General features: G+C 52.7%; 67 protein-coding genes and 4 tRNA genes (2 of these 71 only partly in view). 26 read left to right on the forward strand and 45 right to left on the reverse strand.

Translation table 11 applies throughout. From position 1 onward, the window contains the following. The 9 genes from infB to SE86_RS06725 form a co-directional block, all read right to left on the reverse strand. A protein-coding gene (gene infB, locus SE86_RS06680) for a translation initiation factor IF-2 (protein WP_117354806.1) crosses the window boundary here: on the reverse strand, positions 1-619 show its beginning. It extends 1,217 nt beyond the left edge of the window; only the first 619 of its 1,836 coding nucleotides appear in the window; the start codon lies at positions 617-619; the stop codon falls past the left edge of the window. A gap of 151 nt (positions 620-770) precedes the next feature. Further along, entirely contained in the window at positions 771-1,487 is a 717-nt protein-coding gene (locus tag SE86_RS06685) for a nucleotidyltransferase family protein (protein WP_212989709.1), read from the reverse strand. A gap of 27 nt (positions 1,488-1,514) precedes the next feature. Next, positions 1,515-1,586 (reverse strand) — tRNA-Phe (locus tag SE86_RS06690). A gap of 283 nt (positions 1,587-1,869) precedes the next feature. Next, complete coding sequence (locus tag SE86_RS06695; protein WP_117354808.1) at positions 1,870-2,277, reverse strand: hypothetical protein; 408 nt, start codon at positions 2,275-2,277, stop codon at positions 1,870-1,872. Next, positions 2,274-3,539: a translation initiation factor IF-2 subunit gamma gene (locus SE86_RS06700; RefSeq protein ID WP_212989711.1), complete on the reverse strand. Its 1,266-nt coding sequence runs from the start codon at positions 3,537-3,539 to the stop codon at positions 2,274-2,276. The genes SE86_RS06695 and SE86_RS06700 overlap by 4 nt, the downstream gene beginning before the upstream one ends. Positions 3,540-3,674: 135 nt before the next feature. After that, the gene (locus SE86_RS06705; RefSeq protein WP_211096550.1) at positions 3,675-4,367 is read right to left on the reverse strand and encodes a 30S ribosomal protein S6e; all 693 of its coding nucleotides are present in this window, start codon (positions 4,365-4,367) and stop codon (positions 3,675-3,677) included. 143 nt (positions 4,368-4,510) lie between these two features. After that, entirely contained in the window at positions 4,511-5,794 is a 1,284-nt protein-coding gene (locus tag SE86_RS06710) for an alkaline phosphatase family protein (protein WP_211096551.1), read from the reverse strand. A gap of 332 nt (positions 5,795-6,126) precedes the next feature. Next, positions 6,127-7,410, reverse strand: a complete 1,284-nt coding sequence (locus tag SE86_RS06720; protein ID WP_117354810.1) for a hypothetical protein — start codon at positions 7,408-7,410, stop codon at positions 6,127-6,129. A gap of 93 nt (positions 7,411-7,503) precedes the next feature. Beyond that, the gene (locus tag SE86_RS06725; RefSeq protein ID WP_117354811.1) at positions 7,504-7,962 is read right to left on the reverse strand and encodes a 30S ribosomal protein S15; all 459 of its coding nucleotides are present in this window, start codon (positions 7,960-7,962) and stop codon (positions 7,504-7,506) included. A 113-nt stretch (positions 7,963-8,075) separates the two neighbouring features. On the opposite strand from SE86_RS06725, the gene SE86_RS06730 reads away from it, so the two are divergent. Beyond that, positions 8,076-8,729: a 30S ribosomal protein S3ae gene (locus SE86_RS06730; RefSeq protein ID WP_117354812.1), complete on the forward strand. Its 654-nt coding sequence runs from the start codon at positions 8,076-8,078 to the stop codon at positions 8,727-8,729. 63 nt (positions 8,730-8,792) lie between these two features. On the opposite strand, the gene SE86_RS06735 is transcribed toward SE86_RS06730, so the two are convergent. The 6 genes from SE86_RS06735 to SE86_RS06760 form a co-directional block, all read right to left on the reverse strand. After that, positions 8,793-9,083, reverse strand: coding sequence for a transcription elongation factor (locus tag SE86_RS06735; protein WP_117354813.1), 291 nt, complete (start codon positions 9,081-9,083; stop codon positions 8,793-8,795). A 312-nt stretch (positions 9,084-9,395) separates the two neighbouring features. Beyond that, positions 9,396-10,487: an AmmeMemoRadiSam system radical SAM enzyme gene (amrS, locus tag SE86_RS06740; RefSeq protein ID WP_117354814.1), complete on the reverse strand. Its 1,092-nt coding sequence runs from the start codon at positions 10,485-10,487 to the stop codon at positions 9,396-9,398. Next, complete coding sequence (locus tag SE86_RS06745; protein WP_117354815.1) at positions 10,487-11,362, reverse strand: hypothetical protein; 876 nt, start codon at positions 11,360-11,362, stop codon at positions 10,487-10,489. The genes amrS and SE86_RS06745 overlap by 1 nt, the downstream gene beginning before the upstream one ends. 61 nt (positions 11,363-11,423) lie before the next feature. Then, positions 11,424-12,077, reverse strand: a complete 654-nt coding sequence (locus SE86_RS06750; protein WP_211096552.1) for a hypothetical protein — start codon at positions 12,075-12,077, stop codon at positions 11,424-11,426. 28 nt (positions 12,078-12,105) lie between these two features. Beyond that, a tRNA-Ile gene (locus tag SE86_RS06755) sits at positions 12,106-12,200 on the reverse strand. 47 nt (positions 12,201-12,247) lie between these two features. Next, positions 12,248-12,868: a hypothetical protein gene (locus SE86_RS06760; protein ID WP_117355186.1), complete on the reverse strand. Its 621-nt coding sequence runs from the start codon at positions 12,866-12,868 to the stop codon at positions 12,248-12,250. Between the two features lie 109 nt (positions 12,869-12,977). Here SE86_RS06760 and SE86_RS06765 point away from each other — a divergent pair, with 109 nt between their 5' ends. The 5 genes from SE86_RS06765 to ftsY all read left to right on the forward strand — a co-directional run bounded on the left by SE86_RS06765 (position 12,978) and on the right by ftsY (position 15,565). After that, positions 12,978-13,151, forward strand: a complete 174-nt coding sequence (locus tag SE86_RS06765; protein ID WP_117354817.1) for a 50S ribosomal protein L40e — start codon at positions 12,978-12,980, stop codon at positions 13,149-13,151. Positions 13,152-13,287: 136 nt separating this feature from the next. Further along, positions 13,288-13,575 (forward strand): 30S ribosomal protein S26e, encoded by a 288-nt coding sequence (locus tag SE86_RS06770; protein ID WP_117354818.1) that lies wholly within the window; start codon positions 13,288-13,290, stop codon positions 13,573-13,575. Between the two features lie 340 nt (positions 13,576-13,915). Beyond that, on the forward strand, positions 13,916-14,182 hold the full coding sequence (rpl18a, locus tag SE86_RS06775; protein WP_117354819.1) for a 50S ribosomal protein L18Ae: 267 nt from the start codon (positions 13,916-13,918) through the stop codon (positions 14,180-14,182). 1 nt (position 14,183) lies between these two features. Continuing rightward, positions 14,184-14,642: a prefoldin subunit alpha gene (gene pfdA / locus SE86_RS06780; RefSeq protein WP_211096554.1), complete on the forward strand. Its 459-nt coding sequence runs from the start codon at positions 14,184-14,186 to the stop codon at positions 14,640-14,642. Between the two features lie 5 nt (positions 14,643-14,647). Next, on the forward strand, positions 14,648-15,565 hold the full coding sequence (ftsY, locus tag SE86_RS06785) for a signal recognition particle-docking protein FtsY (RefSeq protein WP_117354820.1): 918 nt from the start codon (positions 14,648-14,650) through the stop codon (positions 15,563-15,565). Between the two features lie 89 nt (positions 15,566-15,654). Here ftsY and SE86_RS06790 read toward each other — a convergent pair whose 3' ends face one another. The 5 genes from SE86_RS06790 to SE86_RS08025 all read right to left on the reverse strand — a co-directional run bounded on the left by SE86_RS06790 (position 15,655) and on the right by SE86_RS08025 (position 19,666). Next, on the reverse strand, positions 15,655-16,524 hold the full coding sequence (locus SE86_RS06790; protein WP_211096555.1) for a CBS domain-containing protein: 870 nt from the start codon (positions 16,522-16,524) through the stop codon (positions 15,655-15,657). Then, a complete protein-coding gene (locus SE86_RS06795; protein WP_211096556.1) occupies positions 16,524-17,507 on the reverse strand; it encodes a CBS domain-containing protein in 984 nt (327 codons plus the stop codon). Before SE86_RS06795 ends, SE86_RS06790 begins: the two co-directional genes overlap by 1 nt. 5 nt (positions 17,508-17,512) lie before the next feature. Then, on the reverse strand, positions 17,513-18,364 hold the full coding sequence (locus tag SE86_RS06800; RefSeq protein ID WP_158543150.1) for a CBS domain-containing protein: 852 nt from the start codon (positions 18,362-18,364) through the stop codon (positions 17,513-17,515). 203 nt (positions 18,365-18,567) lie between these two features. Further along, positions 18,568-19,416 (reverse strand): hypothetical protein, encoded by an 849-nt coding sequence (locus SE86_RS06805; protein ID WP_179948718.1) that lies wholly within the window; start codon positions 19,414-19,416, stop codon positions 18,568-18,570. Between the two features lie 79 nt (positions 19,417-19,495). Then, the gene (locus tag SE86_RS08025; protein ID WP_158543151.1) at positions 19,496-19,666 is read right to left on the reverse strand and encodes a hypothetical protein; all 171 of its coding nucleotides are present in this window, start codon (positions 19,664-19,666) and stop codon (positions 19,496-19,498) included. Between the two features lie 214 nt (positions 19,667-19,880). Between SE86_RS08025 and spt4 the strand changes: the two genes are divergently transcribed. Then, entirely contained in the window at positions 19,881-20,111 is a 231-nt protein-coding gene (gene spt4, locus SE86_RS06810; RefSeq protein ID WP_211096557.1) for a transcription elongation factor subunit Spt4, read from the forward strand. A gap of 28 nt (positions 20,112-20,139) precedes the next feature. Beyond that, positions 20,140-20,691: a GTP-dependent dephospho-CoA kinase family protein gene (locus tag SE86_RS06815; protein WP_117354822.1), complete on the forward strand. Its 552-nt coding sequence runs from the start codon at positions 20,140-20,142 to the stop codon at positions 20,689-20,691. Positions 20,692-20,750: 59 nt separating this feature from the next. On the opposite strand, the gene SE86_RS06820 is transcribed toward SE86_RS06815, so the two are convergent. Further along, positions 20,751-20,948: a hypothetical protein gene (locus SE86_RS06820; RefSeq protein ID WP_117354823.1), complete on the reverse strand. Its 198-nt coding sequence runs from the start codon at positions 20,946-20,948 to the stop codon at positions 20,751-20,753. 173 nt (positions 20,949-21,121) lie between these two features. Beyond that, positions 21,122-21,229 (reverse strand) — tRNA-Pro (locus SE86_RS06825). Positions 21,230-21,390: 161 nt separating this feature from the next. On the opposite strand from SE86_RS06825, the gene priX reads away from it, so the two are divergent. From priX to SE86_RS06840, 3 genes are all read left to right on the forward strand, one after another. After that, positions 21,391-21,840: a DNA primase noncatalytic subunit PriX gene (gene priX / locus SE86_RS06830; RefSeq protein WP_211096558.1), complete on the forward strand. Its 450-nt coding sequence runs from the start codon at positions 21,391-21,393 to the stop codon at positions 21,838-21,840. Between the two features lie 81 nt (positions 21,841-21,921). After that, positions 21,922-22,032, forward strand: a tRNA-Gln gene (locus SE86_RS06835). A gap of 69 nt (positions 22,033-22,101) precedes the next feature. After that, positions 22,102-22,782 (forward strand): translation initiation factor IF-6, encoded by a 681-nt coding sequence (locus SE86_RS06840; RefSeq protein WP_117354825.1) that lies wholly within the window; start codon positions 22,102-22,104, stop codon positions 22,780-22,782. Between the two features lie 154 nt (positions 22,783-22,936). Here SE86_RS06840 and SE86_RS06845 read toward each other — a convergent pair whose 3' ends face one another. Genes SE86_RS06845 through SE86_RS06855 form a run of 3 tightly spaced genes read right to left on the reverse strand, consistent with a single transcriptional unit; the run spans position 22,937 to position 23,799 of the window. Continuing rightward, complete coding sequence (locus SE86_RS06845; RefSeq protein WP_117355191.1) at positions 22,937-23,251, reverse strand: 50S ribosomal protein L31e; 315 nt, start codon at positions 23,249-23,251, stop codon at positions 22,937-22,939. Between the two features lie 10 nt (positions 23,252-23,261). Then, on the reverse strand, positions 23,262-23,417 hold the full coding sequence (locus tag SE86_RS06850) for a 50S ribosomal protein L39e (protein ID WP_117355192.1): 156 nt from the start codon (positions 23,415-23,417) through the stop codon (positions 23,262-23,264). 10 nt (positions 23,418-23,427) lie between these two features. Beyond that, the gene (locus SE86_RS06855) at positions 23,428-23,799 is read right to left on the reverse strand and encodes a DNA-binding protein (protein ID WP_117354826.1); all 372 of its coding nucleotides are present in this window, start codon (positions 23,797-23,799) and stop codon (positions 23,428-23,430) included. 232 nt (positions 23,800-24,031) lie between these two features. Here SE86_RS06855 and thpR point away from each other — a divergent pair, with 232 nt between their 5' ends. Genes thpR through SE86_RS06870 form a run of 3 tightly spaced genes read left to right on the forward strand, consistent with a single transcriptional unit; the run spans position 24,032 to position 26,714 of the window. Next, a complete protein-coding gene (gene thpR / locus SE86_RS06860) occupies positions 24,032-24,589 on the forward strand; it encodes an RNA 2',3'-cyclic phosphodiesterase (RefSeq protein ID WP_117354827.1) in 558 nt (185 codons plus the stop codon). 11 nt (positions 24,590-24,600) lie between these two features. Beyond that, complete coding sequence (gene cca, locus SE86_RS06865; RefSeq protein ID WP_211096559.1) at positions 24,601-25,950, forward strand: CCA tRNA nucleotidyltransferase; 1,350 nt, start codon at positions 24,601-24,603, stop codon at positions 25,948-25,950. Further along, positions 25,899-26,714 carry a hypothetical protein gene (locus SE86_RS06870; protein WP_117354829.1) on the forward strand — a complete coding sequence of 272 codons (816 nt, stop codon included), beginning with the start codon at positions 25,899-25,901 and terminating at the stop codon, positions 26,712-26,714. The genes cca and SE86_RS06870 overlap by 52 nt, the downstream gene beginning before the upstream one ends. A gap of 94 nt (positions 26,715-26,808) precedes the next feature. Here the strand turns inward: SE86_RS06870 and SE86_RS06875 are convergent, their stop codons facing one another. Continuing rightward, positions 26,809-27,147 carry a hypothetical protein gene (locus SE86_RS06875; protein WP_117354830.1) on the reverse strand — a complete coding sequence of 113 codons (339 nt, stop codon included), beginning with the start codon at positions 27,145-27,147 and terminating at the stop codon, positions 26,809-26,811. 357 nt (positions 27,148-27,504) lie between these two features. Between SE86_RS06875 and thyX the strand changes: the two genes are divergently transcribed. Then, entirely contained in the window at positions 27,505-28,491 is a 987-nt protein-coding gene (thyX, locus tag SE86_RS06880; RefSeq protein ID WP_117354831.1) for an FAD-dependent thymidylate synthase, read from the forward strand. Here thyX and SE86_RS06885 read toward each other — a convergent pair. From SE86_RS06885 to SE86_RS06895, 3 genes are read right to left on the reverse strand one after another with little or no spacing between them, the layout of a single operon-like run. Then, positions 28,426-29,073 carry an RNase P subunit p30 family protein gene (locus SE86_RS06885; protein WP_117354832.1) on the reverse strand — a complete coding sequence of 216 codons (648 nt, stop codon included), beginning with the start codon at positions 29,071-29,073 and terminating at the stop codon, positions 28,426-28,428. The genes thyX and SE86_RS06885 overlap by 66 nt on opposite strands. Further along, entirely contained in the window at positions 29,070-29,498 is a 429-nt protein-coding gene (locus SE86_RS06890) for an RNA-binding domain-containing protein (RefSeq protein WP_117354833.1), read from the reverse strand. The genes SE86_RS06885 and SE86_RS06890 overlap by 4 nt, the downstream gene beginning before the upstream one ends. 42 nt (positions 29,499-29,540) lie before the next feature. Then, a complete protein-coding gene (locus SE86_RS06895; protein WP_117354834.1) occupies positions 29,541-30,206 on the reverse strand; it encodes a 50S ribosomal protein L15e in 666 nt (221 codons plus the stop codon). Between the two features lie 256 nt (positions 30,207-30,462). On the opposite strand from SE86_RS06895, the gene SE86_RS06900 reads away from it, so the two are divergent. Both SE86_RS06900 and SE86_RS08030 read left to right on the forward strand, forming a co-directional pair. Further along, positions 30,463-30,756 (forward strand): hypothetical protein, encoded by a 294-nt coding sequence (locus tag SE86_RS06900; RefSeq protein WP_117354835.1) that lies wholly within the window; start codon positions 30,463-30,465, stop codon positions 30,754-30,756. A gap of 76 nt (positions 30,757-30,832) precedes the next feature. Then, positions 30,833-30,994 (forward strand): hypothetical protein, encoded by a 162-nt coding sequence (locus tag SE86_RS08030; protein WP_158543152.1) that lies wholly within the window; start codon positions 30,833-30,835, stop codon positions 30,992-30,994. Positions 30,995-31,007: 13 nt separating this feature from the next. Here SE86_RS08030 and SE86_RS06905 read toward each other — a convergent pair whose 3' ends face one another. The 11 genes from SE86_RS06905 to SE86_RS06955 all read right to left on the reverse strand — a co-directional run bounded on the left by SE86_RS06905 (position 31,008) and on the right by SE86_RS06955 (position 39,920). Beyond that, positions 31,008-31,592 (reverse strand): hypothetical protein, encoded by a 585-nt coding sequence (locus SE86_RS06905; RefSeq protein ID WP_148666803.1) that lies wholly within the window; start codon positions 31,590-31,592, stop codon positions 31,008-31,010. 5 nt (positions 31,593-31,597) lie between these two features. Next, entirely contained in the window at positions 31,598-31,867 is a 270-nt protein-coding gene (locus SE86_RS06910) for a 50S ribosomal protein L37ae (protein WP_117355193.1), read from the reverse strand. Between the two features lie 9 nt (positions 31,868-31,876). Next, positions 31,877-32,722, reverse strand: a complete 846-nt coding sequence (rrp42, locus tag SE86_RS06915) for an exosome complex protein Rrp42 (protein WP_117354837.1) — start codon at positions 32,720-32,722, stop codon at positions 31,877-31,879. Further along, entirely contained in the window at positions 32,719-33,447 is a 729-nt protein-coding gene (gene rrp41 / locus SE86_RS06920; protein ID WP_023428448.1) for an exosome complex exonuclease Rrp41, read from the reverse strand. Before rrp41 ends, rrp42 begins: the two co-directional genes overlap by 4 nt. Before the next feature lie 4 nt (positions 33,448-33,451). Beyond that, a complete protein-coding gene (rrp4, locus tag SE86_RS06925) occupies positions 33,452-34,156 on the reverse strand; it encodes an exosome complex RNA-binding protein Rrp4 (protein ID WP_117354838.1) in 705 nt (234 codons plus the stop codon). Further along, entirely contained in the window at positions 34,153-34,857 is a 705-nt protein-coding gene (locus tag SE86_RS06930) for a ribosome assembly factor SBDS (RefSeq protein ID WP_117354839.1), read from the reverse strand. Before SE86_RS06930 ends, rrp4 begins: the two co-directional genes overlap by 4 nt. An 88-nt stretch (positions 34,858-34,945) precedes the next feature. Further along, a complete protein-coding gene (gene psmA / locus SE86_RS06935; RefSeq protein ID WP_117355194.1) occupies positions 34,946-35,719 on the reverse strand; it encodes an archaeal proteasome endopeptidase complex subunit alpha in 774 nt (257 codons plus the stop codon). A gap of 100 nt (positions 35,720-35,819) precedes the next feature. Continuing rightward, entirely contained in the window at positions 35,820-36,011 is a 192-nt protein-coding gene (locus tag SE86_RS06940) for a 50S ribosomal protein L24e (protein WP_117354840.1), read from the reverse strand. Positions 36,012-36,053: 42 nt separating this feature from the next. Next, positions 36,054-36,890: a cation transporter dimerization domain-containing protein gene (locus SE86_RS06945; protein ID WP_117354841.1), complete on the reverse strand. Its 837-nt coding sequence runs from the start codon at positions 36,888-36,890 to the stop codon at positions 36,054-36,056. A gap of 130 nt (positions 36,891-37,020) precedes the next feature. Continuing rightward, complete coding sequence (locus tag SE86_RS06950) at positions 37,021-38,217, reverse strand: cytochrome ubiquinol oxidase subunit I (RefSeq protein ID WP_117354842.1); 1,197 nt, start codon at positions 38,215-38,217, stop codon at positions 37,021-37,023. Positions 38,218-38,231: 14 nt separating this feature from the next. Continuing rightward, positions 38,232-39,920, reverse strand: a complete 1,689-nt coding sequence (locus tag SE86_RS06955; protein ID WP_211096561.1) for a cytochrome ubiquinol oxidase subunit I — start codon at positions 39,918-39,920, stop codon at positions 38,232-38,234. A gap of 347 nt (positions 39,921-40,267) precedes the next feature. Between SE86_RS06955 and SE86_RS06960 the strand changes: the two genes are divergently transcribed. Then, complete coding sequence (locus SE86_RS06960; protein ID WP_117354843.1) at positions 40,268-40,597, forward strand: hypothetical protein; 330 nt, start codon at positions 40,268-40,270, stop codon at positions 40,595-40,597. Positions 40,598-40,628: 31 nt separating this feature from the next. Here the strand turns inward: SE86_RS06960 and SE86_RS06965 are convergent, their stop codons facing one another. Next, the gene (locus tag SE86_RS06965) at positions 40,629-41,132 is read right to left on the reverse strand and encodes a hypothetical protein (RefSeq protein WP_117354844.1); all 504 of its coding nucleotides are present in this window, start codon (positions 41,130-41,132) and stop codon (positions 40,629-40,631) included. Positions 41,133-41,813: 681 nt separating this feature from the next. Between SE86_RS06965 and leuS the strand changes: the two genes are divergently transcribed. The 6 genes from leuS (at position 41,814) to SE86_RS06995 (ending at position 48,802) form a co-directional block, all read left to right on the forward strand. Next, entirely contained in the window at positions 41,814-44,705 is a 2,892-nt protein-coding gene (gene leuS, locus SE86_RS06970; protein ID WP_117354845.1) for a leucine--tRNA ligase, read from the forward strand. Positions 44,706-44,756: 51 nt separating this feature from the next. Next, entirely contained in the window at positions 44,757-45,293 is a 537-nt protein-coding gene (locus tag SE86_RS06975; RefSeq protein WP_117354846.1) for an HD domain-containing protein, read from the forward strand. 76 nt (positions 45,294-45,369) lie between these two features. Continuing rightward, complete coding sequence (locus tag SE86_RS06980; RefSeq protein WP_117354847.1) at positions 45,370-46,494, forward strand: DUF763 domain-containing protein; 1,125 nt, start codon at positions 45,370-45,372, stop codon at positions 46,492-46,494. 10 nt (positions 46,495-46,504) lie between these two features. Next, complete coding sequence (locus SE86_RS06985; protein ID WP_257791327.1) at positions 46,505-47,089, forward strand: metallophosphoesterase family protein; 585 nt, start codon at positions 46,505-46,507, stop codon at positions 47,087-47,089. A 390-nt stretch (positions 47,090-47,479) separates the two neighbouring features. Further along, on the forward strand, positions 47,480-47,890 hold the full coding sequence (locus tag SE86_RS06990) for a secondary thiamine-phosphate synthase enzyme YjbQ (protein ID WP_117354849.1): 411 nt from the start codon (positions 47,480-47,482) through the stop codon (positions 47,888-47,890). Positions 47,891-48,163: 273 nt separating this feature from the next. Then, positions 48,164-48,802 carry a 2,5-diamino-6-(ribosylamino)-4(3H)-pyrimidinone 5'-phosphate reductase gene (locus tag SE86_RS06995; protein ID WP_117354850.1) on the forward strand — a complete coding sequence of 213 codons (639 nt, stop codon included), beginning with the start codon at positions 48,164-48,166 and terminating at the stop codon, positions 48,800-48,802. Between the two features lie 399 nt (positions 48,803-49,201). Here SE86_RS06995 and tes read toward each other — a convergent pair whose 3' ends face one another. From tes to SE86_RS07015, 4 genes are all read right to left on the reverse strand, one after another. Beyond that, positions 49,202-50,845 (reverse strand): tetraether lipid synthase Tes, encoded by a 1,644-nt coding sequence (gene tes / locus SE86_RS07000; RefSeq protein WP_342755381.1) that lies wholly within the window; start codon positions 50,843-50,845, stop codon positions 49,202-49,204. Positions 50,846-51,203: 358 nt separating this feature from the next. Next, complete coding sequence (locus SE86_RS07005) at positions 51,204-51,629, reverse strand: thioredoxin family protein (protein WP_117354852.1); 426 nt, start codon at positions 51,627-51,629, stop codon at positions 51,204-51,206. A 53-nt stretch (positions 51,630-51,682) separates the two neighbouring features. Next, on the reverse strand, positions 51,683-53,095 hold the full coding sequence (locus SE86_RS07010; RefSeq protein WP_158543153.1) for a phosphoglucomutase: 1,413 nt from the start codon (positions 53,093-53,095) through the stop codon (positions 51,683-51,685). Positions 53,096-53,308: 213 nt separating this feature from the next. Then, positions 53,309-53,560, reverse strand: a complete 252-nt coding sequence (locus SE86_RS07015) for a hypothetical protein (RefSeq protein ID WP_117354854.1) — start codon at positions 53,558-53,560, stop codon at positions 53,309-53,311. Between the two features lie 196 nt (positions 53,561-53,756). Between SE86_RS07015 and SE86_RS07020 the strand changes: the two genes are divergently transcribed. Together SE86_RS07020 and SE86_RS07025 are read left to right on the forward strand one after the other, a co-directional pair. Next, positions 53,757-54,956, forward strand: a complete 1,200-nt coding sequence (locus SE86_RS07020) for a nicotinate phosphoribosyltransferase (RefSeq protein ID WP_117354855.1) — start codon at positions 53,757-53,759, stop codon at positions 54,954-54,956. 15 nt (positions 54,957-54,971) lie between these two features. Beyond that, a protein-coding gene (locus tag SE86_RS07025) for a hypothetical protein (RefSeq protein WP_148666804.1) crosses the window boundary here: on the forward strand, positions 54,972-55,387 show its start. 1,057 nt of this gene lie beyond the right edge of the window; the window shows 416 of its 1,473 coding nt (coding positions 1-416); its start codon is at positions 54,972-54,974; its stop codon lies off the right edge, out of view.

Raw genomic sequence — 55,387 nt, forward strand, 5'->3', positions numbered from 1 at the left:
CTGAGACAGGCACTATAGCCACGGTCCTTGTGAAGTCCCTTATCCTTGTGAAGAGGTCGGCGCTGAACCCCTGCTCTGACAGGCTGAGCGCTATCTTGCCGTATATCACTTCCTCAAGGTTCCTCTTGACATCCTCGCTCTGTTTTTCGTAGGATAGGACAAAGGGCTCGTCAGGGTAGGAGACCCAGCCAGGGATCCGATCTATCTTGTTAGCTGCGACCAGGAAAGGCACCTTGCGCGACTTAAGCAGGTCGAGGCTCTCATAGGTCTGGTTCTGGAACCCCTTCGTAACGTCAACAACAAGTATTGCGAAGTCGGCGACACTGCCGCCCCTCCTTCTCAAGTTTGAGAAGAGCTCATGCCCTGGGGTGTCTATGAATAGCAGGCCTGGTATCGTCAGTTTTACGGGTATGATCTTCTTAAGGGGCTCTGCCAGCTTCTCTATAACGTCAGCTGGCACAACGCTGGCCCCTATGTGCTGCGTTATGCCGCCGGCCTCCTTGGCAGCAACAGCGGTGCTCCTTATCTTATCCAGCAGGGAAGTCTTTCCATGGTCCACGTGACCTAGGACTACCACTATGGGTTGGCGCAGTCTCGCCTGTTGCGGCTGGGCTGACATCTTTGTTTGACCCCCACTACTTGTTTGGGTTTTACCGTTAAGAGTTAATTAGGCTGCTTACTAGTAAGGCCTTCATCGAATGTACTTAATTGGAGGGCCATGGAAAGAACTTCTCGCGAGGCCTAGGCGCTTAGCTTAACCTTAAGCTTCCCTAGGCAGCGACTTTTGCTAGCGCCTTCAGCTCCTCTGAGGCCTCTTCCAGGTCCTTGAAGGTGTCTATGCTCCTCCAGTAGAACTTATCTAGAGTGTACTTCACGGCAAGTAGCCTGCCTTCAGATGCGAGCCTTGGGAAGGTCGTCCTCTCCACGTCGCCCTTCTCGGGCAGGTGGTCCACTATCGAGGGCCTCATTACGTAAACTCCGGCATTTATCCAGTAGTCCCCAAGTACGGGCTTCTCCTTGAAGGCTTTAATGCGTCCGCTACCGTCGACCTCGACTATACCGTAGGGGCTCTTGAGCTGGACAAGGGCCATGGCGGCCACGGCGTCGCTGTTAGAGTTAAGGGTCTCAAAGAGCGGCTTAACGTCAACGTTGGTTATTATATCGCCGTTGACTACAACAAAGGCGTCTTGGGACGAGTATGTAAGCCTCGCATTCCTTATGGCCCCTCCAGTGCCTAGCGGCTCATCCTCGACAACGTACGAGACTGAGACCCCAAGCTTCGACCCGCTGCCCAGGTACTCAATGATCTTTTCCTTATGGTATCCTGCGAGGACGACTATATTAGCTATGCCGTTGTTCTTCAGCCAGTCTATCTGCCATGCTATAATTGGCCTCCCAGCGACCTCAACCAGTGGTTTAGGCCTGTCATCCGTGAGCGGCCTAAGCCTCTTCCCATACCCTCCTGCAAGTATTAGGGCTACGGCCAAGTTCTTCACCATACCGTCTGAGGCAGGTGCCGCCGCGGGGACTTGAACCCCGGACCACCCGGTCTTCAGCCGGGCGCTCTCCCACTGAGCTACGGCGGCTTCTTTTTTCATATCTCCCCTTGGCCTTTTAAGTTCTCATCATTTTTAGCTACATACGCAGAAGTTATGACACCTTGAAGGTAGCTAAGGAGGCTGCCGGGGCTTTTGGGGGTATTCCCAAAGCTTCATAGAATTTTAATTAAAATAGTAAATTTAATGAGAGAAAGGTGGACGGCCATTATGGTAAAGGTCGCTCCTTATGTAGCGGCGTGGAGGACCTAGGGATGCCTCAAAGTAAAAGGGGGTTGTGGTATTTGTTGATGAGGGTGGGCTTGGTCTAACGTCAAACGGTCCAGCTCAGCTCCAGCCTTTTGCCTCTACCCCTAACGGTGAGGCATGGCACTCCCTCCTTTTTGAGCCTCCTGCGGAGCTCCTTGTCAAGGGTTGCTACAACGACGGCGTTGCCTGAAGCCTTCAAGTCACCGGCGAGCTTCACTATTGACTCGTCCCCATTTACAGCTGCAGTGCTGACCACTTTTACGTTAAGCCTCCGAATTATGATAGCAGCCTCGGAGGCCCTTTTAGAGAGCTCATCGCCGTGCATCGCCATTTCACTAAGCTCGTCAACGACGTTTGTGGTCGTCAGAAGCTCATAGCCGTAGCTTATGGCCTCGTCTATCATGGAGGGCGCTATGTTTCCTTTGGCCATCTCTATGAGGAAATTGGCGTCAAGTATAACCTTTATCCTCAAACCTTCGCTAGCCCCCACCCTATGAGGCGCCACCTGCCAGCTATGCGCCTGCTTATTGCGATCCTGACACCTTTCCAGGCTGCAACGGGCCTCCTAAGCCTAACAGTTGCAACGTCCTTGCTGAGGGACACTACGTCCCCCAGGGTCAGCGCTGGCCCTACCGCGAGCAGGAGGGACTCCCCCTTCGCCAGGGGCTCCACCTTTACCATCTCCTTCATACCAACAACGGTCTCAAAGAGGTGGTGTTCAATAGTGAGCGTGTCGAACACCTCGGGCATGTGTCCTGCCCTTCCAACTACGTTGCCGGCCAAGTTGTCATTCTTGGTGAGCGAGGGGTCAAGCTTTGTGCCCACCGCGACAAGGCCGCCAGGCTTGGCCTCCTTTACTTCGTACTTTCCAAAGTGCAGGCTCGCTACCTCCGATATCAGGGGCTCGTACTTTACTTTGCCCCCCTCCTTAACCTGGATCCCAGGGCGTATCTCTATTTCATCGCCCACCTTAAGGGTTCCAGAGACCAGGGACCCGCCTATAACGCCGCCCGCCAGATCATCAGGCGATGTGCCAGGCCTATTGACGTCAAAGCTCCTGATTGCGTACATTAGCGGGGGGCTCGAGAGGTCCCTCTCGGGGGTGGGCACGTACTCCTGTATCGCGGCCAGGACTGCATCTACGTTAACGCGCTTGAGCGCGCTGACAGGTATTATAGGCGCATCTTCAGCCCAGGTGCCCTCAAGGAACTTCTTGATTTCCTTATAGTTCTCGTGAGCCCTTTCAGGTGAGACTACGTCAACTTTGTTCTGGATCACTATCAAGTTCTTTATACCTAGGATGGAGAGCGCGAGGAAGTGCTCCCGCGTCTGTGGCTGCGGGGTCGGCTCGTTAGCGGCCACTACCAGCAGTGCCCCATCCATCAGCGTTGCCCCTGATAACATGGTAGCCATCAATATCTCATGACCAGGCGCGTCTATGAACGAGATCCTCCTAAGCAGCCTCGGCTTTGCGCCTGGGTTACACTCACAGACGGGCTCCGTCGAGTAGCGCTCAGGGAACTCGCAGCCCTCGCATTCCCAAATTTCGCCGTCAGCATAACCCAGCTTTATTGTCATGCTTCTCTTCACTTCCTCGCTGTGTCTCATGGTCCAGACACCTGTTAGGGCCTGGACGAGGGTGGTCTTGCCGTGGTCTACATGGCCCACAATGCCTATGTTTACCTCTGGCTGAAGCTTCTCCTCTATGTTAGTCTCAGCTGCGCGCTCTGTCAACTTTAAAGCCACCACAAGTCTAGCTGATTCATACCTCTTTTTAAGCTAGGTGGCCTAAAGGCTGTCACTAAAGAGGGACTGCTGAAGTAGAAGGTTACTGCTGCGGAGTGGCGACCTGCTGGACGGCCGGCCTACTTATAATAACGTTGAGCTGGGCCAGCGACGTCTTTCTCCTCTCAGCCCTGGGATCTGGGATCCTGTTGCCGCGTACGTCTTCTTCATCTTCTCCCCCTTCTTTGTTGGGTGGAAGCCCGGCGGCCCGCTCAGGAGCACCTTCCTCCTGACGGACCCAGGCAGGCCTGGGTGCATGGGGAAGCCCGAGGCGTCTGTGCCTCCTGTTATCTTCATTGTGACGCCTGGCATGCCGAGCAGAACACCGTCGAATTCGTCGCCTATCTTGAGACCAGCGAGCCTTATGGCGACATCGTCAGGGACCGCTATCTGCCAGGCCTTAGCCTTGAACGCAATGGCATCAGACTCGTCGGCGCCTGCGACTTCGTTGACTAACGCCTTGTGGGCCCACACTTCACCCTCAGGCACGGAGTCGTCAACTATTATCTTGGCTGAGACGTTGGTCTTGCTGCCCTCAGACCTGAAGGAGAGTGTTATAACGCCTACGCTGTCAAGGCCCAACCTCTGCGCTAGCTTGGAGCTCAGCTTGACCTTAGGCAGCTCAGTCCTCTCCTGCTCTTTGGTCTTTTTCATGGAGTCCGTGTAGGCTATGCTGTCGTCCTCTACGCCCTTCACCTTAACCTTTACCTCAGGCCCCTTTGCCGAGGGGTCCGATATCACTACCCTTAACGGGGGCCTTTCCTCCCTACCTGGCAACTTCAGCGCACCTCAGCGCCAAGTCTCCCTTGGGCTCGGAAGGGAAAAGGCTTAAAAAGCTAATACGTCCTTGGGCCTACCTAATCTGGCCTCCTCCCCGCCCTGAAGGGCGAGGCTTTCGGTTGTAAATGCCTGTACGGCTATTAGCTCTGCAGGCCCTTCATTATGCTTAACGCGGTTGGAACTATCTTAGTGCCGCTCTCTATAATGCCTAAAGAGCCTTTAGAGCAGGCAGCCTCGTCAAATTTCTCGTAGCTCTCCCTTATTGAGGTGTTTGAAAACATTATTGGCACCGGGTCATCGCTGTGGCTCTTAAGGTACCAGGGTGTCGCGTGGTCGGAGGTCACGATTATGAGGACATTGCTTAGGTCTATGTGGCTTAGCAGGCGCGAGAAGAAGAACTTGTCTATAGCCTCGATAGAGGCCCTCTTGGCCTCATAGTTACCATCGTGACCTGGTTCGTCAGGGCCCTTGAGGTGCACGTAGAAGGCGTCATATTTGTCCAGACTATTAATAACAAGGTCCGCCTCCTCGCTCAGAACCTGCTCCAGACTTTTGCCCTCTCTCTCATAATGAAGGTCGTTAAGCCCAAAGGTTATAGCTATGCCCCTCTCGACGGGCATCTCAGTCACGCTGGCGAAGTTGAGCCCAAAGACTCTGCTTATAGCTGGCGCGTTGGGTAGCCTGTCGCCGGCGTCCCTTGAGAGTATGGCATTAGCTGGCAGCTTGCCCGCCCTTCTCCTGGCCTCGTTAACAGGGTGACCGTCAAGGACCTTTATGGCCCTCTCTGTGAACTCGTTAAGCAGTTCCGCGGCCTTGACGGCACCCCTGTCAGAGGGGTCCAGCGGCCTACTCCTCTGAACGAAGGGCTCAAAGCTGGGCTTCGCCTTGCTTATGAGGCCCTCCCTCTCATACGCAGGGTCCGTGTTGCTTATGTTGGCGCTAAGCTTAACTTCATCGTGGCTGAGCACGAGGACCCCGCGATGCGCCACTGTGTGAACGAAGTGAGCAAGCCCGTGGCCGTTGTCCAGCCTCATGCCGTCTATGGCCTTAGCGAGCTCGGCTCCCTCCTCATCAGTTACGTTCCTTCCGGCCCTCCTGTCTATTATCCTCATGGTTGTTGGGTCTACAGTGGCCATGTCCGACCTAAGAGCGACCTCACCCTCTCTGAAGCTCACTCCTGCGCCCACGGCCTCCAGGGGGCCACGGCCAGTGTAGTACTTATGAGGATCATAGCCAAGGATGCTTATCACAGCTTCGTCGCTCTCGGGGGCTATGCCCTTCCCAACCGTGTAGACAAGGCCACACCTTGCACTCCTTGCCAACTTGTCTATATTTGGTTTGTATGCTGTCCCAAGCGAGCTCTTCGGCGGGTTAAGCCCGTCAGCAGCCCCGTCGAGGACTATGTAAAGCAGCTTGTTGATCATCCCAACCATCCATGCGTCCTAAGAGTCAACCGGGTTAAAATGGTAACGCTAGATAGGCCTTGACTGGGGTCAACAGCTCTCCTTTGAAACCCTCTCTAGCGTTTTTACAGAGGCTTCAACGTTAATCAAGAGGTCGTCAATGGTGTTTTTTACTCTAAGGAGCGCGAGCGGCCCCTCTTCAAGATCAGTAGTCAAGTAGCAGGTGAGCGTATGTTTATTGTCTGCATGGCACGAAATATTAAGGCCCTTAGGCGCCGTGAGGTTATCTACATTAATGGCGCTAGCGACAGCGTTGGCATCCACGCAGCTCAAGCTGATAGTTAAGCGTAACTTCACTTCTGGCTGCGAGGGAGCCACAGCCTAACGCCCCTTACCTCTGCGCCCTCGAACTCCGAGAGCCTCTGGAGAACAAGGTGGCCTGTGCTCTCGTAGACCTGTGGCATTGAGAGCAGCAGCCCTCCCTCACTCTCAACTGCAATGTATGAGTGCTGGTCCACGTAGCCCAGCAACTTTAGGGCCCTCCACAGCAGCTGTAGGGGGGCCCGCTCGCTCAGGTCCTTAATTGAGTATACCTTAACACCGTTAAGAGGACCTAGGTCTACGAGCCTCGCATTGTCAATGGTCTCGGTCAACGTCTCTGCTACGGCCTTTAGCTGGGACGCGGCCTGCGGATACTCTTCATCGTAATTTGAGGTCAAGGCTATGGCTGACTGCAACCCCCAGGTGTCGCTGGCGAACTCAACTAAGTTCAGGGCCTCCTTGGGATCGGTTATTATGAGCTTCTCAGACGCCAGGTAAACGCCGCCCACGAAGTCCTTTACATCGAGCTGCCTCTTAAGGCGATCCTTTAAATATGAGAGCATTATCTTGGCCGCCACTCCTAGCTCCTCTTCGTCCATGGAGGATGGCTTCTTCATAGCCAGCTCCCCAGCGCCATTGGACTCTAGCAGTTCCACGCAGTAGTTTGTGCCCGTGAGCCCTGGATAAAAGGGGTCTACGGTTATCTTTATGGACTCGCAGAGGTCAAGTATGTGGGCCCTGTAGCCCTTAAGCGACGTCAGCATAAAGAGCGAGACCTTCTCATCTGCGGCTAAAGATGACGTTAAAATCTTGTCTAAGCCCGAGACCTTGCCGGCCTTGTCCATGTAGTTGCTGGCATAGGAGGAGGATATCGATAGTACGGCATACTCAGGCTCTATAGAGAACTGATTAGCCCCCTTAAGTATCATGTAGGCGCAGGCACCAATACTGCCGTCGCATGACACATAGGAGGCGTTGAGCGGTGGTGGCTCGACAGTCCCCTGAGATATCAAGACCAGCTGATCCTTAACCGTGTCGTTAGTGTATCCCAGGGGCGAAGGGAACCCGAGCAGAAGGGTAGGTTCATATATTGTTGAGGGTGGCTTTGGCGACACTGACGCTACGACGTTTACACCTCGCCTGCTCAATATAGAGAATACCATGAGAAGCGACATTATGGACTCAGAGCTTGGAGCTGCAACAATCCTAAGTATACCCTCGTCTGACGCTGCCTTAATCAGCGCTTTCAGTGAGGACGAGGCCGAAGCTAGCGACTTGTCGAGGTTCTGGCCCGGTTCCACCCTTATGGCTAACAACTTTTGGTCACCTTTTCGCTAGCTTACCTTGCTCTCAGCTGTTTCAGAATATTTTAGCGCACTTTTCATCAGAATACAGGCTCTAAGAACGTATCAAGATGACCCTGCAACGAGCAGCTTTGCCCTCTCTGGGTCGTACTCCCAGTCCTGCGGGATCTTGCCAACGGTCTTGTAGTACCTTACAAGTCTCCTTATCTTTGACTCCGTCAGTACAAGGCCGCGCTTGCTGTCAAAGTCCTTTGGGTGCTCCTGGAGGTGCCTCCTTAGGTTGACAGCCTTCTTCATCAAGTTAAAGAGGTCTTCAGGTATCTTCGGTTCCAACCCCTTCTCGCTTAGGGCGTCAGTTATACTCTTTCCTAGTATTGGCTTTACAAGGGGGACTCCGAACTGATCCCTTAGTATAAGCCCTATCTGGCTTGGCGTGTACCCCTTCTGCGCCAGCTGCTCTATTATGATCTCTATCTCGTCAGGAGTCAGCGAGAGCCACGAGGGTGGCCTGGGATGTGCGGGCCTAGTCGAGTGTGACTGACCTCTCCTGCTCTTCTTGTGCATAGCTCAGCCCTGCGAACAGAAAGCCTATGCTGGCTTTAAAACTCTTAGCAGCGAGTTGGGCCTTCCATGAACGTTTTATAATCCCTCCAGGGAGAGGTTTCGGGGAGCTTACGATGCCAAGACCTAAAGTAGCTGCCAGGGAGGCCTGGAGACTAAAGAAGTGGTACGATGTTGTGGCGCCCGAGACGCTTGGAGGTGTGGTAATAGCATCTGTGCCAGCGCTCGACCCATCATACTTGCCTGGGAGGACCGTAGAGATAACGCTTTATGATATAACCGGTGATTATACTCATGTAAACACTAAGCTCAAGTTCCAGATATACAAGGTCGACGGCTCAAGCGCTCTCACCTACGTGAAGGGCGTAGAGCTTATGAGGGACTACCTGAGAAGCCTGACTAGGAGGAGGAGCAGTAAGATAGCGTTGATATACAAGCTTAACACAAAAGATGGCGTGACCGTCAGGGTAACAGCAGTCACGTGGACACAGTTCAGGTGCAAGAACAGCCAGAAGCACACTATAAGGCTCCTAATGAGGGAAGTCCTAGATTCAAAGGTACCTCAGATGTCGTTTGACGACTTTGTGAAGGCTGCCGTGTTCAGCGACCAGGAGGGTAGCCTTGCTCAGGAAATGGCTGCCAGGGTTAGGAAGATTTGCTCAATTAGAAAGGTTGAGATAGCGAAGGTGAAGACACTGACGCCGCCTCCTTATGCAGTGTCAGGAGGCGCTACAGCGACGCAGGCGGAGAGCCAAGTAGCCAGCGCTTAAGCGCCATCAACTTCTGTTGGTCGCTGGTACCATTTGGCCCTACTGCAAATTCGTACTTCTGAGTCATGAAGTTTGGTCTCCGTATTCGCCCATCTCATCAAGTACAAGCTCATAGTAGTCCTCCTTGGCCTGCTCAAGCTCCTTCTCTTTCTCCTCCTTGTTTACTTGAACTTCCTTACTTACAACTGTCGTGGTCAGGACCCTCTTCTCGTCAGCCTTAGAGGTGCCCTTGTAGTCCTTCTCGGCACTCTTGTCGAGCTCCATCTCATAGCCGCATCTAGTACATCTAAGGACGACCTTATCGCCCTTCTTCACTGGTACCATAACTCCCCCACACCTAGGGCAGAACTTCATACGCGCATCACTTCCAGTTCCTCACAGGCTTAAGTAGAAGATCTTGTAGGGGTAATAACACTTTCTACCGAAGAGTCCATTGATGTCCCAAGGAAGCGCCCTACGTAGCTGTTTCAACTTTCATATAGTTTTACAAGTTGTCACCGCAATCAGCATATACAACAGGAGGTACGTAACCGAGCACTCAAGGTGTGGGGCCCCTGGGGTGGCCCTGAACGCCCCCAAGCCCGATGAAATCCCGAGCGGGGTGCGGGGGAACAAGGATGAGGCGATGACCGTAAGGCAACATGAACCTATATGAGAGCTGAACCCCTAAAGCAGCGAGATAGGCGCGGGCCCCGTCTTATTCCTAAAGGTTCCAACTATATCTATCTTAGCTCCGCACCTGGGGCACCTATTGTCCTTGGTGAGGCGCCACGCCGTCACATAGAAGCCGTACCTCTCTATCACAGGGTAGCCGCAGTTGGGGCAGTACGTGTGCTCGAGCGGGTGGCCTGGCACGTTGCCTATGTACACATACTTGAGGCCCTCGCCCTTGGCAACCTTTGCAAGCTTCTCAAGCGTCTTAACGGGCGTGCTCTCTAAGTCTATCATCTTATATGCAGGGTAGAACTTGAGCAGATGGAACGGGACCCTGTCACCCAGGTTGTCCACTACCCATCTGGCTAGCTTCCTTATATCGTCCTCGCTGTCGCCATACCTTGGCACCACAAGGTTAGTGATCTCTATCCAGATGCCCTTCTGCTTCATGGCCTTAAGGGTTTCAAATATGGGCTCAGGGTCGGGGACCCCCATGTGCTTTCTGTAGAACTCCCTGTTACCGCCTCCCTTGAAGTCAACGGTGGCGGCGTCCATGTAGTTCCCTAGCTCGTCTATGGCCTCGGGCGTGATATAGCCGTTAGTCACCATAGTGTTAAATAGGCCCGCTTTCCTTGCCCTCACTGCGGCGTCGTACATGAACTCATACATTATGGTTGGCTCATTGTAAGTGTACGAGATACCATCAGCGCCAACGTTCAGGGCGTCTTTTACCACCTCGTCAGGCGAATGATACTCTCCATAGAGGCCTTTCTCAAGCCTGCTCTGGCTTATCTCCCAGTTTTGGCAGAACTGACAGAAGAAGCTGCACCCAACAGTTGATATGCTGAGGACCTGACTGCCTGGGTTAAAGTGGCTCAGGGGCTTCTTTTCTATTGGGTCAATGTTGTAGGACGTCAGCAGGCCATAGACGTAAGTGTAGAGCTTCCCATCAACGTTCTTCCTGACTCCGCACACGCCCCACCTGCCTGGGGCTATGAGACAGCGCCTGTGACAGAGGTTGCACTTGACCCAGCCCGGCTTATCCTTCAGAGGCTCCCAAAACTTCGCCTCCCTCACGTAGGCATTCCGCTTACTCTCACTCACTAAATTATCACCGCCCTAGGGTCGTACCACCTAGTCCCTCTGCCACTTAGAGCTAGTGCCTGGGCAGAGGTTTTGTTCGATACTACGAAACGGAAGGGTAGCTCAAGGCCGCACCTCCAACACTTAGTGCCATCCCTTAGCTCAAGCGACCTCAGCGTGGCGCCCTCCCTATAGGCGACCGGGCTACCACACCTAGGGCAGTAAGTGTTAAGCTGCTCGTAGAGGTCTACGTGAATGTAAACATAAGGGTTAGCCTTTCTGAGCACATCATACATATGCCTGACGGGACCCCCTCCTTCATGGTCTAAAAGGTGTACATGAATAGGGAAGCCATAACTGGCTGTTATGGAGACCTCTCCCATCACATCCTCGGCTCTGGGCTTCTCGACGTACGTGTTAACTTCAACCCAAGCATCATTTTCTTTGGCTAGGCGTAACAGCGCGTCCAAATCGATGCCGCTGTAGCTGTAGTTCCCTGAACAGTGTCTGAAGTAGTCTACTAGAAGAAAGTCAACCCGCGGGAGGTCGCCCTCTATTGCAGGCGTCCTGAGACCCACCTTAAGTCCCGCGCGCCTCGCAGCACCTACAGCTTCGCTGAGTATAGGGTCCTTATGATATGACGTCTCCAGTATGACTCCTGAAGCCCTCCACCTTCTCGCAAGGCCGAGCAGCTTTTCTGGTTCAACCTCCTTGAGAGGGGGCCCTTCCTCGGAGAGCCTGTAAACCTCTTCAACATCACTAAAGCCCTCGCACATATCAAAGTTCAGGGGCCTACCAGAGTAAATGACGACCCTAACGACCGATCCGCCGCTCAGCGCGTGAAATAGGGGCAGGGACTCTGAAGTGGCGTATCCAAGGCCTGCGACCTGCACCATTGACCTTTACCTTGAATAGCTTAGCAGAACTTGGGCTAAGAACCCTTTTCTCTTTGTCTCCTTACTTGCGCTCGGCTGCAGCTTTGGCGTCCTCGATAGACCTCTTCAGCTCCTCCCTAGACTGAATGTCCACAAGCATGGCCTTGGTATCGTCTATTAGGCCCCTAGCCACGTCAACCTTGTGCCTAACGCCCGGTAGCACAGAGTCTGGGTAGTCAAGCGACCTCATGGACGTATAAATGGACTCCATGATTTCGAGCGCGGCCCACGCCTCGCTCATATAGCCCTGCCTGACCTTTTCAAGTGCGTACCTCCTCAGTTCCCCAACGACGTCTCCAAGGCCCTGCAGGTAGGGGACGGGGTGAACGTTCAGCTCTTCAAAGGCTGGAACCCTGCCCTCAACAACTATAGAGTAGAGGAGCTTGGCTTCGACATACTCGCTAACGGCATTATACACAAGGCCTGAGTGAGCCAGCTCTGGATGCCTTGAGGCGACCTCCAGCATCTTCCTTGCAAGCTTCTCACATTCGTCAAGGTTTTCCTTGGCCTTCCCGAGGTCGCCCTGGTGAAGGTAAGTTATGCTCCAGCCGCTAAACCTTATAACATCTCTTGATATTTTAGCTATCTCCTCCCTGTCAGAGTCCAACGCCTTAAGGAGTCGGTCCACTCTGTCAACTGTGGAAGCTATGGCCTCCTTCAGACTTACGCTCTGCAACATCTGGGCACCTCCATCAATTGGTAAGTGGGCCCGGGGGGATTTGAACCCCCGACCGCCCGGTCTCTGACCTACACCTGGCGGATATCAGCCGGGCGCTCCACCGAGCTGAGCTACGGGCCCTTCACGAAAAAGGGTGTAGGCTTTGGGCTTTAAAACACTAGCTTCCCTCACTGGGGCGGCAGGGAGAGCTTAAGCAGGTTAGCGTGCTCGTCGGTTATGTCTACATCCATATACTTCGACAAACTCACGTTGCCCTCTGGAGTCACCTTTACGGCTTGGAAGAAGAACTTCTTAGCGTTTGCATCAGCTGTGAAGAGCCTGATCTCCTTGAGGGAGGTGATGTATTCCTTGAGCGCTGGGTCCGAGAGAAGCGCCGAGAGCTGCTTGGTTGCCAGCCACGCTCTCACGTGAATTAGGAGGGCCCCCTTAAAGCCAGCCGACCTCAGCGCCTTTAAAGTCTTCGCGGTGGCCTCGGAGACTAAGCTCATCCTCTGCTCACCTCCAAACGCGATGTAAACTGCTTCAGGATCCCATGAAACGACTCTCCTTGCTACGTCATCCATGTTGTCCGAGTAGTCAAAGAACGCGACCTTGCCAGGGCCATATCCATATGCGTCTAGGTAGGCAACTGCAGCTGCAGCAGCGACTGACTCGCATATCCTGTCAGGGTAGGGTATAACAGCCACCTTGTTAAAGCCCTTAAACAGGCCTATGCCGACCAGCCTGCCCGTGAGCGCTCTCAGGTAGGCCTCCTCCCCTATTGAGAGCTTCCCAGAGCTCGCGTACATGGCAATCACACTTGTTGAAATGTTATTCTTAGTATAAAAGTTTTTCTTTTGGCTAGTCTCTTTAAATGCTTAAAAAGGGCAGGTCTAGGCTAGCTCCTAGGCATCGAGGATGCCTGTGACAGACCCCGAGCTGGTGAAGATAGTACAGGATAGGGTGTTCAACGTACTTATATGCAGGAAGTGCGGGGCACACAACCCTCCAGGGGCCAAGAAGTGCAGGAGATGCCATAGCACGGACCTCAGACCTAAGAGGAAAGAGCTGGCTAAGGTCAAAACTGCATGACATTCTATCTATAGTGATTACACTGAATGACATTGCCATAACTATAAAGTTGGTAAATAATATTGGTCAAAGGCTTCCCTAGTCTCGCAGAAGAGCTTAATAATGCCGCTATGCAACCGGGTAGAGGTGCTAGCTAATGCCAAAGAAGAGGGAGAGCAGAGGCAGGAGGAAGGGCGATAAGGGCAAGTCCAGGATGATTCAGTGCGATAACTGCGGCAGGCTCGTGCCGGAGGACAAGGCAATATGTGTCACAAGAAGCTACACGCCAGTTGACCCCCAGCTGGCCGCGGAACTCGAGAAGAAGGGCGCCATAATACCTAGGTACCCCGTAACCAAGTGCTACTGCATAAGCTGCGCTATACACTACGGTCTTGTAAAGATAAGGGCTGAAGATGAGAGAAAGCCCAGGTTAAACATCATCTGAAAGCCTTGACATATTAACTATGAACTTTTAACAACCCGGATTTAAAGCAGACCATGATTTAAGTTAGCATGATAGTTAACGGTTAGGCGTATAGGGTTTATTGAAGCTTTATATCAACATGGGGTGGCGTAAGGCTCAACACGGTGAGCTCTAGGACCGTGCATGTAAATGCTTTCTGAAAGGATGTGATCGAGGGCTCGTCTTAACATAGACTAAGAAGTCGCGCTGACAGGTTAGAGCCCTTGCTGGACACTTAGGTTAGGAAGGGCCTCAGGGTTGAAGAACTGCACAAATACTTTTAAGCGAAGTCTATAGGCTAAGCACCAATGGGGGCCTGGCTATGAGCGAGGCAGCAAAAGTAAAAGTATTCGTAGTCGAGGGGCGGATGCTGCTGTCACATGACAAGTTCCCAGAGTGGCATAAGTTTAAGGTGTTTGTGACAGCGCTTAAAGAGAAGGACGCTCTTGAGAAGGTCTACTCTGATCTCGGCAGCCGGCATAAGCTAAAGAGGTACCACATAAAGGTACAAAACGTTCGGGAGGCCTCACTTGATGAGGTGACTGACGCGCACATACTGTCGATCCTTGGTGCAACTAGGGTGAAGTGAGATGGCTGGCGAACAGCAGGGGCGCGCGGTGACCTTAGATGAGCTCGTGGCGCAACTAGACGCCATAAGGAGCCAGGCGAACAACCTGAGGAGCCTGCTAGATAGCCTGACGGAGGAGAGGGGCTCCGTTGTAAGGTCAAAGGATGGGTTAGACGCTATAGCTAGGTCATCCCAGGGCTCTGTGGTCCTATTCCCCCTCAGCGATAACTATGAGGTGCTCGTAGAGGCCATACCTCAGAACAAGGACAAGGTTCTGGTTCACCTAGGAGCGGACGTCTACGCAAAGTTGGACGTCTCAGAGGGCCTCAAGATACTAAGCGAGAGGGAGGGCGAGCTTAACAAGGCTATAGGCGAGGTCAGCCAGAGGCTCGCCCAGCTGGAGAGCCTGGAGGCTCAGTACGAGAGCGTTATACAGCAAGCGCTGGCGTCAGCCCAGCGTGCTAAGGGCGCGCAGGGCTGAGTGTCTTGTTTGATAAGCTTAAGAACGCGTTCAAGGGGTTTGCCTCTTCAATAGCTGAATCCGTAGAGAAGAAGGAACTGAGCGAGAAAGATATAGAAGGCCCACTTCAGGAGCTTTTCATGAACCTTATAGAGGCCGACGTCGCATATGATGTTGCCGACGCTTTGATGTCAGAGCTGAAGTCAAGGCTTATAGGCGCCAAGGTCAGGAGGGGCACGGACCTAGAGGCATATGTGGCGGAGACTTTGAAGTCCTACCTGTCTTCAACATTCAGCGTCATGGGTGAGGAGCTTCCCCAGCTGGTTAAGGGGAAGTGCAGCGGCAGTGGCACACCTTATGTGATAACCTTCTTCGGTGTCAACGGTGTCGGCAAAACAACTACGATAGCTAAGGTGGCTTACCTACTTAAGAGCCATGAACTGAGCCCCGTGATAGCCGCTGCTGACACATTCAGGGCAGGCGCCCAAGAGCAACTCAGGCTTCACGCCGAAAGGCTGGGCGTGTACTTCATAGGGGGGTCCTACGGAGCTGACCCAGCTAGTGTGGCGTTTAATGCCATAAGCTATGCGAAAAGCAAGCACGCCTGTGCGGTTCTGATAGACACCGCTGGAAGAATGCACGTGGACGCTGACCTTATGGGGGAGCTTAAGAAGATAGTTAGGGTTGCAAACCCTGATCTTAGGGTTCTAGTAGTAGATGCTCTTACAGGTAACGACGCAGTTGAGCAGGCTAGGACGTTCAATGAGAACATAGGCATAGACGCCATCATACTTACTAAGCTCGACGCTGATGTGAAAGGTGGCGTGGCAATCTCAGTAGCCGCTATAACAAAGAAGCCCATAGCATATGTCGGCGTTGGCCAAAACTATGGCGACCTTAAGCCTTTTAGTCCAGACTATATAATCAAGCTTCTTTTTAGCTAAACGACCCTTAGCACTAATTGAAGCCTGGAAAAGGCCTATGCAAGAAACTCTAACTTTGGTGAGAAGGGGCCAGAGAAGGCCTTCGCTAGCTAAAAAATCCTTGTAGCGAGTTGAACTATGTCTTGCTTAGTTACAATGCCGATGGCTCTTCCGGTACTGTCGATCACGGGGGTGCAGCCTATTCTCTCGGCTGCCATGGTACTTGCCACAGTGGCTAGGTCATCATCTTCTTTTGCTACTATTACGTCTCGTGACATTATATCCTCTGCTATAGGGACCAGATAGTTTCTGATGCCCACCACTTTGTCTTTCAGCGGGTCCACCACTTTGCTCTTGACATATCTGTCCTTCCCTCTCGCGGTTAGCAGCGCTGACGGGATATGCGCGAAAGCTATGTCCTTCTTAGCAACTACACCCACGGGCTTTCCGTCGTTGTCGACTATTACGACCTTCTTTACAGGGCTTGACTCTATCAGCTTAGCTAGGTAGTATATGCTGTGAGTGGGGCTAGCGCTGGGGAAGTCTGTTCTCATAGCTTCTGAAACCTTTACCTTGCCAGCGTACTTCTCACCGTACGCTCTAACAATGTCCGTTCTAGTTATTATTCCGACTAGCTTGCCATTCTTATCAACTACCGGCAGACCTCCTACCTTGTGTTTTATCATAAGGCTTGCGACAGTCCTGAGGCTCTTATTTAAATCTACAGTTATAACTTCTTTTGACATGACCTCAGAGACTTTGATCTCGTCGAGGGGCCTATAGTAGTTGGAGCCGTAGAGCGAGTCTATTATATCAGTCAGGGATAGCACGCCAACCGGCCTCTCAGACTCGTCAATGACTACGAGCCTTCCTATGTCCTTTTTTAACATGAGGTTCCTAGCATGTGCAAGCGTGTCGCTCTGTTTGACGACGTAGACAGGAGAATTCATATAGCTTGAGACCCTAGGAGCCATAGTCATCACCTTAGGGCCACTGAGAGCAGGATATCCCTCTCTGTTATGATCCCTTTCACTTCGTTATTCTTATCTACAACAATAAGGCTATTGGTGTTATGCGAGTTCATTATTGACGCCGCTGCTCCTACGTCTTCATCCTCATCTGTGGTGACCACGTCACGGCTCATAATATCTGACACCTTAGTGGAGAGCACTTCCTCTATGTCATAACTTGAAAGCTTCTTTAGGGCTTCATGGGATCCAAAGAACGCTATGAAGTCCATGGCGCTTACAATGCCCACAACGTAAGTGCCGTCGGCAGACAGCACAGGCACCCTCCTGAAACCATAAAGCGACATGAGTTGTGCGGCCCTCTTTATAGTGTCACTCTCATAAGTTACCACTAAATTCGAAGTCATGACATCCTTCACTTTTATACCGAGATCCTTATTAACAAGGTACCTCACTATGTCATGCTCTGTCACGACACCGTATGGCGTGCCGTCAGCTGCAACTATCGGCACGAGGCCCATCCCGTTGAGAACCATCAGTTTGAGCGTCTCAGAGATCTTCGATGACACCGTGGCATAAAGGGGCGTGGGGTTCATGATGCTTTCGACTTTCTCTGACCTCAGCGCACCAAATATATCATGGCCGTGACGCTGCTCAACAATAGTGTAGAGTGAGCCGCCTCCCAGGTAGTTAACGACGTCAGTGGCCATTATTGTGCCCTTCAGCTTGTCGGAGGAGTCAACAACGACAAGGCCCCTAACCCTTTTCTCATACATGCGTTCAACGGCCTCCAGTACTGTGCTCGTTGAAGTTATGGTTACGGCCGGCTTTGAAGCTATGAGAGTTATGTCACCCTCCTTCTCCTTAATCCTTTGGCTCCAGTTGGGCTCGGCGTCAGCTCTTAGGTACTTGGTGCCCTCCCACCTTCTCACCGCCACGTTAGAGACTATCTTAGCCTTGTTTGACACCTTGAGGCCAGCCCTTTTAGCGCTCATTGCAATCACCTGACCAACGATTTCACTACGTCTTCCCTATCAACTATGCCAACGAGCTTAAGTTCCTTACTGTTGTTAACTATTGGAACTCTGCCATAGCTGTGCTTAGCCATAAGGGAGGCGACCTCGTAGAGGGACGACCATGGGTAAAGGTAGGTGACGCTCCTACTCATGACATCCTTGACGCGAGGCCCCCTGGAAGCTCCTCCCTCGCTTTCCAGGTGAATTCTGCTGTAGCCCTTTGCTATTAGGTCGTACTGCGTTATCATGCCTACAAGCCTTCCGCTGCTGTCAACCACCGGCAGCCCTGCATACCTTAGCTCCCGCATTCTGTTCCATATTTTTGATATGAAGTCCTCCTCACTTACAGCGACTACGTTTGTTGACATGACATCGCTTACGCTGACGCTCTTGAGGTTTTCCGCGCAACAATTTATCATGAGCTGAACTATATCATCGAATGTGAGGAATCCTAGGAACCTTCCGTTACTGTCAACCACAGGGGAAGCCCACTCATCGGCCTTCAGCATAGATTTTATGGCCTCGCCTAGGGTGACGTCAGGCCTAAGTATAACCATGGGAGGCTCCGCCACCGAGGACGCCATGGCCTCACTCTTAGAAGAGGCGACGCTGAGTACGGAGCCCCTTGTTATTATGCCTATCAGCTTACCGTCAGAGTCAACGACAGCGATGCTTCTCAAAGCTTCATCTCTTATAATTTTTCTAACCTCTACGAGCCTTGTATCTGGGCTCACAAAGGCCTTAGAGATCTTGCTTTTGCCTATAATATCTACTACGCGAAGCTTGACAAGGGAGCCTGTGGAACGGTCTTTATTTACAACATCTTTAAGCTCCACACAACAGCCCCACATTTAATATATGTTTGGAAGTATTAAAAGTGTAGCATATCATGGCTGCGCTCTTTCTCACAACATCGTAATCTTTCATAAGAGCTTACGTTAAGGAAAACCAAGTTAAGTCTTAAAGGTTTAATGGCATCAACCATATGCGCTGCGTAAGATCATAACCGAAAGCCTCGCCCTTTAGGGCGGGGAGGAGGTCAGCTATCGGTGTCCTCCTGCCGCGCGGCCTCGCTCGAAGATATCTTGTTGCAGAGCTGGCTGTTGCCATTACATGACTCCATCAATGACACAACCTTAACTTCAGCACCTAGCCTATTCTCGGCAAACTCCTTTATTTTGGCTGTCGAGCCGATAATGGCAACTATACCGGCCAAAGTAGCCTGCCTGGTCTTAAGCAGGTCTATTATGGAGGCCAGCTGGTGCAGCTTATTGCCATCTATAAGGACCACGGCAACCCTGCCTTTCCTGGGCACGCACTCCTTGGGAAATATTAGGGAGTCGTAGTAGTCCTGCGTCACCTTATAGCTTTTCACTATTATATGGCGCGAATACGGCGTGCTGGATGGCGTGCACAGCCTACTGTGGAACGCGTCAGAAAGCATTGCCCCGAAAGCCGTGGAGTAGCCGTCCTTACCTGTCACTATGGCATTTATCTTCTCCCCCTTGAGGAGCTCCATGGCCTTAAGCTCGGCTAAAGTCATCACGCCAGGGTTGCTGAGCAGCTGCCACGGCTCCTCGCTGTCCTGTAGGGACTTCCTTATGGCCTCATCTATAAGGCCCTCAGCCTCTATCCTTTGCAACAGCTTCTCGGCCGTCACCCTCTCGGGCACGCTTCTCAGGGACACGTAACGCCATAGTATCTGTGCTGAGACCCCTAGCTTGCTTTCAAGCTCCTTGAACGAGTAGAAGTGCTTCAGGGCACTTAAAACCTTGAAAAGCATAAACTTGAGATTACCCTCGCCGTTGGTTAAGGGACCGTACTCCTGTTGGCTAGGTGGTGTTTGCGATGGCACGCCTCCAGAGCTGTACTCATCAGAGCCCTCCATAGGCTCTCTGACAGTCGAACCAGGCACTCTTATGCTTAAAAGTTGTTGTACTCTAAAAATCATAAGGCAAAAAGCCTTTTTAAAACTCCTCCTCCTCGCTCTCCTCTTCCTCGCCTTCCTCTTCGCTCTCCTCTTCCTCGCCTTCCTCTTCGTCGCCTATGTACTCTTCGTCCCACTCCTCCTCTTCGCTCTCCTCTTCCTCGCCTTCCTCTTCCTCCTCCGGCTCCTCATACTCTAGGTCTTTGGGCATCGATCTTCACCTCGTCCACTAGACGGTTATCACCTGTTGATCTTATGCAATTATATGAATCTCTACCTCTAAGATGCTACAGTAATCTTAACGATATTCATAAACTAATAACAACCTGTAGAAACAGCACTTGAAACCACCTCTAGACTAAATTGAAGCCTTTGTAGATGCCAACTTTTAAGCTCAGCTTCTTAGAGAGGTCTAGGTGTGAGAGTTGCCAGCCAGGGCCCCCACCAAGAGGATGCCATACAAGGCGTGTAAGAGCTGTGGCGCCTTGGTTCCAAAAGACGCAACCGTATGCCCTGTGTGCGGCGGAACCTCGTTCGTTGATGACTGGGATGGCATAGTTGTGATACTAGATAACTCTGAGCTCGCAAGCAGGCTTAAGTTCTCAAAGAAGGGCACTTTCGCGCTTAAAGTTGCTGGCTCCTACACCTTTAAGTGAAGGCCTTAGGCCCAGAAAGTGACGTGCCTTGAATGGCAGCACAATAATAAGTTACTACATACCCCCTGAGCTTAGGGAAGACTTCTCAAACCCCAGGGGGGTCCTCGTTGCCGGCTCGCTCAAGGAATTCATAGAGCTTCGGCAGTGGACTAAGGTTATATGCTTGGGTGACGTAGTCACAGCCTATTGCATGGAGGCTTCAAGGCTTCCTGACGTTGTAGCATTCGATGGGAAGACGCAGCGCGCCGAACTGAAGATTGTTAGCGAGGAGGACCTTAAACTAAAGGGCTTCAGGTTAGTAACAGCTGTGAATCCCCCTGGAGGGTTGAGCTTGAGCTCCATTGACGCCATGTGCCGTGCCATTAGCGAGAGTAGTAAAGGGGAAAGAGTCGCAATAAAGGTTCAGGGAGAGGAGGACATGCTTACCTTGGCGACGCTCTCCTGTGCGCCGACAAATAGCCTGGTGATCTATGGCATACCTAACAGGGGTGCCGCGCTCGTTGTCGTAGACACGTTAATATCCCGTGAGCTGCAAACAAAGCTGTTAAGGCTGAGGCCTATTACGAAGGCTATTTCTTGAGCCCCTCTAGAAGGTCCAGCCAAGGTCTGTTTAGTGAGGCTTACCGTGTTAAACTTGGGCTAGGCTGTGTAGTCCCTGAGGAGCCATGCTGGCACGCTCTTGATAAGATCGTATGCCTCCTCCCATCCATTGAGTGAGAGCTCGCTAGCAAGCTCTTCAAGCGTCATGTTAGTCTTAACGTACTTTCTCAGCACTTTTATGATCTCATTCGTAAGCTCTAACTCCTTATCGCCAACCTTAACCTTGGGCCTCTCCAAGCCTCGTCCCCTAAAATCCCGCGCTCAGGAATTTTAAAGCGCTTGCTGTCCGTTAATTACATTTACAGCTGAAAGCCTCGCCCTTTAAGGCGGGGAGGAGGTCAGATTTGCGATGAGACTACATTGACATGCGCCAGCTCTCAGGAGCACTTTTCATGGCTTTTAAACAGGGATGGTGGGGCCGCGGGGATTTGAACCCCGGACCACCAGCGATCCAGGCAGGCCTGGCATAGGGGACCTGCTCCCCAGGCTGGCATCCTACCAGGCTAGACGACGGCCCCACCAGCACGCGTTTTACTCAACTATGGGTTTAAAACTCTTCAGTTGAACAAACTTGAAGTACCTCTCTTGACCCTTCAGAGCTATGCTAAACTAGGCCCTTCAGGTTTAAGACCCCCATATAGTCTACAATATACCAGGGTCTGCAATAGAGCTCCTAAAGGTGGCAGAGGCGTGCAAGGAGTCCCGGGACGCCTGTCACCAGGAAGCCGAGGCTCTACTTAAGAGACTCTGCCCCGACCCGGGCTTTTGTAGCCTAGCTAATGAGGCCAGACGGGACTATTCTTGGATTGAGGTCGCTCTTAAGCGCGGGGTCCCCGATGGCAGGCATAGACTGATCCTGTACGTCCTTTCGAGGTACCTTGTCAATGTAAAGGGCCTCAGCACTAGTGATGCAATCGAGGAGGTCAGAGGCTTCCTTGACAGGTGCTGCAAGAACTACGGCAACTGCAGCAAGGTTTACGACTCCTGGATAAGGAACGTGCTGGAGAAGGTTAAAACTGGCGGGTGGAAGCCCTGGACCCTAGAAAGGGTAAAGGAGAAGGACCCAGACCTCTATGGGATTATAGTCAAGGTTTTAGGAGGTCCTGAGCAGGCTAAGGGGGATAATTAGGCTCAAGACATATTGTTACGTGGTATGAACATAAAACACTGGACAACACTTTTAAACCCGCATAGAAGATTCACCTTGGGTAGCCGGGTCGTCTAGCGGCCAAGGATGCGGGGCTCTGGACGACCAGGCCGCTAGGTGCGGGAGGCCGGGAGATCCCCCGTGACCGGGGTTCGAATCCCCGCCCGGCTACCACACTTACCGGCCGCCCCAATCAGCCTTTTAACTTCAAGCCTGCAATCGTAAATATGAAGAGGGAGAGTCTTGGCCTTTAACGTGGCTAAGTTGCAGGTTTACGGCAACAACAATATTGGGGTTTACGCGTTTGCCAACGACAAGATAGCGCTGGTGCCACCTGACGTCGACCAGAAGGATAGGCAGGTCATAGAGGAGGTGCTAGGTGTGGACACCTATGAGACCACAATTATGGGCACGAGACTGCTGGGAGTTCTTGTTGCAGGTAACGACAGCGGCCTTCTAGTGCCTAGTACTATAAATGATGATGAGCTCAGGAAGCTCAAGGAAAACGTTGGTGGCGACATGAATATAGGGGTCCTTCCCACTACGAACAATGCCATAGGGAACCTGGTGGCTGCTAATAATCATGGAGCGCTCGTGTATCCTGGGCTCGATGACAGCGCCACAAAGATAATCTCAGACGTCCTTGGGGTGGAGGTTGTGAAGAGAGCTATTTCAGGCATAAGCACAGTTGGCGCAATCATAGCTGTTACGGACATTGGAGGTCTCTCCCACCCAGACACCTCTGACGAGGAGCTGAAGTTTCTGAGTGACCTATTCAAGGTACCCTTTAGGACGGGTACTGTAAACTTCGGTGTCTCGTTTATAAGGACTGGCATAGTCGTCAACACTAAGGGAGCCATAGTGGGTGCGAGCACAAGCGGTCCTGAGATAGCAAGGATACAGATGGTGTTCTCAGGCCTTTGATAATGGCTTAGGGCCGAACTAACAGCGGATGTTACGTTTGGAGCGCACTTCGTGAGTTCAAAGGGCTGGTGGCTCTTGAAGCCTTCTCCTAAAGATCTCACTATATCATCACTTTAATGGGCATACCAAAAGTAATGTTCTTAGAGATTTTAACTTAAGAGGTCTTGAGTTCGACCTTTCCAGGCTTCATTTTCTTATTAGCAAGCATGACCACAGCCTTTACATTGCCCTCCTCGTCCTTAACAACTCTCACTAGCACCTTAACTCTCCTAGGCGGCCTCTGGATCCCCCTACTCCAAATGTAGTTGTTGACTTCATCCATTATTTTTATGGCTTCTGGCGGCACCTTGGTATGTCTCGAGACCAAGCTCCTTAAGAGGTCAACAGCCCTCTTGGCCCTGTTCGTTCTACGACCGAAGTATACACTCTTTAGGTTAAAGGTGTAAACGAATGCCTCCCCAGGTTCCATGGCCCCCACCTCACACCTTCAGCTTTGAGACCCTCCACTGCCTCCTCTTCGGGTTAAATGTGAACTTCCTTAAGGTCTTTACTACAACCCACGCTGGCACTGCCTGGTTACTCTTAAAGGCCTTGGCAAGACGAAGCTTCCTTGCAAGGGGCTTGTGCCTTGACATCTGGTACACCTCACTTCCGCTTGAACTTTATCTCGTACTCCCTACGGGACCTGCTGTCCAGCTGTATTAAAATGTTTTTCACGGTCTCATCGTCAACCGGAGGCGTCAGCCTTCCGGCCTGAACTAGTGATATAATGGCCTGGATAGCTGCGTCAGCCAGCTCAGGTCTGACGAGCTTCAGGTTGGATATTCTGTTAAGTGCGTCTGGCTCCAACATAGTCCTAAGGACTGCCATCACCTCGGCCTCGCGCTTAGCGGCCTCCTCCTGCTGCCTCCGCTTAGCCTCGGCCTCTCTTCTTAGCTCCTCTAGCCTCCTCCTCTTTAGCTCCTCTAGCTCCTCGTCATATTCGTCAGAATCGTCGTAGTCCGAGTAGCCGCTCATAGCCTGTTCCCGGGGGTTCTTAGCCTGGAGGCCTAATAAAATATCTTAAGCTCAAGCGCCGCTAGCGCCTTGTTCCGCTCTTTGCCCCAGCCCAAAAGTAGGCAGATGCTCAGGGCTCACATTAGCTGTCGATTCCATAGCATTGAGTTACGCAGATCTACAGAACTAATTAAACTAATATAAAGCCTTACAATAGCCATGAAAAAGGGGCCGCTCAGCAGGGGAGAAGGCTATGAGAACATTTATAGCAGTTGACGTAGATGAGCCGAACATAGTTGCCAAGCTCCGCGAGATTGAGCAGGAGTTGAACATGGTCAAGGCTAGGATGAAGCTCGTCGAACCTGAGAACTTTCACATAACGCTGAGGTTCCTCGGAGAGGTGCCAGACCATGTTGTAAGCGACATACGGTCACAGGTCTTGCTCAAGATAAAGTTCAAGCCATTCACGCTAAAGCTTTCAGGTATTGGCGCGTTTCCCTCCCCTACCTCTGCGAGGGTGATATGGGTCGGAGTAGTGCAGGGGTTTGACGAACTTAAGAGGATAAGGGAGCAACTCGACTTACTGCTTAAGGATGTGGGGGTTAGGTACGAGAAGGATGAGGAGTTCACGCCTCACATAACCCTGGCAAGGCTAAAGGAGCGCCCAAGCCCAGAAGTAGCGAGGTTCATTGTAGAGCACTCCTCTTATGACATTGGAGAGATGACGATCAAGGCTGTGAGGCTTAAGAAGAGCACCTTGACCCCAAGAGGGCCAATATATGAAACCATAGCGGAGGCTCGCGTTGAATGAGCTGTGACGATGTGCGAGCGCCATTAGAGGAGGAGGTCTTAAGCAAGCTAAGACCGTCAAAGGTTCAACTTAGGACCCTTTCAAACCTCTATGAACTACTAAAGTCTCGTCTAGCTTCATACCTGGGCTCTGAGGGCCTTAGCTTCGTCGTAGAGCCTGAGGGCAGCTTTGCGAAGGGGACCCTTCTCTCTGACCACTGGGAGCTCGACGTCTTCGTCTTGTTCAAGGACGTTGATGAGGCTTGGATCAAGGCTAAGGCCAGGAAGGAGCTGGAGCGTGCTCTTGAAGGGCTGCCCCTTCTTATAAAGTATAGCGAGCACCCCTACGTGACAGTGTCTCTTATGGGCCTTGAGGCTGACGTCGTGCCTGTAAGGTATCTAGAGAAGCCCACGCGCAACATGATGGGGGTCAGCAGGACTCCATTCCACACGAGCTACGTCAGGTCTAGGCTTAACGATTGCATGGCTGATGACGTCAGGCTCCTTAAGTCCTTGTTTAAGGGCATAGGTGCCTATGGAGCTGAGGCGCACGTAGGAGGCTTCTCCGGCTACTTAAGCGAGCTCCTGATAATAACATATGGCAGCTTTCATAAGGCCATAGAGGCCATCTCTAAGTGGAAGCCGCCTGTCTTCATAGATCCTGAGAGCGTTGGCGACAGAAGGGACCTTGAGGAAAGGTACTGCAACACCCCCTTGATAGTTGTGGATCCCGTGGATCCTGCGAGGAACGCTGCAGCCGCCGTGACTGCAGAAAAGCTTAACTTAGCAATAACCGCAGCTAAGCTCTATCTAAGGAGGCCTAGGAGGGAGTTCTTTCACATGTTCAGTAGGTATGTGACGCTAGGGGTAGGGGTCCCCGCGGCGCTCCTGCTGTGCAGGGGCGACTACTCAAACAGCCCGCCGGGCGACGTGTGGGGCAGACTTGCAAGGGCGTCTAAGTCGTTAAGCAGCATAATGGCAGGCTATGGCTTCAACGTGCTGAGGACATCATTTTACACAGATGAGCACTCGGTGGCAGCTGTAGGATTGCTCCTTGATACGTTAAGGCTTCCCGCTATTGAAGCTGTGAGGGGCCCTCAGCCTTATGTAAGCAGCGAGCAGATAGAGAGCTTCGCTTCGAGCAGGTCCAGCGAGGGCCTATGGTTTGAGGAAGGCCTTATAGGGGTCAGAAGGAGGAAGATAGACAGCGCCCAGCGCGCTTTAACAGAGGCCGCGGAGCAGGCTCCGCTGCCAGAGGGCACAAGTGGTTGCGAAGTCATAGTGTTTGATGACGTAAGGGATGCTGCTAAGATTAGCTGGGTGCTGAGGGATTGGATTTCAAGGGAGCTGGCTTCAACGCCTGCCTGGCTTCTGCAGGGCTAGACTCGCCTATAGCCAGGCTGCTGTTCTGCTATCCGCTTGACTACGAAGGCGCCTGTGACTTTCATAAGCTGGCTTCAGAGGCCCTCTCAATAGGCGTTGAAAGCATATGCGTAGGTGGGCCTGTGAGGCTTGACTTTGTGTCAAAGGACCTCAGGGTCCTCGGTAAAGGACACGCTGGGCTTGTGGTGGCTGTGAATGCTGAGGGTGCTCTTAAGGCCCTCAAGGTGAGGAGACAGGACAGCAAGAGAGCGAGCATAGCCGTAGAGGCTGAAAGGTTGATAATTGGATCGAGGGTTGGCGCCACTCCAGCTGTTTATGGGTATACCGATAACATGATTCTAATGGACTTCGCGGGCTCCTTCACTTTAGGATCAGCCATGCAGCTTAGCTCGGTTGAACTCATGGATGCCATACTTGGGGCCTTAAGGGCCGCGCGCGCACTTGACACAGTTAATATTCTGCATGCAGAGATTCACAGGCCCTTTAAGAATGTGCTGTATCCAAATCCAGCGAGGCTCAGCACGGCGCTCATAGTTGACCTTGACTCTGCAGCTAATGACTGTGGGAATGCCAGCAGAATAGCAGGGTCCCTCCTTGTAAGGCTGTGCGGCTTCGTACCGGCTGAGCTGCGCCACTCGTTGTCGCGCTATTCAAGGGGCTGCGAGCAGTCAGAATACAGGGACTTAGAGAGGTTAGTGCTTGAAGCCTTTGCCCATGGATGCAAGCTAGCGGACGACAATAAAGGCTCTCAAGAGCGCAGTTAAAATATGGTCTAGAGGCTTCCTCATAATTGACCATCATTTAGTTGGGGAAAAGCCAAAGCAAACTGTAGTAAGAAAGTAATTTGATGAAAAAGGCTCACTCGTCGATTTCGGCGAGACCCTTGGCGGAGGGAGTCTCTCCAAGTACGCTGCTTGAGATGGAGCTCCTTAGCAGTAGCCTGTACTTGTCCTCAACATATAGCTTGGTAAAGTCGCTTGTGCTTAGGAACCTCAGGCTAACGGGCCTAAAAGAAAGCCGCGCTCCGCAGACAGGACATGTCATGCCGTCAAAGCCGCTCAGGGCCTTCTTAGGAAGCGGGGGGCCGTTAAACTTATTTCTGTCATTCTTGTCGCCTATAGCATACCTGTAAAGTATGGCACCGCAGTTGTGGCATCTTATTAGAATTCTTCCAACACTCATTCCATCGGTGTTCACGGTCTCACCAGCACGCCAAGGTATTACTTGGCTTAACCTGGTACTAATAGTAAGCGCAGGCTGGTCTACCAGTCAAAGGGTTTATTAACAGGGTTCATTCATATAGTAAGCGAGTTGAAATGTTCGTTAAGTCAAGCTATAAAACCATATGAAAAAGGTTTTAGATAAGGGTATACCTTTGGTAACTTAAGCTGCTGTTTAGCAGTCCTTTGAGAGAAATTTAATACAAAGGTCAGTACAGACAACATTTCACATTCCTTAATGTAAGCTTAGCCTGCCACCTCTAAGGGACATAAAAATAGCTAGGGTTCGGGCTTCTGTATTATAAGCTCAGCGCTGAAACTAGCACAGGGGGCCTTGAGCACTACTGACGATATAGGGATAACTGTCAGGCTTGCCCAGTATACGCCGGACGCTCCAAGGATCGTCGCAGCTGCGTCTAAGATGAGCGTGTCAAGGAAGGGCTCTTCAGAACTCCTCAAGATAGACGATGCCGAGGTAGAGCTGTGGATAAGGGAGACCCTAAAGAGAGGGCACCTAAGTCCCTGGGAGCACTCGAGCTATACATTTATAGTTGAGGGGTGCTCAAGGGTGTGCTCTCATCAGCTAGTCAGACACAGGATAGCCAGCTTTACGCAGCAAAGCATGAGGTACACCGAGGCCTCGCTAAGGGACATGGCGCTGAGGGCTGCAGGTCTAGTTGGCTTAAGGTGTCCTGAGAGGCCCAAGGGAGACGCCGCTAGGGATGCGTATATGTGCTACTCTGAGGCGCTGAGGCATGGATCTGAGGCCCTAGGCCCAGACGAAGTTGCTAGGCTAGCGTCAATAGCGTATGTCGTACCGCCATCCATGTCGTCAGATAAGAGGCTTGAGGAGTACGCCAGGGGGCTTTTGGCTACAACCGCCCTATACTATAGGCTACTCTCCACGGGGGCCCCAAAGGAGGATTCAAGGTTTATTATACCAATGGCTGTGAGAACGAAGATTGCCTTTACAATGAATGGCAGGGAGCTGATAGCGTCATTCCTGCCGCTCAGGATGTGCTCCCATGCCCAGTGGGAGATAAGGCACGTGGCCTGGCTTACGTGGAGGGAGCTCATGAAGGTCCACCCTCAGCTGTTTAAATATGCCGGCCCCAGCTGCGTGTTCATCAACAACGCTCAGCTCAGCGAGCCTGCAGCCCTTGAGGACTACTTGAGCGGGAAGACGGGGTTCATCATACCTAAGTGCCCTGAGCTCGTAGAGGGCCCTAAGATAAGGAGCTGCCTGCTCTTCGCCTCACGCTCGCTTACAGGTAACCCGCTGGTTCCAGAGACCTCTACGGGAGACGACGAAGCCAGGTGAACTCGTTAGGGTTGAAATCGCGTAGTCCTTAGGTACCCCAAGCGTCGTGAGGAGCCCTATTACTTCAAGTGGGTGCCACAGCTCAGCGGCGCTCTCGGCATCGCTCACTATCACAGCCCTGAGTCCGACTCTGTAACACCTCCTCAGCGTGTCGTATAGGAACCGCAGCTCGCTGACACTGTGTAGGAGCGGCCTTAGTGGGATCTCAACGGCACCCCCACCCCTCTGCACCATGAGATTCAGGGTCTCACGGTCAGGCTTAACCTCACTGTCTGGCATAAACCTTATCATGTCAACTCGGCTACTCTTTGCAGCCCTCCTATAGGCGACGTAGTCGAATGGCACCACCACGACTATGGACTCCCTATCAGCCTTCCTCAGGGCTCCCTCAATGTCAGTGCCTTTATCGGCCTCTATGGTGACCCTCTTTATGATCGTGGCCTCAGCTGAGCCGTTCAGGGACCCGGTAGTAGTATCTTCAAGTCCTAGCACTTTGATGCCAAGCTTTGACGCAGCCTTTATTAAGCTCTCGGTCCCCCCCTTGGGTCTGACCGAAAGATCAGCAAAGCAGGGGCTCGTCACCTTCTGAGGCCCTCTACAGCCTCCCTTATCTCAGAGATAAGCGCACTCCTGCTCTCGTGCTGAAACCTTACCTTAACCTTTATTACGTCATCCTCTTCTGATAGGACCAGCTTACCATTGTAGGCCTTCTGTTTGTCAAATCTTAGGTATAGTGACCCCTCCTCGCTTAGCCTCTCCTCCAACGTTGACGTTAGAAGCTTTCTATCAGGCTCGGTGAGGAGGGAGACTATCTTATTAAAGGCCTCTTGAGCCTCCTCCTTCTCCTTTGAGGCGGAGACTACTATGATTGGGTTGCCGAAGTATCCACTGAGCTCCTCCTCAACTATTTTTGACTCACCTATAACATTACGTAGGGCCTGAAGCACCTTCTCCCTGACCTCGGTTGTGTGTATGTAAACCCTGGCCTCTATGAACCTGACTTGCATGTTAAGGTCCCATCGTGTCCCGTATTAATTCTTTTTTGTCTCTCACTTATTTTCCTCACTCTTCTCATGAGGGACTATCAGTCTGGCTCCCCTGCTAGCCTCATGCCTGAGGCCCTTGGCGCGCTCCTTGGCCTTCTTCTTCCACTTGTGTATGTGGGTGCCCCTCAGCCCTCTGCCGCTCAGCAGCCCCCTGGACCTCTTCCCAGCCTCAGTGAGCCCCCTGAAGGGCCTTCCCTTAGCGCTGGCGCTGGTGATGACCCACTTGAGCTGCGGGTCCAACTTTATGGTAGGCGCGTTGGGATCGACCATTATTACCTCAAACCACTTGTGCTGGCCATCCTCGGCCAGGTAGTAGCTCCCAAGCACGACCAGGTTCGGGTAGGTTCTCTGCGCCTTCTCCTCAGCGACCTGCTGGAGGCTCTTGGCCAGGGTGTACCCTTCGACGCCCATCCTCTTAGGCCTCCTGCCTGACCTGGGCCTGAGCTTCCTCTGACCGCCCTTCCTCACTCTGACTCTGACGACGACGAAGCCCTGCTTTGCCTTATAGCCTATCTGGCGGGCTCTGTTAAGCCTTAAGGGCTTCTCAACCCTGACTACTGCTGGATCGTTCCTCCACTCTATTAGCCTCTCCTTCATCAGCTTGCCGTGGTCACCCTCGTATGGTTTTTCCCATGTCTCTGCAATGTAATGGTACATGCCGTATGCCACTTGCGGTGACCTCCTGCCTCCTTAAGAGTGCTTGGGTTTAAAAGCGCTGAGGGATTGCGTGAGGGCGGGACTCTGAGAAGTCCGCGTTATGCAAAGGAGCGGCGAGCGCGAGCTGAAGGGCTGTAGTTTTAGCGATTGCGGCGGTCCTATCATGTGCCTGTTAGATCCTTGGCTTAACAGCCCTTGGGACTCCTTTCATCGGGGTCTAAACCACAGGCTTTTATCGCTGCTACGTGTATAGGGACCGTGAAGAACAATGAATCTAGAGAAGCTTCTGCAGGCCCTCTCAGGTAACCCTATGTATAGAATTAGCGTGACAGGCGACACTGTAGAATTAATAGCTGTGACTCCAAGCATGGGTGAAGCTGCCTCTGATGTCGAGGCGGAGCCCTCGGAGTCGCGGCACATGATCATTATATTTAAAATTAAAGAAGGAAATGAGCTGGAGCCTATTAATGCTTACGTTGAGGATAGCCGGGGTCAGAGAAGAAGCGTTGGGCTAGACGAGATAAGATGGTGGCTTGACATCATTGATCAGACGAGCGGCTAGAGCCCTGACGACTCGCATAGGTGTCCCCTTCGCGAGTTTTAAGGCTGAGGAGCACCGAATATGCAGCGTGAAGTAGTTGCAGGTAAGAGTTGAGCAGGGCCCTGGCGTCACCAACGTCTCTGGCGCTTATGACAAGGCTTACGCAGTCAGGGTTGACTATGACGTCGACTGCGCCCTTCTTTGGCGTGCCAGGCTGGGCGGCCTCGGCCCTGAAGGCGTCATAAAGATTTCCTGCTAAAGGTGTGCAGATGTCAAGTTGAGCCTTCACAGCAACCTGCAAGAGGCCTCACCCTGAGGACTGGGCCTAGGAGCTTGCCCTCGCGCCCTCTGGCCACTATTGATACACTTCCATCCTCAGATAGCGTGACGTCTACATAGTTGTCAGTGGGCTTCTCGACGAGCTTTAGCTGAAACGACTCTGAGAGGAACTCAGCAACGCCCTTGGCAAGGATGCCACCTGTAAAGGCAACGTACCTGCAGCTCCCTGTGGCCCTTGAGCCAAGCTCCCTCCTTAGCGTCACGCCAACTATACTTAGCTTTCCTACTTCAACCAGGCCGGAGCTTGAGGGTGAGTAAGCAACTAAAAGTCCTGGGTTACCCTTCCACTCCCCAATTATCACAACCCTTTTGAGGCCGTTTGACGCAGCTAAGGCGTTGAGGTCCTTGAGGGACTCATGTCCCCTTGTCAGCCTTACGACGCTGTAAATAGTCAGCTCCAGGTCCTTGAGCAGGGCCCTAGTCCTCCTGCTGGGCCTCCTGCTGCTTGTGAGCAGCACTGAGGCTTCAGGCCCCTTGGTCGAGAGCTCCCTGATAAACCTGAGCGGCTGTCCGCTCACAAACATCACATCTCTGATGTTGAGAAGTAGGGCGGGAGGTACGTGGCCAGCTCCGTACGGGGCACATACGCGCCTCCTGCCCAGCTCCTGCCACACTTGGTGCAGGTCCAGACGCCTACTGACAGCCTCTTAACAGTGCCCACGCTGCCGCAGAATGGGCACCTGTGTTCCTGGTACCTCTTTTCAAGCACAGCCTTGACTCTCTTCCTCAGCGTGGAGCCATACCTGGCGCCGTACCTGCCAGTTATACCAACGTTCTTTGTGTGGCTGTACACCACGTGCCCTCACCTCTGCTGGCTTCCGGCGTTCTGGAGTGCTTGGTCCAGCAATTTAAAGTAAACTTGCGAAACCTTCCTCGACATGTCTATTATCTTCATCAGCTCATCCCTAGTGTAGCCCCCGAGGCCCGTCTTCTGCATCCCAACTACGGTTCCCTGCTCGTCGAACGCTAAGACCATTCTGCTGTCAGCAAGCAGCTCCTCGTCAAGGTTAGGATCTATCAGTATAATATCGCCGATCTTGGCACTTGTGACGAGCACCACGCGCCTGTTGAGCTTAAGCGGCGAGCCCTTGGTTCTATCTATTATTATCTCGCCCGACTCCGTCTCCTCATAATCTGGAACCTTAGTGTTCATGAGCGCTGCCAACACTCCAAGCATGCTTGCGTCAAAGTAATTGCCGTCATAGTCCAGCACGTAGACATCTATCCACAGCACCCACGCTCTCTCGCCAGGCCTTATTATTAGCGAGCCTAGGTCGACAGCCTTGGGATCTCTGAGGCTCCTATCAATAACCCTTGACAGCTCTATGGCGTTCTCATCCGGCGGCCCCGGCTCGAAGGTAGGCGAGGCCACTGGTGCGAGCTCAGAGTTAACCTGGAGGACGCCCTCATTGGGAGTGTCCCTATAGGGAGTACCGACCTCAAGTTTGATGCCGACGAGCACCTGAGTGTTTCCTAGCCTGACCCACGCAGAGCCGTCAGCCTTGTCTATAACGCCTAGCTGCACTGAGATGTTCCTTGGCGTCATGAAGTCGCGCTGGTCGCTCCTTATGCCCTTCTTGTAGAGGCTTATGAGGTTCCTGCTCCTTATTTTGGACAGCACTGGCACCCTGTATGGCGTGTAGCTCACTCTACCTCTACCTCCTCCACAGAGCTTCTCAGCGTCTGCTTCTCCTTTTCAACAACCTCACTTATAGCTTTGAGTGCCATATCAAGACCCCTCTGAACATCCTCAGCTGTCATAACGCCGTTAAGCTGAAAGAGCGTTATGAGGCCTAGGTCAGGCGCAGCCACGACCGGCATGTCAGCTTCACCAAAGTTGTCTTCAGGCTCGTTGATGTCTAACACGACAACGTTATCTACCTTGCCGACGGCTACCCCCGCCACGAGACCCCTCATCGGGATTCCGGCATCGGCTAGAGCTAGTGAGGCTGCCGTAGCGCTCGCAGTCCTAGTGCCCCCGTCGGATTGGAGAACCTCTATGTAGACCTCTATTGCGGTGCGTGGGAAGAGGTCAGTTATGACGACAGGCTCTAGGGCCTCCCTTAGAACCTTTGATATCTCCGTCTCTCTTCTTGTTGGCACCGGGCTCTTGCGCTCCTCTGTCGAGAAGGGGGCCATATGGTACCTGACAAAGAGGGAAGCTCTGTCTGGCAGCACAGTGTATCTCTGTGAAGGTTCCCTAGGACCGTAGACTGCCGCTAGTACCTTCGTCTTGCCGTACGACACTAGGGCTGAGCCATCAGCGTTTCTTAAGACGCCGACCTTCATTTCGACAGGCCTCATTTCATCTGGGAGCCTGCCGTCCAGCCTCCTTCCGTTCTCATCGAAGAACTTGGCCGGTCTTACGTGCATGTGCTCATATCCCTCTGACCTTCCTCTCCTCCTCTATAAATTCTTTAATTCTGTTCGTGAGGCCTGACGTGTGCGACTGTTCCTCAATAATATTGATAGCCTCAGCCACTATCTCCTCTAGCACGTCATTCTGGCATGTTATGTGGACCCTTCCATTGACTGCGACGAAGAGATCGCAGCCGCTGGCCTTCTTGATGGTCTCGATCATTGAGCCCTTCTTTCCAATGATCCTTGGAACCTTGACAGGCCTGACGGTGACAACGGTGCCCTCTGTTATCCTCCCGAGCCCCTTGTCCTGCACCGTCAGCATGGGGCTTCTGACTCTGTCAAATGCAACGATCTTGGCCTTCACATAGTCACCTATCTTGAGGTAGGTAAATGGGTCCTCAGGCACCTGCCCGCCCTGCTTTACGCCAAAGAAGTCCTGGACACTTAGCACGGCCTGGTAGGGGGAGTTTATGTCAAGGAACCAGTTGGCGGCCGCGTGTGACATGACAAGCCCTATAACTATGTCGCCCTCGCTGGGGAAGTAGAAGCCCTTAAGCGGAACGAAATCTGTGCCTTCCTCCCTGAAGTTCACTAGTCCCAACACAGCGGCCCTCTTCTCACCGTTGTAGTCAAAGACGTAGATGCTCTGTTGCTTAAGTCCCTCAATTTTGTCGCCTGGGAGCACCAGGACTTTCTTTGAAGCCTTCTCCTCCTGGCTCACTGCGAGCTCACCTTGACGTTCACCTGGGCCTGTCCCCTTGCAAGTCCCTGTATTTTATCTATAACCTCGAGCTGCATGCCCGCGGGAATCTCAAGCTCCACCTTAAGGCTCCCGTCGTCAAGCCACGTAGTCCTCTTAACGTCCCCGAGCCTCTTTACCTCGCCAACAGCCCTTCCAGCGTACTCAGGGGGTATCGTGACCTCTATAAGGGCCCTGGCAACCTTTATTGGTATCACCATGGCTAACCTCTTAATGGCTTCCAGGGCCTGCTGTTCAACGGGCTTGAAGGGGTCGACTCCTATCCTAAGCTCCTCAAAGAGGTTCTCTATCCTTTGCTCAGGTATTGGGGAGCCGCTCTTTGGGTCTACGGCGTTTCTAGCTATGTAGGTTATGATCTGTCTCCTCTTCATCTCTATGATCCTCCTGCGCTCCTCCTCAGTTATCTGTATCTGGCCCTCCTTGAGTATGCGCTCAGCTATGGCGTTAATGTCGTCTGTTCCAAAGGCCTTCCTTATCGCGTCAGGGCTCGCCTTCAGGCCCCTCCTCACGTCCTTATAGATGGTGTCAGACCACAGCACGTCGGAGATGGAGACCTTCTCGCCCTCCTTGAACTTAAAGGCCTCGTCAGGCTTGACTAGTATTTCAAAGTGCTGACCCTTCAGGTCTATCCACGCTATCACATACTCCTGTCTTTTAGGCAAAACTCTCTCGCCCCAGTAGCTTAATCAAGATAGGTTACGCCTTAATGGCTATAAAAGCCTTAAGATAGCTAACAAGGTATGGAGTGCTTCACGACTGCAGCATCTCGTTCTTGCTGGACTTCACTAGATCCTTTATGACGTCACGGCTCACCTTCTTGAAGGTCCTCTCCTTGGTATCTATGTAGGCTATCTCTGTGTACTCATCAAAGCTGCTGGCCAGATCCTCCTTCTTCTCATCGGACGACGCTATTCTTCCCTTAAAGAGCGCCACTATGGCTAGCTTGATGGCATCGTCTAAGCTTAGGTCCTTCCTATAAGTTTTCTCTAAGTAGCTGTTGGCGGCGTCGCCTCCGAGACCTATTGCTATGGCGTAGTAGCTGAAGTATTGGCCTCCAGGCTCCGTCCTTAAGAGCTTAGGCGCGCCGTCAGCGTCCACCCCGCCAAAGACCAGCGCGACGCCGAAGGGCCTAACACCTCCGTGCTGGGTGTAGAGCTGCTTAAGGTCAGCTACCGACTTGGCCACATACTCTGTAGTTGGCGCCTCGCCGTAGGTCAACCTGTGCCTCACGGCTATTAACCTGGCATAGTCTATGAGGACCCTTCCGTCACTGCCCATGCCGGCGAATGTGACCCCTATATGATCATCGACCTTATAGATCTTCTCTATGCCGTTTAAGTCAAGTAGCGGCGTCATCTTCCTCTTCTCGGCGGCTAGCACAACGCCGCTGTCAGTGAGAATTCCAAGGCTTGTCCAGCCCTTTCTGACCGCTTCAAAAGCGTACCTCACCTGGTACAGCTCGCCGTCCGGTGAGAATATAGTTATGGCGCGATCGTAAGCCGAAGGCGGTGCGGCCATTGCCATTACAGGTACCCTCCTCAAGAGAAGCTGTGCGTGCGACCTTTTTTAAATGTCCATCATTACAACCGAAGACCTCGCCCTTCAGGGCGGGGGTCAGCCTGGGTTAGGCCAACAACCTAAGAGTCCAAGGTCTGGCCCACTTCAGCTTCCTTGGGTTGCGCCTCAGCTTTATGGCGCTCTTGTAACACTTGCTGCTGCAGTACCAGACTATCTCGCCCCTCTCGGTGATATACATCCTTCCTGTTCCGGGCTCTACGGGCCTCCCGCAGAACGCGCATGTGGCCTCCTTTGGCATGGCAGCCTCCCTTCAGGCTGTGGGGGTAACCTCTTTTAAAGCTTAAGTCTCCTCGGGCTCAACGTGAACGACAAGCCTCATGTTATATTTTGTGAGCGCTAGGCTCTCTATTCTGTCAGCAAGCTCGTGGGCAGCCTTCACGCTCTCCGCTGGCGGAACCTCGACAACAATGTAGCCAGACACATAGTTATCGCCTACGCTCCTGAGCTTAAGGTCCTTAACCTTGACACCTAAGGACTTCACATCATTCAGTAGCCCACTGTAAACTTTAGGAGGCGGGGCGGGGCCCGTTACCTTGTATATGACCCCCTTTGAATTGATGGCCACCTGATACGCCAGGTACGATAACATCCCAGCGGCCGCTGCCCTGTCTATCTCAAATGAGAACGCATGAGCGAAGGGCAGGGCTACGAGTGCCACAAGGCTCTCGGCTATCTCGCTCGTCGTCACGTTTGAGTAAACCAGGAACCCGCCGCTTAGCCTCCTTGACATCAGAACGCTCGCGCTGTACATGAGCGCCACCACCAGCGGGACTATCCACGCGCTGCCTGAAACTGAGTAGGAGGACGGGTTGAGGACCTCATCAATACCAAGGCCAAGCACGAAGGCGTACACTAAGAGCGTCGTGACTGAGGCGCTGAGCGAGTAGCCGGCATGCCCCATCGGGTGATCTATGTCCTCAGGTTCAAGCTGCCTCCTGTAGAAATAAACGTTTGCAATAGCCACAAGGAAGTTGGCTATGCACGTGAGGCCATTAACTATGAGGAGCCTGCTGTTGAATATGAGTCCTCCTGCAGTATTGAGAACAGAGGCCAGGAGAGCCACAAGTACCACGGTTGCGACATACCTCCGCGTTTCCGCGTCCTTCTCCCTGCCCATATTGCCTCACTTATATCGAATAACCGAACAAAATTTAAGCCTTCAAATGGATGCACGCTTCTTAGCTATTTCATAAGGTAGCTGATCGAGGAAAATAAGGAGTAGTGATTTTAGCTTAATCTAAATGAGCTCAGCGGGACCTCTTGAAGAAGACCACATAGATGAACGCTATCGTAACTATGATCATTACAGCCATCATGAAGCTTGTGAAGAACTGGCCAAACGATGCAGCTGCCAGCGTATTGTAGTTGGTGAGGTTGTTGTAATTAGTCAATATTACGTTCCATGGCTTAGGATATGAAAGCGCCTGCGTTGCATTAAGCGACGCTATGAAGTTGGGGAACTGAGCAAAGGCATTCAACATCTCACCAGCCTCTATGGTTCCAAGGGCTGAGGCCCCGCCTACTATTGACCACAGGGCTGTTGACCTGGTCACCAGGTTGCCCTTGAACGCGGCGTAGGCTATGTAGAGCAGCGCTATGAACTGGATTGCCACGAGGGCCAGGTGCAGCACAAATATCCACGTGAAGTTATATGATGCGTCGCCTCCTATTGTGACGCCGAACCCGACCATTATGTTGTTGAACTTGTAGGGCACGCCAGTGAGTGACATGAGGTAGGAGAACATCAGGGGTACCATGAGTAGCAGGCCCACGAGCGACGGTATGAAGAACTTCCTGACAGCCGCCTCAAAGTAGCTCCTCTCAGCCTCAGGGTTCCTCACGTAGGCTATTGCAAAGCCAGCCATTATTGCGATCATAGTGGCTGTCAGAGCGCCAACTATGCTGGAGATGTAGAGGGGCCAGAACGTGGGGTTTGCGTAGGCCTGAGCCACGTTAAGGGTGACGCTACCTGTTGGCGTGAAGCGCAGTCCTACAGGCTCATTAAGGAACGCGAAGACCTGCCTGAAGCCGAACGGTATGAGGAGCGCTGAGGCCCCCATGAGAAAGCCTATAAAGTTGTGCGTCCTCGGGCTCCACCTATCCCAGCCGTACCAGTAGGCTATGAGGCTGAAGAAGTTCAGGGCCACCATTGCTATTGCTATTGCGAAGGGCACTATGTTAACAGTGCCTATGAAGAGCGTCATGAAGGGGTAGTATGAGAACAGGAAGACCGTGAAAGCTGTGCCGAACACGCCAGCTACACCATAGGTCACAGCGTAGTACTTCATCAGTCTCCTGGCCATGTTAACTGTCAGCTGGTCGTTGCGTTTCATGCCAAGGTACTTGAGCAGCGGTACGAGCACCGCGAGCCCTATGACAAGGTTTACCATGACTATGTGGATGCCAAAGTTGAAGGCAAGCCAGAACACAGAGCTGTAGAACATGCCCCCTCACCTCCTCAATAACTCACCTCGTCGAGGACCTCCCTTCTGCCTGGCACCCATAGGAACTTGTAGACTGCGTAGATCAGCGCAGCCCCAATTACCAGGTAGAAGAGGCTGAACAGAGCCTCACCCCAGGCAGGCGGCTGGTTAACCGTTACGGTGTCGCTGAGGGTCATAACTCCGTAGACAACCCAGGGTAGCCTCCCCATCTCCCTCGCGGCCCAACCCATGTAGCTTGCAAGCTGAGCCAGCACGGCGGCTGGCACCAGCAGGTACATCCAGAACTTATGTATCCTGTCGGCCCTGTGGGCCGCTATGTATCCCGTCAGTATAAGCGCGTAGAGGCCTAGGGCGATGCCAAGTATCACCATGGCGTAGTAGGCGTAGTCGACTATAAGCGGCGGCAGGTATGTAGAGGTGCCCGGTACCCCCAGCGTAGATGAGAGGTTGCCCCAGCCGCTGTAATATTTCATAAGCTCGCCGTAATTGGGCAGGTGGGCGCTCAGGGTGCCATATGCCAGCAGCTTCTCTATGGGCTCCGTGTGAAATATTTCAGCAATCGACGTGAAGCCTGGGACGCCGAGGCCCTCAAAGGCGGCGAACTTCTCAGGCTGATAGTGGGCGACCGTGACGCCCATCTCATGGCCAGCTACGAGGCCCTGGTATATTATGATTATGAGTGAGAATATCACTGAGAACTTGAACGCCTTGAGCAGGTACTCCTTGTACCTTCTGTCCTTGACCTTCATCAGTCTCGTGCCAAAGCCGGCCATTGCTGTAAACCCGGACACCGTCAGGCCGGCCCCTATAGAGTGCATTACTGAGGGGGCGAAGTCAGGACTCTTGAATAGGTAAAGGTAAATGTTATAGTGCTCTACCGTGGCATCCATTATGGAGTTTAAGACGTTTAACACGGGCACGGCCGCTAGGCCTGGGTCGCTAAGCGCGCCCTGCTTCAGCACCAACTTCAGTATGCTCTGGTTTAATGTGTACCCTGCGAATGACTCATAGACGAGCCTGTCAACTATCGTTATGGGCACGGCGGCTATTACCGCGTTGCTAGTGGCATCCATTATCTGCACGTGGAGGGACTGCAGGGTCGTTATGTTGAGGAGCGAGGCTATGTTATTTGGTATTGCTAGGATTAGCTTGGGGTAGCCCTCGGCGTAGAGCCACTGACCTGTCGTCGCGTTGTAGTCAGGCATGAGTCCTGTGGGCACCTGCATATAAGCGTTGGCACCTACTATCATGGCGCCAGAGTACCAGGGGCCCACGAAGGCGAAGAACGTAAGCACAAGCCTCGCCTTGGGCGACAGCCTGTCCCAGCCGTACCAGAGCATGTAGATTACGAGGACCTCCATTATGAACGCGAATACCTCCGCGTACATTGGGAAGTACAGCCACTTGCCAACGGCCGTCAGGACTCTCGGCCAGACAGTTATGAGGCCGAACTCCACAAGCGTGCCAGTGGCGGCGCCAACTGCAAACACTATTGCAGTGCCCTTCACGAGGACCTTAGCTATCCTCATCCAGTCAGGGTCCTTGGTCTTGAAGTATATGAGCTCAGCTATGAAGGCCATGAAGGGCAGCCCCAGGACGTACTGTAGGATCCCCCAGTGCATGCCTATGCCAACAATTGACATGGCCCTGGTGCTCCAGTCCCCATAACTGACAAGCTGCTGCCACACATTGAGGCCAGACACGCGCCGCACCACTACATATATTATGCTCTAAGTCTTTTATAAAAGCTTTTCACTCAGTTAACGTTAACATATAATAGAGTCTTTTAATGAAAGCCTTCTGCGAGCTCCTAAGAAGATAGTAAGCTGATTTGCGAAAAGTAGTTGTATTAAGCGCCAGCTCTTTTACAAGCGAAGCGCGATAAGGTTTAAGGCCTTCAGCTTTACTCGCTTATGCAAGTTATCTCAAGACCTGGCTCCGCTGGTCCCTGCGCATAGAGTAGGATTTGACTAAGGAGGGCCCATCGTCGTACAGCAGAGCCGAAAACGCATAATAAGTCTGCCAAGGACTAGCACGTTAGGCGTCTAGCTTGAGTGAGGAGAAGCCTGAAATTGTAAAGCGCGTCGAGGCTGAGGCCAAGGTTGGTAAGGCACTTAAGAATATCGCAATGGTGAGCCTTCGCCCTGAAGATCTCTCAAGCCCAGCGTCCTTCCAGATGGCCATATCAAGGCTCTACGAGTCTATAATGAAAATGATGGAGTCAGGAGGCCCAGAGCAGACTTACATAGCGGAAGTCAAGTTCACCGATGATCTAGGCAACCCTGTAAGCATAGCAATAGATCTTGGCAAAGGGACGCCCCCCTTCTCGTCCCAGAAGGTGAAGGCTGAGGTAACTATAAGGCTGTACGAAGAGGAGTAGCCTTCTATCAAGGCTCCCCAAGACGTCGCAGCTAAGGCTCCGAGACCCTACCCGCGAGCTCCTCAAGCCATTTATTTATGGCAGCAGCGAAAGACACCATGACGGCCGCGCCCCTCTGCTCATCGCTGACCATCCTGTCAGGCATCACAAGCCACCCGGCGCAGTCGGCAAAGAGCTCCAGGTCCTTTTCAAGGCCATCCATGGCGTCGCCCTCAAGGGCTCTGGCAGCGGCGTCCAAGAGTGAGGCAACCCTCTGGTCGCCCAGGCAGTCAACTATGTCGGCGGCACTGGCCAACGGGGCGCCTGTGAGCTCTGCAATGCCGCTGGCGTGGTCTCTCAGGCCAACCCTTGCCATTATGTCGTCAAACATGAGGGAAGCATATATGGACAGCTGGATTGCAACTTCATCCTTCGCAGAGCCAGCGATGTAAAGGAGCCTCGTAACCTCCTTAAAAAGCTCGCTGGCGTCCTCACTATAGCCCTTTATTTCAACGCCGCTCTGGCCGTGAAGGTTAAACGTCGCGTCACTTGACACTCAATAGCACCCATGTGAGGTTACTATGAGTCTTAAGCATTATTCCAGAAAGAGACCAGGTTACCCGGCTAAACACCTAATATATACGCTAGGCCTTCTTAAGGGCCTGTTCACAGGAAGTTAAATTGGGTCCTGTGACCTTAATACTCCCTAGGCAGCTCTGAAATCCTGGGATGAGGAGAGGAACCCGGACAACAGAGGCATTGGCCTGTGACGAGTCCTAGTCCATCCGACCCTTCGTTTAACTTAACTATCACGTAATTGCATGCCTAAGTCAGGGTAGAGAGCTCGGCCCTCATCGTGGCTATTAGCCGCTCGGCCTCATCACTCCTCCTCCCCTCCCCGCGCCTAGGTTAGGGAGTATGGCTCCCAGCCACGACGTGGGGAGTTTCACTGGGCGCCCTCCTCCGCCTCGCGACTGCTCATCGACTTCACGTGGCGCCCTCCGATCTAATGTCAGCATAAAAGCTCATAAAAATTGATTAGGCATGCAGCCTCAGCCTGCTTAATAGCATTAAGGGTTAGAAGTGATTAAAATAACGAATAGTTACGTAAAAAGTTACAGACTGAAGGGTTCTTGCGGGGGGCCTTTGCAAATACATAAGCGGAGGCCGCGCCTAGAAGAGGGGTCGTGATGAACTTTAAATTAGCAGCTCAAAACGCGATAGAAGGTGCAAAAGGTTGCCATTGATTAAAAACGTTAAGGCAGCCGAGGGGCTAAAGCTTATAGAGCTCAAGTGGCAGGACGAGTGGGATAAGGCCAAAGTATATGAGGCTAACGTGGACCCCTCAAGGCCTAAGTTCTTCGTGACCTTCCCCTTCCCATACATGAACGGCCTCCCTCACCTCGGCAGCGCCTTCACTATACTGAGGGTTGACATAGCTGCAAGGTACAAACGCATGAGGGGCTACAACGTTCTCTTCCCCCAGGGCTGGCACGCCACTGGAGGACCAATAGTCGCAGCTGCAAGGAGGCTCAACGAGGGTGACAAGAAGATAATTGATGACCTGAAGTCCATGGGTGTTCCAGAGGACGCCATACCCCAGTTCAAGGACCCCGCAACGTGGGTGAGGTACTTCACTCAGGAGTGGAAGAAGGACCTTAAGAGGTACGGGCTCAGCATAGACTGGAGGAGGGAGTTCTTCACTACCAGCCTCAACCCCTACTTCAGCAAGTTCGTAGAGTGGCAGTACCTGAGACTGAGGGATGCAGGCTATGTGAGAAGGGGTAGCCACCCAGTAGTCTGGTGCCCTAGGGAGAAGAAGGTCGTTGGTGACCACGACAGGCCTGACGAGTACGCTGGCATAGGTCCTGTGGAGGCCACGGTCATACTCTTCAAGTTGGCTGAGGAGGAGCGCTACCTGGCGGCCCTAACCTACAGGCCGGAGACCATATTTGGGGTTACTAACGTCTGGGTTCACCCAGACTCCACTTACTTAGTTGTGGAGCTTGACGGAAGGACGGTTGTAATGAATGACTACATGTCAGAGGAGCTGGCTGACCAGGGTCATACCATTAAGGTTGTAGGCTCCGTGAAAGGTCACGAGCTCGTCGGGAGAAAGGTAGTAGTGCCTATAGTTAACAGGGAAGTCCTTGTCCTGCCGGCTAGGTTCGTGATACCTGACGAGGGCACTGGGATAGTTATGAGCGTGCCAGCCCACGCGCCATACGATTATGCTGCCCTCATGGACCTGAGGAGGGCCAGCGACGAGGAGCTGAAGTCCTATGGTCTTGATCCAACCGAGGTGAGGTCGATAGAGGTGAGGAAGATAATAGAGGCTCCTGGCCTGAAGGGGGTTCCGGCGGACGACATAATAAGGAGGCTTGGCGTTAAGAGCCAGGATGACAAGGAGCTGCTGGAGAAGGCCACAAAGGAGCTCTACTCTAAGGAGTACTACATGGGCGTTATGTTAAGCGACGTCGGTGCGTATGGCGGTCTAAAGGTAATAGAGGCAAGGCAGAGGATCGAGGGAGATCTAATAAAGGCGGGCCAGGCGCTTAAGGTCTATACATTGCCCTCAAAGGTCTACTGCAGGTGCGGCGCTAGGACTCACGTGAAGTTTGTCGAGAACCAGTGGTTCCTAACATACAGCGACAAGGGGTGGAAGGAGAAGGCCAAGCGCCTCCTGTCTAACATGAATATATACCCGCCCTACCTTAAATCGAACTTCATGGAGCTTATAGACTGGCTCAATGACTGGGCCTGCACGCATCAGAATGAGCTTGGCACCCCACTTCCATGGGACAGTGAGTGGGTTATAGAGAGCCTAAGCGACTCAACCATATACATGGCGTACTACGCTATAGACTACCTGATACAGGGCAAGGTCAGCCCCGAACAGCTAAAGCCAGAGTTCTTTGACTATGTCTTCCTTGGCAGGGGCAGCGCTGAGGGGGTCTCAAAGGTAACGGGCCTGCCGGTTGACCTAATAGATGCTGCCAGAAAGGAGTTTCTCTACTGGTACCCTGTGGACCTAAGGATAAGCGGCAAGGACCTAATGCAGAACCACCTCCTGTTCTTCATATTCCACCATGCCGCGATCTTTGATGAGCAGCGCTGGCCGCGCGGCATAGGGATAAACGGCTGGGCCCTCCTAAATGGGGCCAAGATGAGCAAGTCCACCGGGAACTTCATAACACTCCGTCAGATGCTCGACGAGGCGGGCGCTGACGCCACCCGCATCGCCGAGGTTTTGGCTGGAGCTGACGGCGGCCTTGATGATGCCAACTTCACGCTAGCAGACGTTGACACGGCAATCGAGGACCTGAACGGCTGGATAGACTTTGTTAAGGAGAACCATGGGAAGGGCAGGGAAGAGAGGCTCTCCATAGACGACTGGTTTGAGAGCGTGCTCAACTCAACGGTGAAGAGGGTCACAGAGTACATGGAGCAGCTCAAGTTTAAGAGCGCCTTCCTGGAGGCGTTCTATGGACTTCAAAATAGGTACAAGTGGTACTTGAGGAGGGCCGGCACCCCTAACAGGGAGCTCCTGATAAAGTACATAGAGTACACGACGCTCATGCTAGCTCCATTTGCCCCTCACGTGGCTGAGGAGACGTGGCACCTAGCAGGGCACAACACGCTCGTCGTCACAGAGACTTGGCCAAGATATGATGAGAACAAGGTAAGGAAGGATGTCGAGGTCTCTGAGAAGGTCATCGAAGTTCTTCTTAACGACGTAAAGAATGTCGTGGGCCTCATTGGAACGCCTAAGGAGGTGATAGTTACAGTTGCAGCCAAGTGGAAGTACAGCGCGCTGATGGACCTTAGCAGGTCCATTTCAGGTGGCAAGCAGCTCAGGGATGCCATAAAGGAGGTTATGGGAAAGGACTATGGCGTCCCACGCCAGGAGCTCTCCAGGCTTCTCCAGAGCGTCAGCAAGAGCCCAGAGGTCCTCGACCTGCTGTTAGACAGAGAGCTTGAGCTGAGGGTGCTCAGGGAGTCCGCGGACTTCATATCAAGGGAGCTTGGAGGGGTCCGCGTCATAATAGAGGAGGAGGAGCAGGGGTCGTCACCGAGGAGGGCAAATGCACTGCCTGGCAAACCAGCCATCTATTTGGTAAGGGCATAGGAGGCAGCTCTTCCACCCTTGTACTCACTTAAAAGGAGAAGGTGAGCTCGTTTGAGGCTCTCTGATATCATAATTGCGCTGAACTCGCTCTCTAGGACAGGCTGGATGCTAAGGGGGGTTCCGTCGTCCGTCGCTGAGAGCGTTTCGCAGCACTCGTTCGCCGCAGCGCTCATAGCTGCTGACGTGGCCTCTCAGCTGGGCCTTGACCCGCTCAGAGCAGCCTTTATAGCGCTGGTTCATGACATAGGCGAGTCAATAGTGGGCGACGTGTCAAAGAGCTCGGGCGTTGACAGGACGGCCAAGGAGTTGGCTGAGCGCGAGGCCATCTTTAAAATGAATGTCAGTGACGCGGTTAGAGGCGCAGCGCTGGAGTACATGGAGGGCAGAAGTCTTGAGTCTATTGTGGCTAAGGTAGGCGACCTCGCTTCAACGATATTGGAGGGCTGCTACTATAAGTCGCTGGGCTTTAAGGTCTCTGAAATAGTAACTTCATCAGTTAATGAGCTGAGGGCTGTAGTTCAAAGGCTTCCCAACGGGCAAAAGGTCTTAGACGTCTTGAGGTCTGAGGGCATAGATCTTACCTGTTAGGCGTTCCCAAGGGCGTTTAACATAATGCGGCCCCTCAGCAATTTTAGGGCTCGCCCTAGATATTATAAGGGGAGCCTTGACAGGAGCTGCTGAGCTTCCGCTGCACGACGGCCATGTGCCAGGCTGGATGCTGAAGATTATGAAGTCCCTGAGCGGGAGCATAGTAAAGGTCATAGTGGAGGAGCGCGGTCCTGAGGGGCTCATAAAGGCGCTCTCAGACCCCTACTGGTTTCAGGCGTTCAATAATGTCATAGGCATGGACTGGGACAGCAGCGGCAGCACGACAGTAGTGTTAACGCTGCTCAAGCAGATCAGCTGGTCTGAGGATCTCGGCTTCCTAGTGCTGGGCGGCAAGGGAAAGAGGATGCTCCAGGTTAAGGATGAGAGCGAGGCCGCTGAGAGGAGGCTTGGGGTGAGCTCTGATGAGGCCTTCAGATTCAGCAAGGTAGCGGCGCGGGCGGCCTCGACGTTCCTGCAGGACGGCTATGACACATACGTCCACGCGGTTATAGTGACTGAGAGGGGCCCCCAGCTTGTAATACAGCAGGGCATGAACTTGACCTCTAGGATGGCAAGAAGGTACCACATAGATAAGGCTTCCATAGAGGAGCCCTTCTCAGGCGTGGCTGGCTTTAAGGCGTCGGTTTACCTTAACGCCACCGCCAGGGAGAGCAGGGAGGCCAGGAGGGCATACGTTGACATAATAGCTGAGGGCAAGGAGAGGCTCCTGAGGCTGCTGGCTGAGAGCAACGCTGCCCTGGGGGCACCAAGCCTGCTCAGGTACATAGAGGGGGAGGCGAGGGCAAGGCCTCCCAGGGCTTACTACAGGCCTGTGACGCCAACTAAGGAGTTCGTCAGGGCCCTTGAGAAGATTTATGCGAACCCACCTTCAAGCGAGGAGGAGCTGGCCTTAACTGAAGGCCTGGGCCCCAAGGTACTGAGGGCCCTTGCCCTGATAGCTGACGTCATATATTCTGTGCCGACCTCGGAGCGCGACCCGCTGACCCTGTCCCTGGATCCATTTTATTATGCCTACGCCATAGGAGGCAAGGACGGCGTGCCCTATCCCTTCGACCCCAAGACGGCGGAGGAGGCTCTTAGTTACCTTGCCAGGGCCATAGAGGAGTCTAAGCTGGGGAGCGCTGTTAAGTTAAGGGCAATGGCCAGGCTAAGGGCGTTCCTGACAAGGCAGGTGAGCTGAGCTGAGAATACTGCACGTCTCAGACATCCACTGCAATGCCGAGGCGCTTACAAGAGTTGTTAAGCTAGAGAGCTTTGACCTTCTCCTCGCCACCGGCGACTATGAGTGCCTGGACGTCGTTGATACTTTGGCTTCATGCTGCTCTGGTAGGGCGCTGGCCGTCACCGGCAACCTAGATGATGTAGCGATAAGGAGAGCTCTTGACAGGAAGGGGCTACTCCTTGATGGGAGGGTTTTGTCGTTTGGCAACCTCGCAGTGGCTGGCGTAGGCGGCATTGATTACAGAAGTGACGTAGAGAGACTGCGGAGGGTCATGAGTGGGTCTAAGGTTGACGTGCTTCTGAGCCATCACCCTCCAAAGGGAGTGCTCGACAGGACCCTTCTGGGCGTTAACATAGGGTTGGCTGCGATAGGGGAGCTGGCCAGGCTCCTTAAGCCAAAGCTTCATCTATTCGGCCACGTTCACGAGTCGCCCGGGGAGGCATTTTACGACGGCGTAGTTGCAGTTAACCCAGGCCCCCTCTTTGAGGGGCGCTACGCGCTCATAGAGATGCTGGAAGCAGGCAAAGTCAAAGTTAGCCTTAAGCGCGCTTAGGCACCCTGCCTAGGAGTTATTGCGGGTTTGTGACTTAACGCTGGCTACCTTAACGTCTTAAGCTCTTCAGTAATGAGCGCTCATGAAAATCATAACAGCAGCCTTCCGCAGCTATTTTGATTTTCACATGGGTCTTTAAGGTTCATTATACATGCTCGTCGGCGAGGTCCCCTTGAGGGGTGAAGAGCCGCTAGGCTCTCCCCGAGGCTACTCAGGGCGTGGGGTCCCAGGTAACCCTGAGCGCCCCCAGGCCCTATGGGACCCCGAGCGGGGCGCGGGAAATAAGGATGAGACTCCGACTGTAAAACAATGAACCCATGTAGGAGCTGAACCCTCTGCAAAGTCGGTGATTTTATAACTCGGCCTAGTAGTGAGCAGCTGGGGGTCTTCTTGAAGTTCCTTCATGAACGCTTTGAAGTCAGGACTAAGGAGAGATTTGAAGTTATTGACGTGACCGACAAAGTAAAGGAGTTTATATACAACAATAGCGTTACCAATGGGCTGCTCTCAATATCAGTGCCGCACACGACAGCCGCTATAGCCATTAACGAGGCTGAAAGAGGTCTTATGGAGGATATCGTGACTTCCATAAGGAGCCTCTTCAACCCCGAGCGGGCCTGGAAGCACAATCTTGTCGATAACAACGCGCACGCTCACCTTGCAGCAACTTTTATAGGTAACTCAAGGTGCGTAAGCGTTGTGAACGGGACCATACAGCTAGGCCGCTGGCAGAGGGTGCTCCTTATAGAGATGGACGGTCCTAGGAGTAGGCTCATTGAACTAACCTTTGTAGGGGAATAGCATTATGCCAACAATATCAATGTAACTGTCACGCTTCTGCGGCAACTGCTTGTCACAACTAATGCTAGACGCTAAGGGCTAGGGGCAGCGTTTGAGATGGTCCGTTACAAGCGAGCCACAGTTATGGTAATGCCACGGAATGCTATTGACTATGACTTACAGGCAGCTAATCGAACCAGGGGCCTCAAAGGGTCCGCAGGCACCGTGGGCAATACAGCTACACCTGAACGTGGGAGTGGCAAGCGTTAAACTTAGAGTCGCTACAGCAGCTCGGTGGTAGCTCTGAAGCCGTACACCATAGTTTTCTCAACCATGAGCGTTGATGGAAGAATAGCGACAGAGACTGGGTTCTCTAAGCTTAGCTGCGAGGAGGACTTCGAGCTGCAGCACAGGCTAAGGGCATGGGCTGACGCTGTGCTCGTGGGAGCTAACACCGCGATAAAAGACGACCCCTCACTCACAGTAAGAAGGGCTGTCGGCAGAAACCCCTTGAGGGTAGTAATAGACGCGGCCCTTAAGGTACCCCCAACCCTTGAGATGTTCTCAGTCCCAGGTAAAGGCGTTATCATAACTACCGAGGATCAGAGTGATGACAAAATTTCTATATACACGGAGAGAGGCATAAGTGTAATAAGAGCTGGCGAGGGCAGCGTGGATCTGAGAAAGGCCCTCTCAGCGCTCTTTGACATGGGCGTCAGGAGACTCATGGTCGAGGGCGGAGGGACTACAACTTATGGGCTCCTCAGGGATGGCCTAGTCGACGAGCTTTGGCTCACGGTGTCGCCAATTATATTTGGCATGGGTGTTCAGGTAATAAATGGCAATGCTAGCCTTTTGAGGGGACTTTACTTAAAGAGCCTCAGGGTTCTTTGCGGAGGCTGGGTCCACCTCAGATACGGCATAATCTACTAATATAAGACTTTCTTTACTAATAAAAAAGCAGGATTGTAGCTTTATTTTAATATACACTATAAAGTAAACTTAGGCCTAAAAGGTTAGAGTGTTTACCCGTGGCGTTCCTTTTCCTTACTTTTAACCTAGTTCCGCCGCGGGCACCCCTCTTAAGGGATCACACGCGGTCACCCCTAAGTCATTGGGGCTGGTCGAGGGAGACGCCGCTACCCTCCCGTCCACGCCTTTTATCACTCCCACCCTCATGAGCGGCGCCCGTCATCAGGTGGGGGTTCACCAATGAAAGCTGTCTCGGTAATACTGTATAAACGTAACCCATATCAAAACAATATTTAGAAGCAATTAAAATAACTAGTAGTTATGTAGAAGCGTTACAGTCTCGTACTTAACGTGACGCCCTTAGTATATGAGACCTTTATAGGTCTCATAGTACAGCGGGTCCTTCTTTATTCTCAGTATGTACTTAGACCTGTCGTACTTCTCGCCTGGGTTGAAGCCGTTCATCCTGTTAGTGGAGAGCGTGGTATTTCTGTACTTAGACTGTATGTAGTCTCTGTAGAGGCTCTCCATTACGTTGAAGGTGCAGAACGGCACCACCCTGCCATCAGGCATTGTGTAATGGATGTTGCACCGTCTAACCCTCTCTACATCATAGTTGTATAGATCCATGAAGTGCATCATGCCAATGAACAGCATCTTGTAGTGTAGCTCTCCAAGGGCGTCATAATTCCTTCTTATCAGCACGCTTGCAAGCAGCTTCGAGAAGCTGAGCTCCTTCGGCATCTTCTCCTGGTCTGTGAACTTCCTCAGGTCTATGAGGCCCTTCAATAGTGCTAACTTCTTGAACTTTGAGTCCTCAAGGTTAAGCCTCTCCTTATCAAGGAACTCTATGAAGCCCTCTATATCGAAGAAGTTGCCAAGTGGCACGAACTTTGTTGGTACGCCGTCGGGCCCCCTCTCGACGAAGACGTAGTTTGCAGCGCCGCACATTGGGTGGTTCGACATGCAGAACTGCTCGGTCCCAACAGAGGCCTCTACGAACTTAGAGAACTTGGCTGCAACAGGTATTGGGTACCACGTGTCGGCCGGTATCTGACCGTCTGTCTGCTCCTCTATGCCCTTTATCGCGTCAGCTATGGTTACCCTCATCTTCTCCCTCTCGCTCTTCTTCAGTTGCCCGCTGAGGCTCACAGGCTGGAAGTTGACCGCTCTGACGATGTCCATATGCTTTCCAGCGAACTTCAGCGTCAGGCCCATCTCATTGAAGTTGGCATTCTTTATGAGCGTAGGCACGAGCACGACGCTTGTCATGCCGGACTTCCTGAAGACCTCAAATATGTATGGCACCTCCCAGTGGTTCTTCGGGTTGGCCTTGGGCGTCACGCCGTCGAAGCTCATGTATACTGTGTTGACGCCGGCCTCCCTAAGCGTCCTCGCGTAGTTTATGGCGGCCTGGGGGTCGTGGAAGTACATCTCCGCAAACTTTATGCCAGCCGTGTTGAGCTGTATATGCCTTACGCCCTCCTCCCTGAGCATCTTAATTATTTCAGGCAGGTCCTCCCTGAGCGTCGGCTCCCCTCCCGTTATCTGTACGGCCATAGTGAAGGCCTGCTTCTTCACCTGCCTGATCTGATACCTCAGGAGCTCTATGGAGGGCTCATAGATGTAGCCGGCCCTCTCAGCGTAGAAGAAGCAGTAATAGCAGCTCAGGTTACACCTGTTCGTGACAACTAGGTTGGTTAGGGCCGTGTGGTTCTCGTGCATTGAGCAGAGGCCGCAGTTGAAGGGGCATGGGGCGCTGAGGGCGACATAAGCCTTCGCATGGCCTGCCCCCTTGCCAGTCTCCTCATACTTCATCATCTTGTAGTACAGCTTGGCGTCGCCGTAGTAGAGCTCTTCAAACTCGCCGTGCTCAGGGCAGACCTTCCTTATGTATATCTTGCCGTCCCTCTCAAGGATCCTTGCTGGCAGCAACCTCATGCAAACTGGGCAGAGGCTTGTGGTGTAGCCTACATGCTTCTCGCCCTCCCTTAGCTCAGGCATGAGGCCGCCAATGGGTATCTTCTTCTCAGCTATTTCAACATAGACACTGTCACCCTCCTTCACAAGCCTTCCAGGGGCTGGCAGCGTTGGGGGCGCTTCAATGTACGTCTTTTGACTCACTGTTACAGTCAACTAGGTTACCTCCTGACCTCTTACTATTCTGCTTCAGTTATTTAAGCCTGCACAAGTATTTATTGTGGCCTGGCCTAGTTGACTTCTTACCTGTTATAGATTCATCAAGTGAGCTCTCTTAGCACTGTTGTACTTATAAAAAATCACGCGCGCAAGTGGTGGCAGTTCAACCTAGAGCTGTTAACAAGATGTCCATAGGGGCCTTAACATGAAATATGCAAGGCAGCTAATGCTGGGCCAGCGCCTTCTTAATGTACGTGCCCATCCTCTTCTCAAGCTCATCCTTGCTGACCTGACCCACTATAGTATCAACGACCTTCCCATCCGCTATTATGAGTATAGAGGGTATGTGCCTCACCTGATACTTATCAGCTACTGCATAAGCCGAGTCTACGTCTACCTTACCAAAGGCCACACCTGGAACTAGGTATTTCATTGCAACTTCCTTGAAGGTCTTATAGAAGTTTATGCAGGGGCCACACCACTCGGCAGTGAAGTAAAGGAATAACACCTTGTTCTCGTTTATGAGTGAGCTCATATTAGACTGTGTTACGTTAACGACAAACTCTTTTAGAGCCCTCTCCAGGTAGAAGGCCCTTTCTTCAAGCTTTTCCGAGAGATTAAGCCACGCATCGTTATCCTTCTCATACATGGCTTTGACCCAGCTCCTCTAGAGAGGGGCCTCTCCCTAAAGTATCTTTGGCCTTACGCCATGTTTATGGCCTCCTCGACGCTGAGAACGCTAGGCCTCGCGCGGTCCGACGTGGAAGACGCTACGGCCTTAACGTTATCAATTATATCCTTCAGCCTAGCAGGCTTTGTGGCCTGGGCGTAGACCCTCACCTTCATCTCAGTGCCGCTTTTCCTTACGAGGAGCCAGCTGCCATCCTCGCCCTCCACTCTTACGCCATCTATGGCGAGGAGGCTTGTAACCTTGACTCCTAAGAGCTTCTCCGCCCGCCGCGAGAGCACTTCGTATAATTGCTCCTTATCGCTCTCGCTTCCCACCAGGAACGAGAGCCTGGCACTTGGATATGACGGCAATGATAGTATGACCTCGTTTACGCTGCGCCCTCTTCTCATGACCTCATCCAGCAGGAGGAGTGCTTGGAAGATGCCGTCAGGCCACGGCCCCCACTTTGGATCTATGAGCTTCCAGGGCTCAGCAGCCATTAACGTGTTACTGTCCATATACTCGTGTAGCCTACCTAAGGGCGCGCGAACTATTTTGCCGCCTGTCTTTTCTACAACCTCCTGCACCTCGTAGCCTACATCAACAGAGACCACAACGTTACCCTTGCTCTCGCTTAGCTTGCGCTGTGCCAGCAGGGCTATTATAAGGTCCTGCTTTACAAAGCCTAACCCCCTAGTTAGGACTGCCAGCCTGTCAGCGTCGCCATCATGAGCTAGGAGGACCTCGGCGTTCGAGCCCTCAAGGACAGGCTGCAGGGACGTCATCACGTCAGGCCTCGGCTCAGGAAGCCTTCCTGGGAACGTGCCGTCAAGGTTACAGTTTACGCTTATGATTTTTTCGAATCCTGCCTCCCTGAGGAGCTTTGGAGTCACGACGCTGGCAGCGCCGTTAGCGCAGTCGACCAAAACCTTAGGCCTGTCAGCCCTGCGCCACAGGCTCGTGTCAACAAACTCTAGGGCCTCATTTATATAAGACTCGACGGCATAATTCTCAGTAGTGAAGTAGCCGACCCTGTCCCACGGCACCTCCGTTGCTGAATTTATGTAGCCCTCAAGGGAGCTCTCCTCGGCTCTGAAGAGTTCCATGCCGTCCTTCTTCAACAGCTTAATGCCATTATCCATGGGCGGGTTATGGCTCGCTGAGATCGAGGCCCCAAGTGAGGAGCGCGACCTCTTGACCTCGTAGGCTACAACTGGGAGAGGCGCCGTGCCAATAAGTATCACATCCATGCCGCCTGCCATGAAGCCCGAGGCCGTCGCCAGCGACAGAAGCGGGCTCGTGAGCCTGGAGTCGTGCCCCACTACGGCACTTCCCTTGGAGTCCGCTATGTGCCTGGCCGCTGCTAAGGCTATGCTATAAATTAGCCTTGGGTTAATCTTTTCTGGGTAGGGGCCTCTGGCTCCCGCTGTTCCGAATAAGGGCAAGGCACTCACCATGCATGCTCTGTTTGCGCGAGATAAAAGCGCTTCTAAAAAGAACCTACGCGCTTCTACAAAATATGAGCAAGGTACAACAGGCCCAGCCTGTAAGGGATGTTCGCTCATAGGTATTCATTAATTTCTATGATGTGAAATTCCGCGAGGGCACATCAAAAGAAACCCTCATGATGTCGCCTTGTTGTTCTCAGTAAACCAATGCTAGCTGCCACCGTTTAAGGGTACAGCGGGGCACTTGGCTAGGCCCAGAAGGTCGCCGACCTTCTTTGGCTTTATGCATACAACTCCAGTATCCTCGTCAACCTCAACTACGAAATCCTTCCCCCACCTCTCTACGACGTATTTCTTTATGTAGAGGTTAAGGGGAAGCGTGTAGTACTCGTACTCATAGGTTTTACCGCCTACCTCCTTCTTACCCTTCATAGTCCTCGCTTCGACGGACCTTACTTTCACGGCTTGGCACCCTGACTGTCTTTAAAGTGAGAAAGGCCTGATAAGTTTTTATCACGAAGTCCCTAATAATCGTTATAGTGTTTTATATATAGATGCAAGGGCTCAGCTGTTTAACATAGCGCATCTGCTCTTAAAGGCCTTTTCATCAAACGCTTGAGGGAGCTTTAAATTTTCCTCAAGGGCCTGCGGCTGAGGGGTGAAAGCTACGTCGAAGGAGCCGCGGCTGTTTGTTGCTTCCAAGGATGAGATAGTAAGCGGTGAGGCCAGCGACATTTACTTCAAGAGGACGCAGGAGGTCTTAATGTACGCGGGCCTCAGCAGCGTCAAAGTCAGGATGGAGGTGCACCTATACAGCGAGCCGCCTGAGGGCGAGTGGGCAGTTTACGCGGGGCTTGAGGAGGCCCTAGCCATAATGAAGGACAAGCCGTTCACTGTGTACTCGCTCCCTGAGGGCACGCTTTTTAAGAGGAAGACTCCTCTAATGCTGATAGAGGCTCCTTATGAGGCCTTCGCGCCGTTCGAGGCTCCAGTACTTGGAGTCCTCAGGTTTGAGAGCAGCATAGCGACAAAGTCGGCTAGAATCAGGGTAGCAGCTGGCAACAAACTTTACCTCTTCTTTGGGCTCAGGGCGCTTCATCCCGCCGTCTTTCCAGCGGCTGACAGGGCCGCATACATAGGTGGCGCTGACTCGGTCAGTGGTATACTTTCAGAGAAGTACCTGGGCCTGACGCCTCAGGGAACTATGCCTCACGCCCTGATAATAGCTATTGGGGACCAGAGGAAAGCGTGGCAGCTCTTTGCAGAGCTCTACAGCGGCAAGGTAAATGTGATTGCGCTCTCGGACACATTTGACGACGAGAGGCAGGAGGCCATGATGGCAGCCGAGCTGCTCAAGGACAAGCTGTGGGGGGTAAGGCTTGACACGCCGTCAAGCAGGAGGGGCAACATGCACGACATTATAGAGGAGGTCAAGTGGACCCTTCAGCTCCACGGCTATAAGAACGTGAGGGTCATAGTCAGCGGTGGCCTTGACGAACAGAGCATACTGGAGTTACGTGACGTCGCTGATGGGTTTGGTGTTGGCACTACTGTTGCAATGCCAAGGAGCGTCGACCTGAGCATGGATATAGTCGAGGTGAACCGCGGTAACGGCTGGGAACCGATAGCCAAGAGGGGGAAGATGCCAGGGGCCAAGATGGTGTACTCATGTGGCGCGCTTAAACATCACGTGGCACCCTGGAGCAGCGAGCCGCCGTCCTGCGAGGACGGCAGGAGGCCTGAGCAGCTCCTAGTTAAATACCTAGACAATGGCAAGTTGGTCCGTGATCTGCCGTCCTTGGACAGCATAAGGTCTTACGTGATCTCGCAGCTTAAGGAGCTGAAGCTGCTGCCATAGTGGTGTCGGAGCACCTTGAGTAGAACGCCAACTAGGTTAGTGGTCACTAGGTCCCTCCTTTATGGCGTAGCCCTTCTCTTAAATATAACTGTGAGCATACTGCTTGCCAGAAGGCTTAGCGAGGCAGACTATGCGGCCTATCAGTTTGCTACAAAGAGAGTCATTAACTACGCAACTGTGCCCATCAGCCTCTTTGGGCTGTGGATGTATAGGTACTTAGCCGTAAGAAGGAGAGGCTCCTTCTCGGCAGGGCTCTTTCTCTCGCTGCTAAGCGGGATCCTCGGGATACTGCTAGGCTTCAGCCTAGAGTACCTAGAGGCAAAGGTGGGGCTTGAGGTGGCGCTCCTGGCTGGCACGGCCCTCATGCTTCAGTCATTCATGGGGGGCATCACCACAATGCTGGACGCCACAAGGCCTGTGAGGCTGGCCCT

Source organism: Acidilobus sp. 7A (assembly GCF_003431325.1).
GTDB lineage: Archaea > Thermoproteota > Thermoprotei_A > Sulfolobales > Acidilobaceae > Acidilobus.

What these genes read in the sequence shown, in the direction of transcription:
- SE86_RS06710 (WP_211096551.1), bottom strand. Translation starts at nt 5,794, where the DNA reads ATGATCAACAAGCTGCTTTACATAGTCCTCGACGGGGCTGCTGACGGG.
- SE86_RS06725 (WP_117354811.1), bottom strand. Translation starts at nt 7,962, where the DNA reads ATGCACAAGAAGAGCAGGAGAGGTCAGTCACACTCGACTAGGCCCGCA.
- SE86_RS06730 (WP_117354812.1), top strand. Translation starts at nt 8,076, where the DNA reads ATGCCAAGACCTAAAGTAGCTGCCAGGGAGGCCTGGAGACTAAAGAAG.
- SE86_RS06735 (WP_117354813.1), bottom strand. Translation starts at nt 9,083, where the DNA reads ATGAAGTTCTGCCCTAGGTGTGGGGGAGTTATGGTACCAGTGAAGAAG.
- SE86_RS06745 (WP_117354815.1), bottom strand. Translation starts at nt 11,362, where the DNA reads ATGGTGCAGGTCGCAGGCCTTGGATACGCCACTTCAGAGTCCCTGCCC.
- SE86_RS06760 (WP_117355186.1), bottom strand. Translation starts at nt 12,868, where the DNA reads ATGTACGCGAGCTCTGGGAAGCTCTCAATAGGGGAGGAGGCCTACCTG.
- SE86_RS06765 (WP_117354817.1), top strand. Translation starts at nt 12,978, where the DNA reads ATGCCTGTGACAGACCCCGAGCTGGTGAAGATAGTACAGGATAGGGTG.
- SE86_RS06770 (WP_117354818.1), top strand. Translation starts at nt 13,288, where the DNA reads ATGCCAAAGAAGAGGGAGAGCAGAGGCAGGAGGAAGGGCGATAAGGGC.
- rpl18a (WP_117354819.1), top strand. Translation starts at nt 13,916, where the DNA reads ATGAGCGAGGCAGCAAAAGTAAAAGTATTCGTAGTCGAGGGGCGGATG.
- pfdA (WP_211096554.1), top strand. Translation starts at nt 14,184, where the DNA reads ATGGCTGGCGAACAGCAGGGGCGCGCGGTGACCTTAGATGAGCTCGTG.
- SE86_RS06790 (WP_211096555.1), bottom strand. Translation starts at nt 16,524, where the DNA reads ATGACTATGGCTCCTAGGGTCTCAAGCTATATGAATTCTCCTGTCTAC.
- SE86_RS06795 (WP_211096556.1), bottom strand. Translation starts at nt 17,507, where the DNA reads ATGAGCGCTAAAAGGGCTGGCCTCAAGGTGTCAAACAAGGCTAAGATA.
- SE86_RS06805 (WP_179948718.1), bottom strand. Translation starts at nt 19,416, where the DNA reads ATGGAGGGCTCTGATGAGTACAGCTCTGGAGGCGTGCCATCGCAAACA.
- SE86_RS08025 (WP_158543151.1), bottom strand. Translation starts at nt 19,666, where the DNA reads ATGCCCAAAGACCTAGAGTATGAGGAGCCGGAGGAGGAAGAGGAAGGC.
- SE86_RS06845 (WP_117355191.1), bottom strand. Translation starts at nt 23,251, where the DNA reads ATGGAACCTGGGGAGGCATTCGTTTACACCTTTAACCTAAAGAGTGTA.
- SE86_RS06850 (WP_117355192.1), bottom strand. Translation starts at nt 23,417, where the DNA reads ATGTCAAGGCACAAGCCCCTTGCAAGGAAGCTTCGTCTTGCCAAGGCC.
- SE86_RS06855 (WP_117354826.1), bottom strand. Translation starts at nt 23,799, where the DNA reads ATGAGCGGCTACTCGGACTACGACGATTCTGACGAATATGACGAGGAG.
- thpR (WP_117354827.1), top strand. Translation starts at nt 24,032, where the DNA reads ATGAGAACATTTATAGCAGTTGACGTAGATGAGCCGAACATAGTTGCC.
- SE86_RS06890 (WP_117354833.1), bottom strand. Translation starts at nt 29,498, where the DNA reads ATGCAAGTCAGGTTCATAGAGGCCAGGGTTTACATACACACAACCGAG.
- SE86_RS06900 (WP_117354835.1), top strand. Translation starts at nt 30,463, where the DNA reads ATGAATCTAGAGAAGCTTCTGCAGGCCCTCTCAGGTAACCCTATGTAT.
- rrp41 (WP_023428448.1), bottom strand. Translation starts at nt 33,447, where the DNA reads ATGCACGTAAGACCGGCCAAGTTCTTCGATGAGAACGGAAGGAGGCTG.
- psmA (WP_117355194.1), bottom strand. Translation starts at nt 35,719, where the DNA reads ATGGCAATGGCCGCACCGCCTTCGGCTTACGATCGCGCCATAACTATA.
- SE86_RS06940 (WP_117354840.1), bottom strand. Translation starts at nt 36,011, where the DNA reads ATGCCAAAGGAGGCCACATGCGCGTTCTGCGGGAGGCCCGTAGAGCCC.
- SE86_RS06945 (WP_117354841.1), bottom strand. Translation starts at nt 36,890, where the DNA reads ATGGGCAGGGAGAAGGACGCGGAAACGCGGAGGTATGTCGCAACCGTG.
- SE86_RS06950 (WP_117354842.1), bottom strand. Translation starts at nt 38,217, where the DNA reads ATGTTCTACAGCTCTGTGTTCTGGCTTGCCTTCAACTTTGGCATCCAC.
- tes (WP_342755381.1), bottom strand. Translation starts at nt 50,845, where the DNA reads ATGCCTGAGCTAAGGGAGGGCGAGAAGCATGTAGGCTACACCACAAGC.
- SE86_RS07005 (WP_117354852.1), bottom strand. Translation starts at nt 51,629, where the DNA reads ATGTATGAGAAGGATAACGATGCGTGGCTTAATCTCTCGGAAAAGCTT.